Source organism: Pseudoalteromonas sp. JC28 (assembly GCF_013319255.1).
Lineage (GTDB): Bacteria > Pseudomonadota > Gammaproteobacteria > Enterobacterales > Alteromonadaceae > Pseudoalteromonas.
The window spans coordinates 461,373-519,043 of the sequence record NZ_QOKX01000001.1 but is presented as its reverse complement, the minus strand read 5'-3'; the positions used below and the strand labels follow the sequence as shown (position 1 = coordinate 519,043).

The window sequence follows — 57,671 nt, the reverse complement described above, 5'->3', positions numbered from 1 at the left end:
CTCTTGCCACGCTCTAAAGATAGCGACACTTGCGGTCAATAATGCTGGTTGAGTACGGTGCGTTTGGTTTAATTCTTCTTCAGGACCATTTAGCACAAGTTCGGCTAAATCGTAGCCTAGTGCTTCTGACGCTTCAGCGAACGTCGCTTTAACGATGTCAGAAGATGCTAATAATTCAGATAACATGCCCACGCTTTGTGAGCCCTGCCCTGGGAAAAATAATGCGATTTTTTGTGACATATTGTGCTCTTATTTTCTCTGTTGTCGCCACGTCCTCATGTCACTTAGAAGTGTTAGGGATGCGGACCTGACGGTTGTTTTTCTGTGTCGACCTGAGCAAACACCGTTTGGATCTTTTCAGGGATCTTACGTTGTACTTCTTGCGCAGCTTCTTCAATCGCGGCTAAAAATGCCTTAGTTGTGGCATTTCCGTGACTTTTCACAACAATACCGCGCAATCCTACCAGACTTGCACCGTTATACTGGTCGGGGTTCACCCTTCTATACAATTTTTTTATAACGGGTCGAAGTAAAAAGGCCAACGCTTTATAAAAAAAGTGCTTTTTTAACGCTTTGCTAAACTTATGCATGATGAGTTTGGCAATCCCTTCACAGGTTTTCAAGGCAACGTTGCCGACAAATCCCTCACACACAATAACATCGGCTTTGCCAGAGAACATATCGCTCCCCTCACAATAGCCTTGATAATTAATAACAGATGAGGATTTCATTAATTTTGCAGCTTGCTTGATACCATCATGACCTTTGATTTCTTCAGAGCCAATGTTTAGCAAGCACACTTTAGGTGAAGGAATATTTAATGCCTCTCCAGCCACGATTGAGCCCATAATACCAAACTGATAGAGGGTCTCAGGGTCACAATGCACATTCGCACCAAGATCAAGCAGATAAACGGGCTGTTTTTTCTCTGTTGGAACGGCTGAAATTAACGCGGGACGCTTGATGCCAGGCAACATTTTTAGCACATAGTGGGCCATAAAAAAGAGCGCACCTGTATTGCCTGAACTTACACAAGCCTGCGCTTCGCCAGATTTCACCAAATCAAGCGCAATACGCATTGAAGACTGCTTTTTATTTCTAAGTGCAGAGGCAGGTTCACAACCGTTAGTGACAACTTCTTTACAGTGTTTAATTTTGAGTCTTGGATGATCCAGCATATTTGCTTTAGTCAAAGCACTTTCAATAACTTGCTGATTACCACAGAGGATTAGATTTAAATTTGGGTGCTTAAGCACAGCAGCGATGGCTGCGGGGATAGATGAACGGGGGCCGTAATCGCCCCCCATCATATCTAACGCAATGGTTAGATCAGTCAGCATAAAGTAATCTCTTACTTAGAAATTACTTTAACGCCTTTGTAGTAACCGTCAGCAGTCACGTGGTGACGACGATGAGTCTCGCCAGAAACCTGATCTACAGTTAGAGCTGGTCCACTGATCGCATCGTGTGAACGACGCATACCACGACGTGCGCGTGACTTCTTGCTTTTTTGTACCGCCATTAGCCTTCTCCTAAGAATCTTTCTTAAGTTGTTTCAAAATTTCAAATGGATTTGGTTTGCTATCTTCTGCTTCAATTTCACCAAAGCTCTTTGGCTTATCAGAATAAGAGCATAGTGCTTCATCATGCGTCGGGACTATCGGAATCGCGAGTAGCAGTTCATCTTCGACGATTTGTCTTAGATTAACTTCACCCTCTTCATCCAGTTCCAACACATCATAACGCTCGGGAAGATCATCCGACTCTGCACCTAATCCGACTGGCGAATACGCAAAGTCTTGTTCCAAATCCAACCCTAATTCATCATTACAACGCTGACATACAACAGTTAGATGGGCTCGGACTTTGCCTTGCACAACAACCAAACCTTGTTCGTCGATGTTGAAATGAATGTCTACCGCTATTTCACTATTTTGATCACGCACAACTTGCTGCAATCGAGAAAGTTCTTCAAGCATTACAACACCGTCATAAGATGCTCGACGTTGCGCTGCTCTGCATGGATCAATAGTGATGGGAATTTTCACCTTTTGCATAGGGGCTGCATCATATAGATAGTTACTGTGTTAGTCAAAGTAAAAATACACTTTCCCTTTGTTTTTCGCGTTATTGCGCATTATCCTGTTGGCAATGTTGTCACAAAGATAAAAATCTCATGAAAACGCCCCTTATTCTAGCCTCAAGTTCGCCATTTAGGCAGTCAATTTTGAAAAAATTAATGCTTCCTTTTGCATCTTTTTCACCGGATGTAGATGAGCAAACACTCGAAGGTGAATCAGCGCAGCAACTTGTTGCACGGTTGAGCGAATCAAAAGCCAAAGCAGCAATAGCAAAATATCAACAAGGTGTGGTAATTGGTTCAGACCAAGTCGCGCTGTTCAACGGTGAGATCCTAGGAAAGCCGCATAATAAAGAGAACGCGATTAAGCAACTAAGCCTATTTAGTAATAATCGCGTGACTTTTTTGACTGGTTTAACCGTTTTCGACATTGAAAGCGGCAAAACGGTCACTGAAGTAGTACCGTTCTACGTTTACTTTCGCCAACTTACCCAAGTACAGATCAGTAACTATTGTGATGCGGAAACACCTTACAACTGTGCTGGAAGCTTTAAAAGCGAAGGATTAGGGATCTGTCTGTTTGATAAACTTGAAGGAGAAGACCCCAATACCCTGATTGGCCTTCCCCTTATTCAACTCACTAAAACACTGCTCACATTTGGTATTGATGTGCTCGCTGAGCAATCAGGCCAACAATAGGTTAGACAAGTCATGATAGTTATCGCAAATATGGGCAGCCGATGTTTGCGATAACAGCTCTCTTGTTGCAACACCCATAGTGACGCCGATCGCGTCAATGCCTGCATTCTTCGCTAAATTCATATCAATTATCGTATCGCCTATCATGACAGCCTCTGTAGCTTCCACATTTAGTTCAGCCAAAATCTGAAGCAACATATCGGGATGCGGTTTAGACTCCGCCTCACATGCTGTCCGTGTCGTAACGAAAACATCACTCAACCCGCTTTCTGTCATCAGACGGTCAAGCCCGACTCGGCTTTTTCCTGTTGCAACCGCAACTTTGACTCCATTGCCATGTAATTGCTTTAAAAGTGTTTCAGCGCCTTCAAATAGAGGCGCTGGAGTTTTATCTTGATGTTTATAGATATACTTATAAGCCGCTATTAAAGACGCTAATTTGTCTTCATGATTTGGAAAAAGTGTCAGTATCGCTTTATCGAGAGACAGGCCGATAATACTTTTCGCCGCTTCGTTACTGACGGGTGCAATTCCACAAGATTCAGCAGCTTGATGAATGGTATTTATGATTTTTGGCACAGAGTCCATGACGGTGCCATCCCAGTCGAAAATTACACACTTATAACGCATGTTACTTCCTTAATTTAACTAAGCATGCTTCCAAAGCCCCATCCAATGGCGCCTCTACATGGTGTGTCGTTTCTGTTTTTGGGTGCATAAATCTGAGTTCTTTGGCATGCAAAAACAGCCTATTTAATCCCACTTCACGCATTTTGGCATCAAACACCTGATCGCCATACTTATCATCACACGCAATTGGATGTCCTTTGCATTGAGTATGCACTCGGATCTGGTGCGTTCTGCCTGTTACTGGTGACGCTTGCACTAAAGTTGCGGACTCAAAACGCTCGACGACTCTAAAACGAGTATGAGAAGGCTTGCCTTGCTCATGATCCACTCGCACCACTCGCTCACCTGACTTTAAGGTATTTTTACGTAGCGGTTCGGTGACATTTTTATGTTTGGCATCCCATTGCCCTGAAACCAGCGCAAGGTAATTCTTCTCCATGGTCTTTTCTCTTAACTGTTCATGAAGTCCTTTAAGCACAGCGCGGCGCTTTGAAATCAACAAACAACCCGATGTGTCGCGGTCCAAACGGTGCACCAACTCCAAACTTTGCTCTTGTGGGCGTAATGCTCTTAATGCTTCAATTAAGCCATAGCTTAAGCCGCTGCCACCATGTACCGCCATACCGGCTGGTTTATTTATAACTATCAGATACTTATCTTCATAAAGAATGGCATCTTCTAAGTTTGCGACTTTATCTAGATTTTTAGGCACAAACTCTGTTTTCTCCGCAACACGCACAGGTGGAATACGGATTTCATCATTGATTTGTAGTTTATATACAGGCTTCACCCGCTTTTTGTTTACGCGCACTTCCCCTTTACGAAGAATTTTATATACGGCGCTTTTTGGCACCCCTTTCAAATGCGTAACTAAAAAGTTATCGATCCTTTGACCTTCTTGGTCTTCCGTCACGGTAACGAAGCTAACTTGTAATGCGGGTTTCTCTGACATTGCCTAATCACTGATTTGAGTAATAATTTAGTTGCTATCTCGACATTATTAGTGGGATAATCAGGCCGCAAATTTTTGCGAGGTGCTTTTTATCGCAAAAACAATATCGTGATGCACATCTTGGATGGCAGATCATACAGATTAGAGCTAATATTTCCAAAGCTTTTATCATGCATCTAAGATAAACACGTGCGAACAGTCAGTGCGAAGCGCGTAATATTTCGTTTAATGACTGGACACGATGAACAAACCAAAAAGCAAGAAATTAAAATTTGTCTGATACGTTTACCACAGTTGCAGTAATACCCGTGCATAGCAGGCCGCAACTCGTGAATAATCACAAAGCAATCAAGTCAAAAGATGGTGATAGCCAAGCTTGGCAAACCAAGCTCAACTTGCCCCGTGCATGACTACTTTGTGAAACGAATAAACGTGCAAAGAGCGAACGATGGATCAGTGATTTTACCCTGATTTAAAGCGGAAACTGTGAATATGTTCCCTTTCCCCCAGTCGTGAGACTGCATCATTTAATAGGAACATCCAAGGCGTAGCACGCTGTCGCTGGCAAGACGTATCAGGCGCTGTAAATAATTAAGTAGAGAATTACAATATGAAACGTATGCTGATCAATGCAACGCAGCAAGAAGAAATGCGCGTGGCACTGGTTGACGGCCAGCGTCTATACGATCTAGATATAGAAAGCCCTGGTCACGAACAGAAAAAAGCCAATATCTATAAGGGTAAAATTACCCGTATCGAACCATCCCTAGAAGCCGCATTTGTTGATTATGGCGCTGAGCGTCACGGATTCCTTCCTTTAAAAGAAATCGCTAAAACGTATTTCCCAGATGGCTACACATTCAATGGTCGTCCTAACATCAAAGACGTGATCAAAGAAGGTCAAGAAGTCATCGTTCAGGTTGATAAAGAAGAACGTGGTCAAAAAGGTGCGGCACTTACAACGTTTATCAGCGTCGCTGGTAGCTACTTGGTATTAATGCCAAATAACCCAAGAGCTGGCGGTATTTCACGTCGTATCGAAGGTGATGAGCGTATTGAGCTTAAAGAAGCATTGAGTCGCTTAAACGTACCTAAAGGTATGGGTCTTATCGTACGCACCGCGGGCGTAGGTAAATCTTTCGAAGAACTAGAGTACGACCTTAAGGCGCTACTTGTTCATTGGGACGCAATCCAAAACGCAGCAAATAGCGGTAAAGCACCTTTCTTAATTCACCAAGAAAGTAACGTGATCTTCCGTGCTATTCGCGATTATTTACGTCGTGATATCGGTGAGATCCTAATTGATAAACCGCGTGTTTTTGAAGAAGCGAAAGCGCATATCGAGCGTTTCCGTCCAGATTTCATCAATCGTGTTAAGCTTTATCAAAACGATGTGCCGTTATTCACGCATTATCAAATTGAGAGTCAGATTGAGTCAGCTTTCCAGCGTGAAGTGCGTTTGCCTTCAGGTGGTTCTATCGTTATTGATCCAACAGAAGCACTCACTTCTATCGATATCAACTCGTCAAAAGCGACGAAAGGTGGCGATATCGAAGAGACTGCGCTGAATACTAACCTAGAAGCGGCTGACGAGATTGCACGCCAGTTACGTTTACGTGACTTAGGTGGATTAATCGTTATCGACTTTATCGATATGACTCCGCCTCGCCATCAACGTGAAGTAGAAAACCGCTTGAAAGAAGCCGTTCGTACTGACCGTGCTCGCGTGCAAATCGGTAAGATTTCTCGTTTCGGCTTATTAGAAATGTCGCGTCAACGTTTGCGTCCGTCTTTAGGTGAAGCGAGCCAACATACGTGTCCTCGCTGTGACGGCCAAGGCACCATTCGCTCAAACGAATCCATTGCTTTGTCTATCTTGCGTCTAATCGAAGAAGAAGCGATCAAAGATAATACCGCTCAGGTCAACGCCCAAGTGCCTGTCGCTGTTGGTGCTTATCTATTAAATGAAAAGCGTCGTTCTGTGCAACGCATCGAAAAGCGCCACGAGTGCCACGTTGTTATCATCCCTAATCAACACCTAGAAACACCTCACTATGAAGTGGTTAGGTTGCGTAAAGATGAAACAACAGAAGCTGCAAGCTATGAGCAGATCACCGCGCCAGAGCCTGAAGTCGTTGAAATTGCTCGAGCTCAAGCAATTGTGAAAGAGGAGCCTGTGTTAAAAGGTGTCGTTATGCCTGATGCACCGGCGCCTGCGCCAGCCCCTACTCCAGCTCAAACAGCAAAACCACAAACGCGTAAGCCACAAGCACAACCTGCTCAAAACGGCACCAGCCTGTTTGCAAAGATTGGTCAATGGTTCAAGAGCCTATTTGCTAGTGACAGCGATAACCAAGAAGAAAACAAGCCTTCTGAAGAAAAATCATCACGCGATAACAACCGTGATAATCGCCGTCGCAATAATAACAATCGTCGTCGTAACAATAACCGCCGTCGTAACGATCAACAAAAAGAAACAACGGTTGAATCGAAAGACGAAAACAACAGTAACGAGCAACGTGGTGATAACCGCAAACGCCGTCGTCCAAATAACAGAAAGCGCCAAGATCAGGACAAAGCAAACCGTCCAGCTAAGGAGCCTGTAAACGATAACGTTGAAACGGTTGAGGCTAAAGACGCGCCAGTTAAAGAAGCGACAGTAAAACCACGCAGACAAAGACGTAATCTTCGCAAGAAGGTACGTGTGGAAGAAACCAATGCGCAGGATACTAACACGTCAGAGCAAGTTAGCACTGAAGAAGTGAAAGTAGAAGCAAAGCCGCTTGAACAACCAGCGAAAACGGCAGCTGAGTCTAAAGCTGAACAAAAGCCAAGGCAAAGAAAAGCGAAACCCGTCGCTGACAAATCAGAACAAGAGTCTGCAACTAACGAACATGTAGCAGCACCTTCTGAACAAGCTGACGTACACGCTCAAGCAAAGCAGCAAGAAACTGCTAACACTGAGCGCCACGAACAAAACGATGTTACCGAGGTGGTATCTACCGAACTTTCAGAATCGCAAAATGATGACGAAAATAAAGAAGGCCGCACTCGCTCTAGACGTTCTCCGCGTCATCTGAGAGCGGCAGGTCAACGTCGCCGTCGTCAGGATACGCCTGAAAAAGGTCAAGCTGCTGCATTTGTGCCCGTTGCAGATCAAGCAGCTGCAGAATACGAAGCAGAGCTAAAAGCAAAATCTTCTTCTGACATTGACGTTCAAGAAGGTGTACAGCAAGAAGCAAATACAGTTGAGACTCAATTGTCACCTGAAGCGGTAACTGAAGATAATGCGCAAGCGGCAGAAGTGACAGTTTCTGAGACGCACACTGATGCAGAGCAAGATGTCGAAGCTAAGCCAGCAGAAGCACAGATTGACGAAAATGCAGCGCAAGAAGTGGAGTCTGCAAACGAAGTTGAGGCAACCACTGCTGAAGCACCAATGCAACAAGCTGCACAGCCCGAAACGTCTGCAAGCGCTGACGAAGTAGTCGCAGAAGAGCTAGAAGCTATGCCGCCAGAAGAAGTCAAAGTGGTTAAAGCTGAGCCAATCGCTGACACAGTAGAGACTGAACAAGTTGAAACGGCGAAGGCTGAAGATGAAACTGAATCCGCAGTTGTAGAAGAAACTCAGGCTTCTGACACTGAGGCAACACCAGAAGTTCAGGAGCCAGCAGTCGAGACACAGGCAACAGAAGCGGTTGTGGAAACAACAGCAGCTGAAGCAGTTACTGAATCTTCAACTGAAGAGACACCAGCCGCTAACGCTATTGAAGCACCTACTCAACAGGTAGTAAACGGCAATTCAGTACAAAGCCGTGTACGCTTCAACCAAACGGCTGCCGCGCCAATGACAAAAGCACAAAGCGTGATTGAGGATGTCGTGGTAGAAACACCGTCTGCAATGCCACATGAACTACGTCAGGCTGTCGCGAATAGTGGCTTGGGTGTTGGCTCTAAGTCACCAACAGGCAGAGCAAGCGCCGACATGGCCTCTCCTGCTCAGGTTGACTAAGCAGTAATTGAAAAGCCAGTCTTTTTAGACTGGCTTTTTTGTGTCCGAATTTTACTGAGTAGACAAATGGTAATACCAGTCCTTCGTAGCACTCCGTGTTATTTATCAGTAGAATGCCGTCAATTCTTTGATCGTTAAAGTCAAAAGTATGATCACACTTAAGAGATTTAAAAACGCCTCTTTAAAAGGTGACCTATTCGGTGGTGTAACCACTGCAATTATTTCTTTACCACTCGCACTCGCTTTTGGTGTTGCCTCTGGTGCTGGCGCAGAAGCTGGGATGTGGGGCGCAATTTTGGTTGGCTTATTTGCCGCGCTGTTCGGTGGTTCAACCTCCCTCATTTCTGAACCAACCGGCCCGATGACTGTTATCATGACAGCAGTACTCACCGCCATGATGAGCAAGTACCCCGAAAATGGTCTTGCGATGGGCTTTACTGTTGTCATGATGGCAGGTGCTTTTCAGGTTTTACTCGGTACGCTCAAGTTAGGTAAATACGTTACCTTGATGCCTTACAGCGTCATCTCCGGATTTATGTCTGGTATTGGTGTTATCCTCATTATTTTGCAGCTTGCTCCTTTACTTGGACACCAAGCGCCTGCAGGTGGTGTTGTTGGCACTTTGTCTAACTTGCCCAGCCTGCTGATGGACTTACACTTTTCTGAGTTGTTCCTCGGGGTGATCACACTTGCAATCTTATTCAAAATGCCAAGTAAGTGGCGCCAGTACGTCCCCGCTCAACTGGTCGCACTCGTCGCCGTTACACTGCTTTCAATTATTATTTTTGATACCGATAGTATTCGCCGCATCGGAGAAATTCCAAGTGGCCTGCCAAGTATTGTGTTGCCAGTATTATCACCAGAGCTATTCGTTGAAATGCTTATCGACGCATTGGTACTGGGCACTTTGGGCTGTATAGATACGTTGCTAACAGCAGTAATAGCCGACAGTTTAACGCGAACCGAACATGATTCTGATAAGGAGCTCAGAGGCCAAGGTATTGCCAATATGATAGCTGGCCTTTTTGGTGCATTGCCAGGTGCTGGCGCAACGATGGGAACTGTGGTCAATATTCAAGTGGGCGCTCGCTCGCCAATCGCTGGCATATTCAGGGCACTAATTTTGATGGCCGTAGTCTTTATCGCGGGCAGCCTGACCGAGCCAATCCCAATGGCGGTGCTTGCTGGTATTGCAGTGTATGTTGGTTTTAATATTCTGGATTGGAGTTTTATCCAACGTGCTCATAAGCTTAGTGTCAGTCAAATGGCGATTATGTATGGCGTAATGCTACTTACCGTTTTTGTTGACCTGATTGTTGCCGTGGGCCTTGGCGTATTTATCTCTAATGTGATGATCATAGAGAGATTAAGCCGAGTGCAAGCTAATCACGTTAAAGCAATTAGCGACAGTGATAGCGATGAAGATGTGCCACTGACGAAAAAAGAAAGCGAACTGTTAGATAAAGCCAACGGTAAACTATTATTCTTTTATCTTTCTGGGCCAATGATTTTTAGCGTCTCAAAAGCAATCGCAAGACAACACCGCAAGATTAGTGAATACAAAGCCATGGTTCTAGATTTAAGCGACGTAGCTATGATTGATGTCACCGTGGGCTTAGCCATTGAAAATGCGATTACAGATGCGCTTGATGCTGACTGTAGCGTGTTTATCTATTCACCGAATTTGGAGACCACCGATAAACTCAAGCGCTTAAACATTCATGACCGCCTAGGCGACCGTGCATTTTGTGATAGTCGCGAGATAGCGCTCAGTCAAGCCATTGATACTATGGCTAAAACTTATTAAAGTGCGCACTTAAGTGATCCAGTAACAATCGTAAACTGGTCGCGACAAATTGTCTGGGTGGATACAGCGCCCAGACCCCCTCTTCCTCAGGTCTAAAGTTGGTTAGTACCTCTGTTAACTCTCCACTCTCTAGCGCTTCTTGCACGTAATAATGCGGTAACTGTACCAAACCTAAGCCCTGCTTTGCTGCTTCCAAGAGCCCCCAACCACTATTGCAACGAAGTGGCCCCGCCACTTTAATTTGCCGCGCTTTACCGTGCTCAACAAAACGCCATTCGCTACTATTGCCAATTAAACACTTATGATTGCTAAGCTCAGCGAGCGTATGCGGTTGACCAAATTGATTTAAATAGATATTTGCACCACACACCATGGTTTTTCGTGTGGTTAGCCGTTTGGCGCGCAGTGATGAATCTTGTAACTTACCGAGTCGAATTGCCAAGTCAAAGCCTTTATCGAGTAAGTCGACTTGGTTGTTCGTCAAATGCATTTCTACCTCAACTTTGGGATACAAACGCATAAAGTCAACCACGGCAGGCATGACATAAGATTCGCCGTACATTACCGGTGCGGTAAGCTTAAGTTTGCCTGTAGGCTGTCTATCACGTTGACGGATTGCAGCAGTGGCGTCATCTAATCCATGCTGCAAATGCTTTGCATGAGATAAGAATACTTCACCTTCTTGAGTCAGTGCTAATTTTCGGGTAGTGCGCGTCAAAAGTTGTATGTTGAGGCGCTCCTCTAACATTTTCACTCGGCGACTAATTTGCGCAACCGAAGTATTTAACTGAGTTGCAGCCCCACTAAATGAGCCATTACTCGCGACCGCTACAAACTCATCAATGCCAATCCATCTATCCATTATTACATATACGTAAAAGTCTTTATGATTTTTATAGATTATCAAAAATCATAATGTAGTTATACTGCTATCAACTTTTAAGAAAGGAACAAACCATGTCTGAATTTATTAAATCTAAAGCAGCAATCGCTTGGGGCCCAGGTCAACCGCTTAGTATTGAAGAAGTTGATGTTATGCCACCGAAAAAAGGCGAAGTCTTAGTTAAAATCACCGCAACAGGCGTATGTCATACCGATGCTTTCACTTTGTCTGGCGACGATCCTGAAGGCGTATTCCCAGCAATCTTAGGTCATGAAGGTGCAGGTATTGTTGAAGCGATTGGTGAAGGCGTTACTAGCGTTGCCGTTGGCGACCATGTGATCCCATTGTACACACCGGAATGTGGCGAATGTAAGTTCTGTAAGTCTGGTAAAACGAACCTTTGTCAGCAGATCCGTGAAACCCAAGGTAAAGGCTTGATGCCTGATGGCACAACCCGCTTTTATAAAGACGGCCAACCAATTTATCACTACATGGGCACGTCAACGTTCTCTGAGTACACTGTGCTGCCAGAAATCTCTTTGGCTAAAGTAAACAAAGCAGCGCCTCTTGAGGAGATCTGTTTGCTTGGCTGTGGTGTCACCACAGGAATGGGCGCAGTAATGAATACCGCTAAAGTGCAAAAAGGCGATACCGTCGCCATTTTCGGCCTAGGTGGTATCGGCTTGTCCGCTATCATTGGCGCGGCAATGGCTGGCGCGAGTCGGATCATCGGTATCGACATCAATGAAGATAAGTTTGAGCTGGCGACAAAGCTTGGGGCAACCGATCTTATCAACCCGAAAAACTTCGACAAACCTATCCAAGAAGTGATCGTTGAAATGACCGATGGCGGTGTGGATTTCTCGTTCGAATGTATCGGTAACGTAGATGTTATGAGAAGTGCCCTTGAGTGCTGTCACAAAGGTTGGGGTGAGTCTGTCATCATCGGTGTTGCAGGCGCTGGACAAGAGATTTCAACACGCCCATTCCAATTGGTTACCGGTCGCGTATGGCGCGGCAGTGCTTTTGGTGGCGTAAAAGGTCGCTCAGAGCTTCCTGAGATTGTTGAACGCTATATGGCTGGTGAATTCAAACTCAATGACTTTATCACTCATACCATGAAGCTCGAAGATATTAATGAAGCCTTTGATTTAATGCATGAAGGCAAGAGTATCCGCTCAGTGATCCATTACTAGTACCCGCTCAAGGACGCACAGGTTGCGTCCTATTTCGCTTAATTAAGGAGCACTTGATGGAACTGATTTCCAGCAACAAAGTATCCGGCGGTTGGCATAAGCGCTACACACATACCAGCCAGTCGACACAGTGTGAAATGACCTTCGCCATTTTTTTACCTGAAATTGTCAACGAGGGACAACAAGCCCCGGTTTTATATTGGCTCTCAGGGTTAACCTGCAGCGATGAAAACTTCATGCAAAAAGCAGGCGCGTTTAAAAAAGCCAACGAGCTTGGTATCGCTATTGTCGCGCCAGATACAAGCCCGCGTGGAGAAGGCGTTGCAGATGATGAAAATGGCGCTTATGACTTTGGTCTAGGTGCGGGGTTTTACGTCAATGCGACACAGGCACCGTATAGTCAACATTATCAAATGTATGACTACGTGACCGAAGAGCTGCCCCAGTTAATCGAAGCGCACTTCCCGGTTAGCCCGCAAAAAGCCATTAGTGGTCATTCCATGGGTGGTCATGGTGCATTAATTATTGGGCTTAGAAACCCTGATGCCTATACGAGTATCTCAGCATTTAGCCCAATCGTGAACCCAAGTAACTGCCCCTGGGGTCAAAAAGCGCTAACAGGATATTTAGGGGACGACAAACAGCGCTGGCTACAATATGACGCGACCGAATTATTGTCGCACTATGTTAGTCCAACGAAACGTCCGATACTCATTGAGCAAGGTTCAAGTGACCAGTTTTTAGACGAGCAGTTAAAGCCTTGGTTATTCGAACAAGCTGCAGAAAAAGCAGGCTACCCTATCACGCTAAACATGCATGAAGGTTACGATCATAGCTATTTCTTTATCTCGAGCTTTATTGAAAATCATCTTGAGTTTCATGCTAACTATATGAGATGAGCCTGACTGCCGCTTGCGCTTTGAGCACTAAGCTAAAAATAAAAAAGGCGTACTCCCTGTACGCCTTGCTTGCTTAACATTAGGGCCTGTTTATCTTTCAAGTTTGTTTTTGCAGCAGTTTGATTGGTATTTATACAAGGCAGAGCCTGCGTAGCATAGTTGTTCTATGTGAGTCAGGCGATAACACAGTAGAAATGCCAATCAAGCGCTGCCCTTTGGGTTCACCTGAGTGCGCTTTGTTCATTGTTGCTCAACTTTTGCCTAGATTACTAGGTGGCAAGTCGAGCGTCGCGACCAAAACACACTCAGGAGAACAAAAATCAAACAGCAAAGGTCAACAGGCCCTATTCTTTGTATCAAATCATCAGATTAAATCGCCGTATGGATTCGTTGGACAAAGCTGTATACTTTGCTCGAACCCAGGAATGGCTAACTCTTGCTGACTTAAATTCAATTCAGACTCATCAATCATGCCATTGCCAAAACGGTAAATGAGTTCGTACTGACCATAATCGGCCGCTTGCTGATATGCAATTTGCCTTTGTGTTGTAATGGCAAGTTGTTGCTCATAATTTGCAAACTCAGCTTGGCTATAGCGCTTGCTTAGTAGCTGCTTCGTGAGCTTTGGAGAAAGTACAGTTGCCGTTGCATTGTTGCCGCCAAAGCCCTTGGAGTTTATAAAGGCGATATCCATTGGCTCGCACTCATAGTGCTCGGTACGAATATCTAAATGCTCGGCGTGAACATCTTCTGCTACTGCATTGATTGTGGTGATCCCGGGCATAATATTGTATTCGAACACCCCAAGTGCCATCGCAAGCTGGTCGCCAGACGCCGGCGCGATGGTATGACCAACATAGGCTTTTGGCGCCGCCACTTTCCAACCATTAATCGCAAAGGTTTCTGCGATTTTGTGGTAGATAAGCGACTCAGTGACCCGGTTTTGTGGTGTGCTTGAGCCATGTGCCAAAATAAAGCTGCGTTTTATTAAAGCCTCTGTGCCTGCGATTTGCTGAGCCAGCGCGACCGATTTTGCCATGGTAATATAGTTACCAGGTCCAGGTGCCGTAATCGACTTTTTCACGCCGTCTGCATTGACATATACGTCAGCAACCGAGCCCATGATCTGCGCGCCTAGTTCAATTGCTAAGGCGTCATCCATCAAAATCGCCACTTGTGCCCCTTCACCAATTGTAAAGCCACAGTTTTCACCAAAAGGACGACTTGTTTTGCGATAATCTACATGCTCAGTACCTTCAAGTTTACGCAAACCTTCTTCATTTGCGAGTGCGCCCATATTACCGAAGCCTTCGATGATCTCTGGTGTAATGGCACACTCAACACTGGCTACAATCGCCACTCGAGTACGGCCAGCCTGAATATCATTCACTGCAGCGCGGAGGTTATATAGAAACGTCGCACAGGCACCTGATGTCGTAAATGTTGTGCCAACGCTACCAGTAACATAAGCATTGATAAAGTCAGTGGACATGGTGTTGAGTCCTAGCGCTAACTGCTTAGTGCTTACTCGGTCGCCACGCAAACGACTACGTACTAATCCACCTAAGCCCTCATCATTCATTTGCCCTGCCACAGAGGCGGAGTAAGTGCCGATTTGGTCCGGTCGCACGCTGTTCATTACCTTGTCCCACTCAAGACCCGTTGAGCGGATAGCGTCGGTTGCAGCAAAAATCGTCGCCTGAAGACCGCGTGGTTGGTAACGGCTGTTATACATGAGTGACGGCTCAAAGCCTGTTGGTAATTGACCTGCGGCTTTAATTGGATTGTCTCTATAGCTATCGTGCTTAACTTCAATCTGGTCCGCAATGGTTACTTCAACCGTTTTTGGATCGAGCTCAATCACTTGCCAAGCTGCAGGAACAGGCTCTGGTAAGTCACGTTTACGACAACTGAATACTATCTTGCTATCATCATTTGCTTTCATTGTGAGCTTTTGCTGCCAAGGGGTCGCATCTACATCAAAATGGTTTTTTTCGATTTTACGGATCAACGTTCCCGCTAAGATCTGCTCACCAAAACGCGACTCAATCTCCATCTCTTGAACGACTTGGTCGTTTTGGTCAATCAGCTGGCCATCTTCATAACGCACTAAGTTCATTAAACTCGCAAGGCCCAAATAGGTCTCTTGTCGGTCTTTAGCATTTAGCTTATCAAGTACAATACGTTTGTAGCCTTGATGGAAAGAGGTGCGCCCCGCGGCGTTAATTCCCCCCATTCCTATAATAATTGGCAATGCTGTCATGTCGTTCCTACTTCTGAACTAAGATAATGACTTGATTTTAATTGCATTCGAATTTAAGTTTTTACAAAATACGCCACATATAAATCATTTTTCGCCAAAATTAAGAGGTCGGAGCAGATGAAATCCTACACTAAGGTCGCCATTGTGCTTTACAAGCATATGCTCGTTACCAGTGTCACCTTACCGCTGGAAATGCTCAAAGCCGGACAAGCCTTTGCTAAAGTACATCTAAAAGAGGCTTATGTTCCTTTAGAAGTTCTCCTTTGCAGCAGCCAAGGCGAGGCGGTCAACGCCGATAATTACCTGACACTTGAGGCACAAAGTGACTTTAGCTCATTGCCTTTATATGACTACATTATTGTGCCAAGTATATGGCGAAATCCAAGACCTATTGTAAGACAAAACCAAGCGCTGAGTGAGTCACTTGCGGATGCATGGGGAGCAGGAAGCACACTGATAGGTGTTGGTACAGGTGTTTGCTTTTTAGCAAGTTCAGGCCTGCTTGACGGGCATTCAGCAACGACCCACTGGCATTTTGCCAAACAATTTTCTCAGCTATACCCCAATGTTGAATTAAAACCGGATTACTTTATCACTCAATCAGAGCGGATCTACACTGTAGCCAGCTTAAATGCGCTGGCTGATGTTATTGTACATATTATTGAACTACTGTACGGGATAGATGCCGCACACCATGTGCAGCAAAACTTTTCTCATGAAATTCGTAAACCATACGAAGAACAGCGCTATTTAGAAGGGGCTGTGGACCGTCATGCTGACGAGCAAATTGCCGCAATTCTATTTTGGCTGAAAAATAACGCCGCATCGGAAATCTCTTTACCCGCTGTCGCGGCGCAATTTGATTTGAGTTATCGCACCTTTAACCGCCGCTTTAAACAAGCAACAGGACAAACCGCCGTTGCCTACTTGCAACAGGTGCGTATAGAAATGTGTAAAGAGCTACTCGCGAGCAGTAACCTCTCCATTCAAGATATTGCCCTTGCTTCTGGATTTAATTCACAAGGGCAATTAAGTAGAGTATTTAGGCAATTAATGGGAAAGTCACCAAGCACATACCGGGCAATAGTAAGAAAGAAATTGTTCTCGTAGCAACTCGTAGCAAAACGAGAGTAAACTACTCTACAGTATTTGCATCACGGTTAACGTTTGCTGTTGGCCGTTGAAGAAAAACGAAATATCTTCGTCTACCGTTAACCCCTTTAGTCGCTTGCCAAGAGGCGCATCAAACGTTAACACCAACACTGGTGTTTCTTTATATTGGATTTTTAGCCCGCCTTCGCAAGGCGCAAAATAGAACCAATGACAGTTGCCCTGCTCGTCTTCAATTTCAACTAGTGCGTTATGTGCAATTGTATTGCTTACAGCTAGAGCCAACTGATTCAATATTGTTTGTTTTGCCAAATGCATGGCATCAACGCGCTCACTTTGTCCTTCTGCCAAATACCCATATTCGATACTCAACGAGTCATATTGTGTTTCAGCAGCACTTTGTTCATGGGTAGCATCAGCACGTGCACTGTTTGCCGCTTCAGTGGCTTCAATCAGCTTTTGTTCAAGTGCAAACTTGAGATATTCGATAAAAACAGATTTATTCATTGGTAGTTTACAGCTATTGGATGACTGGTAGTAACAGACTGGCCGTTAACGGTTAGCGCCAAACGTAAAATCCAACGCATAGATTTATCCGTGCAAACACCGACCATGGTTTTTGCTATCAGTGTGTTTTTGTCAAAGAACACGGGAATTCTCCCCATGTTCATATTTTCTCCCTCAAGCCATGCCGAAACGACCTCTACTTTAGTCGCACTTTTTAGCCCAATGGTAAATTCTGTTTCCGGTTGAACCTGCTCTGAGCCCAGATAAATCTGCACTTGTGGAGTCAAATCACAGGGCGTTGAAAAATTACAGACATTTCTTGTTACTGAACTTTCACTTTTTTCTGAACTTTCATGTATAATAATAGTCGGGTCTGAACAGGCCACGAGGAAAACACCTAGCAACCCGATTGTTAATTGCTTTGCAATCATGAGGGATTTACCGTCACTTCTGAATCCTGCGCAGTGTACGCAAGTTTCAGGGCAAATGCTAGGTTGCTTAAGAAGCGAACAAAAAGCGCCTGAAAACTTGATTGATGTCATAATTTTAGGCGTTTTAGGTATCTTTTCATAAGCAAAAAAATTATCATTTCCTCGCAAAAATAAAGGTTTCTCGGGCTGGTTAGGTTTTCACTCATCTATTGAGTTAAAACATGACGGGCTTGAAGAAATATAACTAGGGCCTGTAATTCAGGTAATTCATTTCTAATCGCAATAAATTGCAGCGGAATCCAGAAAATGAGCCAAACAGTAGCATCACAAACTGAGTACAATTATAAAGTTGTACGCCAATTCGCTATCATGACAGTGATTTGGGGCATTGTTGGCATGGGTGTAGGTGTATTTATCGCAGCGCAACTTGCGTGGCCTGCGTTAAACTTCGACATTCCATGGTTAACTTACTCTAGACTTCGTCCGTTACACACGAACGCAGTAATCTTTGCATTTGGTACAAGTGCACTATTTGCAACCTCTTACTATGTTGTTCAGCGCACGTGTCAAACGCGCCTGTTCTCTGACAAACTTGCCGCATTTACCTTCTGGGGTTGGCAAGCCATTATCGTATCTGCGGCTATCACGCTTCCTCTGGGCATTACTTCTTCAAAAGAATACGCTGAACTAGAGTGGCCGATTGATATCGCAATCGCGGTAGTATGGGTTACTTATGCTGTAGTATTCTTTGGTACTCTTATCAAGCGTAAAGTGTCACACATCTATGTAGCAAACTGGTTCTACGCTGGTTTCATTATCACTGTTGCAGTGCTTCACATTGTAAACAGTATGGCTATCCCTGTATCACTTACTAAATCTTATTCAATCTACGCAGGTGCAGTAGATGCGATGGTTCAGTGGTGGTATGGTCACAACGCAGTAGGCTTCCTACTTACCGCTGGTTTCTTAGGTATGATGTACTACTTCGTACCAAAACAAGCAGGTCGTCCAGTGTACTCTTACCGTCTATCGGTTGTTCACTTCTGGGCTCTTGTTTCTCTATATATTTGGGCAGGTCCTCACCACCTTCACTACACCGCACTACCTGACTGGACACAGTCTCTAGGTATGGTGATGTCAGTTATCCTATTCGTTCCTTCTTGGGGCGGTATGATCAACGGTATCATGACGCTGTCTGGCGCTTGGCACAAACTACGTACTGACCCAGTACTGCGTTTCTTAGTTGTGTCTCTATCGTTTTACGGTATGTCTACGTTCGAAGGCCCAATGATGGCTATTAAGTCTGTAAATGCGCTTTCACATTACACAGACTGGACAGTAGGTCACGTACACTCTGGTGCACTAGGTTGGGTTGCGATGATTTCTATCGGTGCAATTTACCACCTAATCCCTGCCCTATTTGGTCACGGTAACATGTACAGCATCAAGCTAGTTAACACGCATTTCTGGCTACACACTGTTGGTGTTGTGCTTTATATCGTTGCAATGTGGATCTCTGGTGTTATGCAAGGCCTAATGTGGCGCGCAGTAAATGCTGACGGTACATTAATGTACAGCTTTGTTCAGTCACTAGAAGCTTCTAAGCCTTTCTATATCATGCGATTCCTAGGCGGTGTATTCATCGTAGTTGGTATGCTGGTAATGGCTTACAACGTATTCCGTACGGTTACTGCAAAAAGTGGTCAACTTGCCACTGATGCAAACCCGCAAGTGGCTTAAGGGGTATTGAGTATGAGCAACAATAACTCAACAAACAAACACGAAATCGTTGAAAAGAACGTTGGCCTGATGGCTATCCTAACGGTATTCGCGATTAGCTTCGGTGCACTAGTTGAAATTACTCCACTAATGTTCCAAAAAGATACCACTCAGCCAGTAGAAGGCTTACGCCCGCTTACCGCGCTTGAAATGGAAGGTCGTGACATCTTCGTACGTGAAGGTTGTTACAACTGTCACTCACAGATGGTTCGTCCATTCCGTGATGAAGTTGAGCGCTACGGTCACTACTCTGTAGCCGGTGAGTCAGTATGGGATCACCCATTCCAGTGGGGCTCTAAACGTACAGGTCCAGATTTGGCACGTGTTGGTCAGCGTTATTCTGACGACTGGCACTATGCGCACTTAATGGATCCTCGCTCGGTGGTACCTGAGTCAAACATGCCAGGCTACCCTTGGCTTGATAGCACTAAAGTAGATACCACTTATACTCTGAAAAAATTACAAGTGTTCCGTGATGCATTTGGTATTGATAAGTCGTCAGACCGCTACAATGGCAAAGGCTACGGTGATGATGCTGAACTACAAGCGCAAGTGGATGAAATCCACGCGATGAACGGTGGTGAAGGTGCGACAGAAATGCAAGCACTTATCGCTTACTTACAACAACTTGGCACACATTTGAAGTAATTGTTATGGATTACGGCACATACAGAGGCATTTTGACTCTGGTAATTTTGGTACTGTTTATAGTGATTGTTGTGTGGGCATATAGCAAGCGCTCTAAGCGCCGTTTCGACGACGCTGCTAATGCCATTTTTGAAGATGAGAAAAAACATAACAACACTATCTCTAACGAGGAAAAGGAGTCTGAAAAATGACTAGCTTTTGGAGTATTTGGGTTATTGTACTAACCCTAGCGTGTCTAGCTCTGATTTTCGGCCTGCTAATTTGGAACCTGAAAAACTACACAGGTGTCAAAGAAGGCGAAAGCTGTGGTCACGAGTTCGACGGAATTGAGGAATTAAATAATCCACTACCAAAGTGGTGGACTTACATGTTCTTCGCGACTTTTGTTTGGTCAGTATATTATCTTGCTGCTTACCCAGGTCTTGGTAACTTTAAAGGTTTCTTAAACTGGACGAGCTCTAACCAAGGTATTACTACCTTGGCAGAGTCTAAGAAAGCAGTCGCTGAAGCACATGAAAATGGCCAGTGGGTACAACTTGATAAAGAAGTTGAAGCAGCACAAGACCGTTTTGGCCCTATCTTCCAAGAATTTGCAAAGCAAGACGTACTTGCGCTTGCAAAGAATGAAGAAGCACTTGAAATCGGTCAACGTTTATTCTCGCAAAACTGTGCTCAGTGTCATGGCTCTGATGCTCGTGGTGGCGCAGGCTTCCCTAACCTAACTGATAAAGACTGGTTATATGGTGGCACGCCTGACAAGATCAAAGAAACACTGCTTAACGGTCGTGTTGCAGCGATGCCAGCTTGGCAAGATGCTCTTGGTGATCAAGGCGTAAAAGAAATGACTGCTTATGTACTAAGCCTTTCTGGACGTACTGTTAACCAAAAAGATGCTGAAGCAGGTAAAGCTAAGTTTGCAATGTGTGCAGCTTGTCATGGTATGGATGGTAAAGGTTCTGTTGCACATAACCTGCCGTTCGGTGCACCAAACTTAACCGATAATATCTGGCTATACGGTGGTTCTCAACGCGCAGTTGAAGACACACTTCGCCACGGTCGTGCGGGTGTTATGCCAGCATGGAAAGATATCTTAGGTGAAGATAAAGTACACCTTCTAACAGCGTATGTTTATAGCTTGTCACAAGACCAATAAGCTTAGCTTTTAGAACATTATTTGAGATCAAAAAAGCCTCCATTTGGAGGCTTTTTTTTAGGTATTTACCGCAACTTACGATAGAATACGAGCAAGTTTTATAGCCATGTGAGCAACTATGAACCCTACCCCTTGGTATAAGAATTTTTGGCCTTGGTTTTTAATTTTTTTCCCACTCGTTACTGTCGTTGCCTGTGTTTTTCTCATCACGTTTGCAGTCGGTAATGGTCCTGATATGGTCGTTGATGACTACTACAAAAAAGGTAAAGCAATCAATCTAGAGCTGAGTAAGTTTGATAAAGCAAAAGCGCTCTATTTACATGGTGACCTGCAAGTAGCAGAGCAAAAAGTCACCTTTAAATTTACCAAGGGCGACGCTTCTAAAGTTCATGCATTAAAGCTTTCGTTTTACCACCGCACTATTGAGAAATACGATTTTGCAGTCACGCTGACTAAAAACGCCAGCGGCGAGTTTACTGGCTTATTTGATGAACCACATAGCGGTGTATTCACGGTATTTATAGAGCCTATGGACAACAGTTGGAAAATGAAAGAAAAAATCCAACTGCCACATGATGGTATTATCGCGGTCACTCCACAGTATAAGTAAGCTGCCATGGCAAATTCGTGTTTTCATTGTTTGGAGCCTATTCCTAAAGGGTTTGTAGGCTCGGTTACCTTTGAGGGTAGCGCACAACCGGTTTGCTGTATTGGCTGCCAGGCCGTTGCCGAAACCATTATTTCTCAAGGTATGAGTGACTACTATACTTACCGCACAGAAAGTGCAGGTAAAGTTGAAGAGCTTGTACCTGAACAACTCAAAATGCTACTCAGCTATGATAACGACGAGATCCAAGAGGACTTCGTCGAAATTAGCGGAGAACATAAAGAGGTACTGCTCAGTGTTGAAGGAATAAGCTGCGCCGCTTGTGCTTGGCTTATCGAAAAGCAACTGCTGGCGCTCGGTGGTATCGTTCGTGTTGATGTTAACACCTCCACTCACCGCGCCATGATTGTATGGCAAGATAAACACGTTAAGCTTAGCGATATCATTAAATCTTTGATGGAAATCGGCTATAAGGCCTACCCATTTCAAGCCGATGAAGAAGCTGCACAGAAACAAGCCGTAGCGAAAGCATACATCCGTCGTTTAGGCGTTGCTGGCCTCATGACTATGCAAGTGATGATGTTTGCATTTGCCATGTACTTTGGCATGTTTTCAGGCATGGAAGAGAACTTTGAACAGTACTTTCGTTGGATAAGTCTCGTGCTTGCCTCTCCTGTTATTCTGTATTCAGCGATGCCATTTTTAACGAATGCGGTTAAAGGGCTGAAAGCTAAACAACTGAATATGGATCTCCCTGTTTCACTTGCTATATTCGGAGCTTACGGCGCCAGTACTTACGCGACTTTTATGGAAGTCGGCGAAGTCTATTTTGAATCCATCTGTATGTTTACCTTCTTGCTGTTGTTAGGTAAATACCTTGAGTTCAGGGCCAGATTAAAAGCCAGTGAGTTTACTGCAAACCTGCAAAAGCTGCTGCCATTGACCGCCAGAAAGGTTGATGAGAATAACAATGAGCAACATATTGCCGCCAAAAAGCTAAAACTGAACGATCTGATATTAGTTAAGGCTGGAGAAACTATCCCTGCGGATGGCTTAGTGATCAAAGGCCATACCACAGTTGATGAGTCGATGATGACAGGCGAACATTTGCCAGTTAAGAAATATCAAGGCCATCAAGTGTATGCTGGAACCGTGAATCACGACGGTATAATTACGTTAGAGATCAATAAAATTGGGCAAAATACCTTGCTCAACCAAATTATTCGACTGCAACATAACGCACTTACCAAACGCCCTAAGTTGGTGGAAATCACCGATAAAGTCGCGCAGTGGTTTGTTGCCTGTCTATTAGTTTTTGCCTCAATTACCGCCATCGGCTGGTATCCCATTTCACCAGATAAGGCTTTTTGGATCACGATTTCGGTGCTAGTAGCAACCTGTCCTTGTGCATTGAGCCTAGCTATACCCACCGCGCTGACTTGCGCCGTGGCGTCACTTACAAAGAAAGGGATCTTGATTAAAGAGGCCCATGTATTAGAAACGGCAACCAAATTAACGCGTGTTGCCTTTGACAAAACAGGCACACTGACCGAAGGCCGTTTCTCAATCAAACATATCGAATTGCTACAAACTGACTATAACGAGCAACAAGTCTTGGATTTTGCAGCAGCGTTAGAGCGGTTTTCTGAACACCCTATCGCTCGCGCATTTGCACATATCACCCCAACCGAAAACCTAGTCCAAGATGTTGAAGTTGTGGCTGGTTCAGGTATCCGTGGTCACTGGCAAGGAATCACTATTGCCCTTGGGAAAAGCCATTGGTTTGATAACCACGCGTCATTTGCTCAAGCAACCTTGTTCATTGATAACAACGCAGTCGCTGACTTTTACTTCAATGACAAAGTAAAAAGCAATGCAGAAACAGTTGTTGAACAGTTACAACAAGCGGGCCTTACATGCCATATGCTAACTGGGGATAGCTCCAATGCAGGTAAAGAGTTATCGCAGCAGTTAGCATTAGATAGCTACCAAAGCGCTTGCACACCAGAGATTAAGCAACAAGCCGTTGAGGCTTGGTCCAAACAAGGCGAGATTGTCGCTATGGTAGGTGATGGCATCAACGATAGCCCAGTATTCAATAGCGCTCACTTGTCAGTTGCGATGGATACCGGCGCTGATATCTCAAAAAATACCGCTGATGTGGTGTTGTTAAATAGCGATTTGAATGCCATTCTAGCCCTTCAGCAAGTAGCGAAACAAACGCGCAGAATAGTAAAGCAAAACTTAACCATATCACTTTTGTATAACGGCTCCATTTTGCCACTCGCTGCACTTGGCCTTATTCCACCTTGGATAGCAGTTATTGGCATGTCAGCCAGCTCGATCATCGTGATCGGTAATTCATTAAGGTTATTAAAGCTATGAGTATCATCTACGTATTAATACCTATCGCCATTTTATTCGTCATTATTGCTATTGGTATTTTCTTTTGGGCAGTAAAAAGCGAACAATTTTCAGATTTGAATAAACAGGGCCACAGCATCTTATTCGATGATGATAAAGCGCAAACGGGTGATAAGTCCGTAAAACCATCAAATGACAAAAGTAATAACGACAACTAGCATGAATGAGATAAGCTTGCTGAGTGCATTTGTGATGGGGCTTGCGGGAAGTGGCCACTGCTTGGTGATGTGTGGCGGTATTGCCAGCTCGCTACAACTGGCGAGCAAGCAACTTTCTGCGGTGGTTGTTACCCTGTTGTATAATATCGGACGTATCTCCAGCTATGCGCTTGCTGGCAGCCTTGTTGCCCTACTCGGGGCAAGTCTCGCCAAGCAAAACACATCTCTCGCCATTATATTACAATTGATGAGTGGTATTTTTATGGTGCTTGTCGCTATCTACGTAATGCGCTTAGCCAGTACCTTAAAATGGCTAGAGTCGTTTGCTAAAAGCTTAATTTGGCAACATATTGTTAAGCTCAATCGCTACTTAGTCCCGGTCAACACAAAAACCAAAGCATTTTGCTACGGCGCCTTATGGGGCTGGCTACCCTGTGGCCTAGTTTATTCGGCTTTAACATGGACATTACAAGCGAGATCAGCAACTGAAGGCGCACTCATTATGCTCGCCTTTGGTGTCGGCACAATGCCTGCAATGATTGTAATAGGACAATCGGCTCAGCTGCTACAAAAGTTTATAAATCATTTAGTTACACGTATTATTATGGGTAATTTATTGATTTGGTATGGTGTTTATTTAATTATTATTGCAACTGATAAGTTAGTACATTAACCTATCCTTATCTAAGCAAACTCATCATTTAAGATTATTGGTTAGCGCTTTGAGATTAGGAGCTCCAATTGATAACCAAATTTTCTTTTGCGTGTCATATGAGTTTGTGGCGATCTGTAGTACCAAAGCCGTTATGCTTTGTACTAGGTTGCCTTCACGTGCGTCATAGACTTATGGAAATTTTATGGACTTAAGTAATCAAAACCGCTCAAAGAGCCAATGCACAATCAGCTGCAATAATTGCAGTATCAGTCAACTTTGTCTCCCATTTTCGCTCAATGGCAGTGAAATGGACAAGCTAGATGAGATCATTGAACGTAAAAAGCCGCTTCATAAAGGAGATTTTCTTTTCGAGTCAGGTGCGCCATTAAATGCTATCTTTGCCGTTCGTTCCGGCTCATTTAAAAGCTACACACTGTCTGAACAAGGTGATGAGCAGATCACAGGATTTCACCTTGCGGGCGATCTTGTGGGTTTTGATGCCATTAATAAAATGCAGCACCAAAGCTTCGCACAAGCTTTAGAAACCTCTATGGTATGCGAAATCCCTTTTGACACCCTTGATGAGTTAGCTGGTAAGCTGCCAAAACTGCGCCAACAGATCATGCGATTAATGAGCAGTGAAATCAATTACGACCAAGAAATGTTGTTATTACTGAATAAAAAGACTGCTGAAGAACGCTTAGCAACTTTTATCTATAACCTTTCAAATCGCTTTGGCGAGCGTGGTTTTTCTCGTAAAGAATTCCGCTTTACGATGACGCGCGGTGAAATTGGTAACTACTTGGGTCTTACTGTAGAAACCATTAGTCGTTTACTCAGCCGCTTCCAAAAAGCTGGAACAATAAAGGTCGAAGGCAAGTTCATCACCATTATTGATGCTGCAGCCCTAGCTGAAACAGCCGCGATTGCATCTTGATTTAGAACAAACTATTTATCGTTAAGACTTTATCCTTAGATAGGATCGGTTACACTCAATAAGGTCAGAGGTGAAAAGCTTCTGACCTTATTTGTATACCGTTTTAAGGAGATAGTCGTGGATAAAATCAAAAGTATACTCACCGTAATTGATCCAACTAAAGAGCGCCAAAATAGCTTAGAACGCTCTATCAATCTTGCCAAACGTACCGGTGCAGCCATCACTGCATTTATGTCTATTTATGACTTCTCCTATGAAATGACCACGATGTTGTCTAAAGACGAGCGTGAAGCAATGCGTGAAGCGGTGATCAAAGACAGAGAAGCATGGCTTGCCGATATGGTTAAGGACTTTTCTGATGTGAGTATCCAAACTAAAGTGTTGTGGCACAATCGCCCCTACGAAGCGATCATCAAAACCGTGCTTGCGCATGATTATGATTTGGTCATTAAATCTACGCATCAACACGACACCCTGAAATCAGTGATCTTCACCCCAACCGATTGGCATTTAATTCGCAAATGCCCTGCACCTCTATTACTGGTTAAAGATCACGCTTGGCCAGATCAAGGCAACATTATTGCAGCGGTAAACTCTGTCAGCGATAACGAGCAACATCAAGAACTCAATAAACGTATCATTACGGATGCTCAGTTTTTATGTGAATTAGCCAATGCCAAATTGAGCCTGGTAAACACCTATCCAGCAACGCCTGTTAATATTGCCATTGAAATTCCCGAGTTTAACCCATCGCAATACAATGAAGCCGTAAAAAAACACCATGAAGACGAAACATTTGCACTCGCAGAAACTTATTCAATAGATAAAAGCGATTGCATCATCAAAGAAGGGCTACCAGAGGACGTTATTCCCTACGTTGCTAAAGAAAAAGACGCTGAGTTAGTGGTCATTGGCACTGTCGGTCGCACTGGACTGAGTGCAGCGCTGGTTGGCAATACTGCTGAACATGTGATTGATAGCTTAGATTGTGATGTCTTAGCACTAAAGCCTGATGGCTATAAATCCCCATTAGAAGACTAATGCGTAGACTCGGGATAACAGCTGCTAGAAAAAGAGGTGATCCCAAGTTTAGATTGGAATGTGCGGCAAATACACAGCCACACATTCCGTTTACTTGAGCTGTGCAAGCCAAAAAGTAAAATAGTTAAGAAGTATAAGACTATTTAGGCTAGTCTGGGTAAATCACTATTGAGAATTAAATATTGGTTACATCAATGAACAATGATTCATCAATGTTTGTCGAGGAAACCACCGCTTCGTTAAAATCATAAGCTTCTCGCTCACCGTCTCTATCTAGAGGCAAACTTTCGAAATCAAAGAGTTCAGTGTCAGCCAGTTGGCTTGGACTAACATTCTGAATTGATTTGAAAATATTCTCTACTCGACCAGGCGTCTTCTTGTCCCACTCAACCAACATAGATTTAATATTTTGACGTTGCAGGTTTTCTTGCGAACCACATAGGTTGCACGGAATAATAGGAAAATCCTTGTGTTCAGCGTATTGAATAAGATCTTTTTCACGTGCATAAGTGAGTGGGCGGATCACCACATTACGACCATCATCAGAACGTAGTTTGGGTGGCATCGCTTTCATTCTCGCGCCGTAGAACATGTTTAAAAACAGCGTTTCAACAATATCATCTAAGTGATGACCCAGTGCGATTTTTGTCGCGCCAATCTTTTCAGCAAATGAATACAAAGTACCACGGCGCAAGCGTGAACAAAGGCCACAAGTCGTTTTGCCCTCTGGTACTTTTTCTTTTACGACTGAGTAGGTATCTTTATCAATGATATAATAAGGAATGTCTAACGTTTCGAAGTACTCAGGCAAAATATGCTCTGGGAACCCAGGCTGCTTTTGATCCAGATTGACCGCGACCACATCAAAGTGAATTGGTGCCGCTTTTTTTAGGCTAAGTAAAATATCCAGCATGGCGAATGAATCCTTACCACCGCTGATACAAGCCATCACCACATCGCCTTCTTCGATCATATTGTAATCTTTGATGGCGTTGCCGACATTACGGCGCAGACGCTTTTGCAGCTTATTAAACTCTAAAACTTCTTTGCGATTATCTTGCTCTGTCATGGTGTTAGGTGCCGTATTCATACTTACTCAACTGCGTACTGTGCGCGTTATCGCGCTAGTACATTACTACATCAATTATGGGGCGCCGATTATACGTGAAATTAAGATGAGGTAAAATACAAAAATGGCGCCGCTTTGGGCGCCATAGTTGGGAACAAATAAATTAAAGGCCGAACACTACCTTTTCACTTTTTAGCATACGACTGCTTAGGTAGGTGAAAATAGCAAACAACCCCAGTGTGACCGCGCTCGACAATAATAGTTGTGGTACCGGTATCGCGTTGCCTTTAATGATTTCAATCATTGCATTTTGCTGCGCTGCGATCGGCATCCACTGCATAATGTCAGTGGCAATATCATAGGTCGTTGCCATACTCATCATTACCGGAATGAACAGCGCCATCGCCACATAAGATTGCGCTTCTTTAAATGATTTAGCTAAGAAAGAGATAAATATCAATAAACTGGCAGACATTAAGGCAATAGGCAGGCCAATTATAATTGCTGAAATAATAAATTTAGGACCAATGACCACTGTAAAGCCCATCATTTCCCATGGCACCATATTATAAGCAAACTTAGATACTATGGTGGTTAACACTAAAGCAATGATAGAAAAACCTGCGATTGCCCCCACTTTAGCTAACACAATATGCATGGTGCTGATCGGATGGCTAAGTAATAGCTGTAATGAGTTACGTTCACGCTCCCCTGCACTACTGTCAATCGCCATACCCATCGCCGCATAAAATAGCGAAATAATAATAGATAATGTTGCAATACCTAATACGAAGCCTCCTTTAGAGGTCGGTGTCGCTTGGTCATGAGTTTGGACATCAATCGCACGTGCAATAGTCGGATCGATACCACGCGCGACTAATCGCAATGAAGCAACTTCGCTGTTGTATAACATGAGGTTACGCTCTAGTCGGTTAATTGATGAACGTAACTTTTGCTCCGATTTATCAGCAATGATAAATACCGTCGCACTCTTACCTTGCATCATATTTTCTTGGTAATCTTCGCTGATCTCCAAGGTAATAGCTTTAACTTCTTCGCCTTCACCATGTTCAATTTCTTTACTCGCTAAAAATTGCACTAAGTTTGGCGCATTTTCTGCGTTATTAATGGTGATTTTGAGTGCTTCAGGCGAAGCCATTTGCTTAAACATGACGGTAAACAATACACACATTAGAATAGGTGCACCGATACAATAGTAAAGGCCAGCCATCACTGAACGTTTGTCGCGGCTTGCGTCTAACACTTCTTTTTTAAATAAAACTGAGATTAATTTCATCATGCTGCAATTCCTTCATCTGTACCTATCAGGGTAATGAAAGCTTCCTCAAGCGACGCTTTACCTGTTTGTTCACATAGGGCCTCTGGAGAACCTTCCGCGACCACTTTGCCTTTCGCCATGACCACCACATGATCACAAAGTGCTGCAACTTCTTGCATCACGTGGCTAGAAAATAAGACACAGTGACCTTGCGCCTTAAGCATCATCAACAAATCCCGTAACACTCTGGTACTCATTACATCTAAACCACGTGTTGGCTCATCAAGTACAATATTCGTTGGTTTATGCACGATTGCCTGTGCCAACGCCGTTTTCATTCTTTGGCCTTGTGAAAAGCCTTTACAGCGTCTATCCGCGATATCCAACATTTGTAGCTTTTCTAATACTTCTTGCGTCGCTGTAGCGGCCGATTTTGCGTCCATGCCACTTAGTTCAGCGTAAAATTGGGTATATTCACGCGGCGTCATGCGCTCGTAGAGCCCACATGGGTCTGGGAACAATCCTAATTGTTGTTTTGCCCTGGTTGGCTCTTTGGCAACATCAATACTATCGATAGACGCCATACCTTGATCAGCTTGAAGCAGGCCAAATACGGTCCGTAAGCAAGTCGTTTTACCAGCTCCGTTGGGTCCCAATAGTCCCGTAATTTGACCATCACGAGCGGTAAATGACAGCCCGTCTAGCGCGTTCACTTCACCAATCTTTTTATGTAAGTTATCTACTTGGATCATGAGTTACTCCTTATCAGCTGTTGCAGGGCCATTGATGTTCATAAAGAATTGTTTGCGTGTGTCTTCTTCAAGACAACTGGTATCAAAGTCTCCCACTGTCTTTTCATCGTAAAACTTAGCAATAAGCTTATTAGCACAGCTTTGCCCTGCGACAATATGCGTTGCCGTTGGTGCAACTAAGTGTGTGGCATTGCTTAGTTTTTCCATCGCAACTTCGGCCCACTGAGCAGGCGTTGCTGGGTCTAATCCGCCAGAAAGTAGTAAGGTTGGAATATCGGACGCAACGGGTTCATAGTAACTACTCGACACCGGACTCACATTCCAAATTGGGCACGTCGCATCCAATCCTGTAATCATCATCTTACCCATATAGTTTTCACTATATTTCGCTTTGTCCGCAGCCGTTAATCGTGGCCAATCTTCCCCACATACAATTGCCTGATGCATCCCCATGGCCAATCCAAGGCCGTCTTCACTTGGTGCCATCATGCCAACTAGAGGAGCAAGGTTGCCTTTAGTCGCTTCACTAATCGCAAGCGGCACCAATGCTCGAGAGGTATGAGAGTAAAGCGCCATCCTAATCGCGCTAAATAGCTTCATTTTGGTCATCGTCATTGCGAGCGGTTTACTGGTTCTGGGGTGAAGCACAGAAACCTCTATCGGCGTTTGCCCAACTTGCTCCAGCAAGCTTTGCCATTGCTGCTTTAGATTAGGATAATTATTTGCACACTTTTTATCGGCTTCACATTGTGCAAATAGGGCGTTCAATGACTCTTCTATCGCACCACCAATCGCCATTAAACTTTGGTTATTGGGTGCAAGACCATCTAACACGGCCGATGCAACACTATCAGGGAACTGTCTCATATACTCAAGTGCGATGCGTGTTCCATATGAGCCACCGTATAAGTGTAACTTGCTATAACCGAGTGCGGTTCTTACCGCGTCAAAATCTTTTGCTGCCGCAACAGTTGTGTAATCGGAAAGATCTGTGTCTAGTTTTTCTTTGCACTTTAGGGCGTCTTCTTTGTAAAAATCGAGACCCAGCAAAGTATCATTTAGCGCAAATTGTTGTTCAAGGTTATCCATATCACATTGCAATAGATTGGATTTTCCAGTTCCCCGTTGATCAACAAGTATAATGTCTCTATTTTCTCTCGCGTATTTAAGAATTCTTTCAAAGTTTGCTGCGATTTCGGTGGCTGATTGTCCAGGTCCCCCTGCAAACGCAATAATTGCTTCTTGTGGGTAAAGTTGTTTTATTGCAGGAATAACCATAAAGTGAATATCAATTTTTTGTTCTGTTTTGGTTTCACTTAATGGTTGTGAGATTTTTCCGCATTGTGCTCTATCATCGAGTCCCTTTGCATAGCAAGCGGATAATTCTGCTGTTGATGCTGCTGCTTGTAATGGCAGCACAGCTCCTAAAACGAGAGGAAGCAGCGCTAGCTTTACTAAGCTTTTCTTAAACTTAAATGGCTTTTTCATAGTTATTTCCTTGTTGACTCACGGTCAGTATGCTAACTTTAAGTGAGTGTATCAGTGTATTATTGTATTAATACAGTAGAATTAGAGTAATGCTAGATCTTATTCATGTCAACCCCAACAGCGCAGAGCCGATTTATAAGCAGCTATTTGATCAGGTAGTGCGTTTAATTGTGTCAGGTAAAGCACAAGCCGGAGAAGAGCTACCTTCTGTAAGAAAGCTAGCTGAACATTTCTCGGTAAATCCGATGACTGTCTCTCGAGCAATCGGGCAACTTGTCGATCAAGGTTGGCTTGAACGAAGACGCGGTCAGCCGACACGAGTAGCACAACAGCCAACCACACAACAGACCGATAGTCTGCTCAACAAAAACCTAGATATTTTAATTAATGATGCGAAACAACTTGGGATCACCAAGGTTGAGTTGATATCATTGATAGATAAAAACTGGGGACAAGAATAATGACAAGCCCACTACTACAATTCACCAAAATCCATAAACAATTTTCCGACAAGTCTGTTCTTGAAAACATAAACCTTACTATTGAACCTGGTATGGTTATGGGTCTACTGGGACGAAACGGTGCAGGTAAAACTACGCTACTGCGAATTGCACTTGGACTAATCGAACAAAATAGTGGTGAAGTTAGCTGCCTCAACAGCAGCAATCTAGAGCTGAGTCCTACATGCAAGAGCCAAATTGGCTATGTGCCACAGCAACCCTGTGGTTATCAAGGTTTTAAAGTCAAAGACGCCCTCGCACTGCACCGCAGCTTTTATCAAAATTGGGATAACACGCTAGAACAAGAGTGGCTTTCTCGCTTCGAGTTAGATGAAAACAAGCTAGTAAGTAACCTTTCAGTTGGTCAGCAACAAAGCTTAGCGCTGATAATGGCGATGTCGTATCGACCTAAGTTACTGATCCTTGACGAGCCTGTTTCAAATCTCGACCCCATCGCACGCCGAGAATTTATGTCGGACTTATTTGAGCTAGCGCTTGAGTCCGGCTCTGGTGTACTTTTCTCCTCGCATATTACATCTGACGTTGAGCGCGTCGCGAGTCATATTGCTATAATTAAAGATGGTAAGGTATTGGTTACTGGCGAACTAGATACACTGAAGGAACAGATTAGACTTGTTCCGCATCACCTTACAAACAACCTTCCATCAGCAGAGCTGCTTCACCAATCTGAACGTTTTAGTATTTACCAAGCTCAAGACGGCTCAAATTGGCCAACGGGCCTACAGCAAAGCCATAGCAACCTTGAACAACTTTTTGTGGAGCTACACACATGAGCACGTTAACTCGGCGCAATTGGTGGACAGGGTTTTCCGGCTTTTGGTTACGAGAGTGTGGCTCTGCAAATTTTTTCATTCCGGGGATCTTAGCTTCTATTGCTACACCATTATTAACCTTAATAGAAGAGCAAAACATACAAACATTTAGCTTGGTCTTTGCTATCAGCGCCTTATGGATGGCTTTTTGCTGGCAGTTAGTGAAATTACAAGCACAGGAAAGCGCATTACTATTCCCTGCAATTAAACGGCACGTATACTTACAAGGACTTGTAATACTAGTCGTTGGCTACATGTTCAATGCACTCGCTCTTTTCAACCGCCCCGCGCCAGAAGTTGCCTATGCCATGTTGTTTGCAACGAGTTTTGGTGGTAGTTTCTTTTTATTATGTATTCGAAATAGCTTTTATTTCAAACATAATAGCTACGTTTTCATGCTCGTACTCATGCTCGCTATGTTTTTTGGCGATACTCCACAAGTTTTAGCACTACTCGCCATTCCCTTCATATTAGTGGCAGTTTATCTGCTGATTACACGAAATAATAACTGTCAATGGCATCATTTGGCATATCAAACCTACATAAATAATGTACAGACTGGCTGGCTCCCGAGTAATACCTTTACCCCTGATTTCCTCACTCAACGGTTTAGGCAATTTTTTATGCCGATGAGCTATTTTTCAGGCAACCTGTTGATACAAACTTGTCAAATATTTTTTCTCTCAGGGCTTTTAGCCATTGTGGCAGTCGGCTTTTTTGGAGTCACAATTCAATTTATCACTGGCTTTACCGATATGCTTGTTTTGATGGTCGCTATTTTTGTCTGTTGGTCCAAACTACAAACAAAAATGACATGGGACCAGCTCTATCTATTACCTGTCTATTCAAGCCTAAAATCAATTAAACAGGCCTATCACGTTGCAGCAGTTAAGCTTGGCTTTTGCTTATCTTTGTTTCAACTTACAGTACTGCTGGTTTGCAGCTTCCTTACCACATTTGAGACTGTGGTTTTCTACCTTATGATATTTATCGGCTCGGTTGCAGGATTTATTCTTTGCGTTGCACTAGGGAGCATCATAACGAGCGCCCTTACGTTGTCACTTTCGTGCATGTTCGTAATCATTTTACATAGTGCGTTTAAATCTTACCTGTTAAATCACGAACACTCAGTTGCCACTCTATATCTGTTATTGGGCTATGTTGTGGTAGCCACTTCATTGCTCCTTTACAGTAATAGAAAGTTTGACTAAGACGTGCTCGGATCCAAGATGTTGCTCATATAGGCGTAGCACGAACCAAAGACTGTGCTAATAAGAATAAAAGAGTGATAGTGAGCATAAGTCGATTATCACTCTTTTTATCCGCTATATTTAATGGGAGTGGGTTCGACTATTAATAAAGTCGGTAACCGAAAACAACACCCCAGAGATCACGAAAGTAATATGTATGCCTACTTTCCAAGCAAGCTGCTCACTGGTTAAGTCTTGAGAATGGATAAAGACTTTGAGTAGTTCTACCGCAGATATTGCTACGATGGCACTGATCAATTTGATTTTAAGGCCCGAGAAGCCAACCTTTCCCATCCAAGTCGGCTTATCTTCTTGGGGCTCAACATTGAGCTTAAAAACGAAATTCTCGTAGCCACTAAAAATAATAATGATCAACAACCCGGCCAGTAAAGCCGTATCAACCAATGTTAAGATACCAATGAGTAACTCTTGGTTTGTCGCCGTAAGCGCACTGATGGTCATCACATAAAGCTGTTTAAAGAACTTAAGTAACAACAACACAATCGCGAGTAGTAGGCCAACAAAGAAAGGCGCTAACAGCCATCTTCCTTTAAATAAGGTTCTTTCTAAGAGATATTCATAACGATTAAATTGCTCATTCGCAGACTTAGTTTCTTGCTCCATGTTTTTGATTTTCACCATGTTTAGTTAGTTTTACTTAACCTTTAAATGTAGCATCAACGCTTGTATTTCTCACCATTTATTAATGTAAATTTGAATCAATTTTCTGCTCTTAAGGAGAAAATTAATTCGTTTTCCTTATTTTAAATTTTGCTTTAAAACATGCTTGTTCTTTCAACTAACAGGTAACACGAATGAAAACCTTAGTTTCATCATTAATCATCGCTCTATCTCTTTTTGCTTGTGTACAAGTGCAAGCGGATGAAGAGCTACCAGTCGCGCCTGCAGATTTGGTTCAAGAGTTAACTCAAATGTGCCTTGATTGGGCAAAAGATGATGATGTACAAGCATCTGAGATGAAAAAATATGTTTTGAATTGCGTTAACGACGAGCTAGAGGCAACTGGCTATCAAAAAGTCAAAGACGTAAACATTAAATAACACCATTTGTTTTAAGTAAATGAGTTATTTCACCCTTCAAATTGCTTGGAGAATTAGTGTAATTGGTATAATACCAGTTCGCTTAATTAAGTGATGGCATTCATGATGAAAAGGCCGCTCAATACGTTGAACGGCCTTTTGTTTTTAATAACATTTTGGACAAAATATCCATAGCATCCGAAGACGCTTATCGATGTTTGGCTAGCTGTTAAGCTTTCTTTTTCTTGGTAGTTTTCTCTTCTTCTACCCATTTACCATTACTATACGTCGCTTTCCAACCCGTCGCTTTACCATCCACTTCTGTCATCACATATTGTGTCTTGGTTTTTCTAGAGTAACGAACAATCGCAGGATTACCATCCGAGTCTTGCTCAGGCGCATCAGCCAGATAATAGAATTTAGGTGAAATTCTATCTCTAAAGCGTTTTAGCTCAGATACCTTAGGAGCACGTGTTTCACGTGACTTCGGGAATGTGTGCGCCGCTAAGAAAATACCTGAAGCGCCATCTCGAAGCACAAAATGCGCGTCCGATTTTTCGCATTCTAGTTCCGGTAGCGGAACTGGATCTTCTTTCGGTGGCGCAGCTTCACCGTTTTTCAATAGTTTACGTGTATTTTTACAATCTTCATTCGTACAACCAAAATACTTACCAAAACGGCCGGATTTAAGCTGCATATCCGAGCCACACTTGTCACACTCAATCAGTGGTCCATCGTAGCCCTTGATCTTAAATGCACCTGTCTCAATGACATAGCCCTTACATGCAGGATTATTACCGCATACATGGAGTTTTTTCGTTTCATCAATAAGATATGAATCCATTGCTGTTTCGCAAATTGGGCAACGTTTCATATGACGAAGTGATTCAGCTTCCGCCTCTTCATCCGCATCCGCGGCAACTGCTTCATCACCTGACACGAGATTAATTGTCGTAGTACAGCGCTCTTTTGGCGGTAAGTTATAGCCTGTACAGCCAAGGAATACCCCAGTAGAAGCAGTACGAATACCCATCTTACGTGAACATGTAGGACAATCTATGTCTGTTTCGACCATCACATTTTGTCGCATGCCGCCTTCACTTTCATCACCAGCTGCAATTTCTAGCTGGTTAGAAAAGTCGGCGTAAAACTTATCAAGTACCTGCGTCCATAAGCGTTCACCTTCTGCGATATCATCAAGGCGACCTTCCATTTTGGCGGTAAAGTCAAAGTCCATTAAATCGTTAAAATTCTCAACGAGTCTGTCAGTAACGATCTCGCCCATTTTTTCAGCGTAAAAACGGCGGTTTTCAACTCGGACATAACCACGGTCCTGAATCGTCGAAATGATAGCAGCATAGGTAGATGGACGACCAATACCACGCTTTTCTAATTCCTTAACTAAGCTTGCTTCGCTGAAACGTGCTGGTGGTTTAGTAAAGTGCTGTTTAGGATCAATCGCAATAAGATCAAGCTTATCGCCAACTGAAACACTTGGAAGCGCCTGCTCTTCTTCATTCTTCTTACGGACTGCCGGTTGTACACGTGTCCAACCATCAAAACGTAGCACACGCCCTTTCGCTTTTAATGTGTAATCTTCCGCGGCGACGGTCAGCGTCGTTAGGTCGTACTCTGCTGGCATCATTTGACACGCCACAAACTGACGCCAAATAAGCTCATAGAGCTTCTTAGCATCTGCCTCTACGCCGTCTAAATGACCGGATAAGATTGTCACATCAGAAGGACGAATTGCCTCGTGCGCTTCTTGTGCGTTGCCTTTTGCGGAATAACGCAGCGGTGCTTCTGGTAAATACTTACTACCAAATTCACTATCGATATAGCCACGACACATTTCTAACGCGTCATTTGATAAATTCGTCGAGTCTGTACGCATATAGGTGATGTAACCCGCCTCGTATAGACGCTGCGCTAACATCATGGTTTTCTTTACGCCATAGCCTAAACGAGTACTTGCCGCTTGCTGCATTGTCGAGGTAATAAATGGTGCACTTGGCTTACTCTTACTTGGCTTTTCTTCAACCTTGACTACTTCGTAAGCACTGTTTTCAAGCACTTGTACGGCTGTATCAGCTTGCGCTTTATTTACTGGCTTAAATGCTTCGCCTTTAAACTTAGTAACCGCTAGGCGAATATCATCTTTTGTTGCTTTAACATCAGCGTGAATATCCCAAAACTCTTCTGGAATAAACGCTTTAATCTCACGCTCTCGTTCAACAAGTAATCTCACAGCAACAGATTGTACACGACCTGCCGATAACCCTCTTGCTACTTTTTGCCAAAGCAGCGGGGACACCATAAAGCCAACAACACGGTCAAGGAATCGTCTTGCCTGCTGCGCATATACCATGTCGGTGTTAAGGTCGCCAGGTGCCTCAAACGCTTGAGTTATCGCGTTTTTGGTGATCTCGTTAAAGACCACACGCTTATACTTGCTCTCATCGCCACCGATAATCTGCTCAAGGTGCCAAGCAATGGCCTCCCCTTCTCTATCCAAATCGGTTGCGAGATAGATATGGTCAGCATCTTCAGCAAGCTTTTGTAGTTCTTGAACTACTTTTTCTTTACCCGGCAAAATTTCGTAATGCGGTTCCCAACCCTTCTCAGGATCAATCCCCATCCTCGCAACTAAATTTGCATAATCTTTTTGCTTTTTATATTGCGCTTTTTCTTCAGGTGACATTTTACGTACTTCAGCTGGCGACTTAGTTGCCAAGCCTTTCGTTTTACCTGCCCCTGAGGTAGGAAGATCTCGAACATGACCTACACTGGATTTAACAATGTAATCCTTGCCGAGGTATTTATTGATTGTTTTTGCCTTCGCGGGAGACTCTACAATTACTAGCGATTTGCCCATAGCTGCCTATTTTTGACCGATTCTGTCTGATGTTTTGCCCTTACTTGGGCGTTAAATTACTTATAGGTATATCTACAAACACCTATTGTTACAAGCTAAAAATACTAACTTTTCCCTGATCACCGAATTATTATCCAATTTATGTACAATATTCAGCCAATTTAGGGACGCATTCATATATATAAGGTTAAGGCACGGGAATATAAAGGAATAGAAACAAAAATGCCAACCCGAAAGTTGGCATTTATCATTTTATCCAGCGTCAATGACGGTTAATGGTACACTTTGAACCAAACCATCATCGTCATCACCTAATCCTTTAAAAGTAAACTTAATCGTCAACTCACCCAAAGTTTTATTATTAGGCTCGGTTTCACGAGTCAGAAATGCAGAATAGACCAATGGTTTATCGGTTCCTGTATTTCCTAATACTTCGGTTTGAGTTCCAGATGCAAGTTCACCATTGGTGGTTGCTATTTCTACTTCTGTTTTCGCAGGTAAGGGATTACCGTTAATATCCGTGACGAAGATAGAAACTCTAACGTTACTTATTTGATCGTCAATTGTATCGTCATCTATCTCAGGAGCAGATAAATTGATTGTTTGAACATCACAATATTGAGCGTCATCGGATTCTTCAAGGTCTAAGATAACTACAGTATTTCCATTGTCAACGCGAGTAACGTCTTGGCATTGATCAAGTTGATTTGCTGCCAGTCCCATACTTTGTGCATCCGATTTTCTAACTGCGAATCGTACATAAGCAGTGTCGTCAGACATAATTAGTTCAAAATTTCTAAAGACGTTAACCAACTCACGGTTACACTGATTTTGCGCTAAAGCAGCCTCAGAGCAAAGTAAGCCGTTATATTTACCATCTCCTGGAACACCATCACCATTAGCGTCATAATCAAAGATGCCATTGTTATTTGCGTCTATCCACCAATCATCATGGCCACCATTTTTCGTATTCACCGGTGTGCAAGGACCGGTAGTTGGTGACGCGTCACAATCTTCTTTGTCAAACCGTCCGTTTTCATTGGTATCCAAAATAGCTTCTGTGAGATCAAACTCCTGGCGATATTCACCAACATCAAACAAACCATTTCTACGCTGAACACCATCACTGGACTCTTCGTCTCTATAGCTTTCTTGACCTTTAACAAATGCAAGTACGCCTACCCTGCCACCCATTACGACTCGCTCATCAGCATAGGGATCAGTTCCTGTGCTAGGCGCATTTTTTTGACGCTTTAATCCATTGATACAAGGTGCTGGTCTATTAAAATAAGGATCACAATTCCAGTTTTCAGGAATGTTCGCAACCGTACCTTTTTTTCTTGGCGCAATATCATTGATCCTATTGCCCCATTTAGGGTCAGAAAATGGACGCTCACCTTGGCTACGCCACACCACCGAACAGGTTGCCTTATTTGTTCTGCAATCATAGGTATCAGGTGATTCTAAACTACCGATAGCTCCAGCTTCTGCGATGACGGTTGCCGCTACACCATCGGCATTGAAGTGATTGAATTGATCACCAAAGAACAACGTGATATTTGTTGTGACTCCGCTGTAACTGTATGAATTTGAATTAAATATATCTGGAGCCGCGTCAAAGGTATCTTGATCAGTAACGCCAGAACTCAAAATAAGCTGTGATGAGACGCTAAAAATTTGCTCACTTAATGGGATTGTGTGCATAACTCCCGTAGGACAGCGAGCGTCGTCGTTTGATGCATCTGCATCATTACATGCTTTGGCGATATCCGTCCAACAAGTAATCGCATCACCCTCAGGTAAATTCACGTAAGATTCTTCTGGGATATAACATGCACTAACAACAAGCGGGCCAGGTACAATGCCAGACTTAACCGTTGTTCTTACAATACCATTTGCATTGGTGTTTCCCGTAATTTGCGTAATTGAGGCAAGGCCTTGCTCATCAGACAATCTAAAGTCGACTCGTGCTCGTGGAATTGCAAGGTTGTCTTCATCTACCAGTTTAAAGCTCACAACAGATTGGGTTGGTAAACCGCCTTCGCCAGGGGGTAAAGCAATAAACTGATTAAACCCATCTTCCTCAGGTAAAAATTGTACCGCTTGTGCAAGTGCACTATCCACTTCAATAATCGTTTCTTGATTTATTGGAGAGCTGCCGTTTTGGATAGTAACAGAAATCCTATCTTCACCTTGACAACCTTTAGCACGGTATGTCGAGCGGGCAATACCATTGGAGGTATTTACCGTTTCATCTAATTCCGCCAACGCGGGAGTTGCCGAGGCACATGCCGAGCTAAATGCAACAGCAACTGCACTGTTGATTAATACCCCATTCTGATCTCTTAGTGTCACGGTGATAACCGTACTGCCACCAGCTGAAAGTTTTTGCTGTACACCACTGCTATCAACTAAACCATTATCAACCGTGACATTTAGCTGAGCAACACCAACACTAAAGTTGATTGACTTAGTTACATCCACATAATTAGGCGAATTTACTGTGACAGTACCTGCACCACCTTGGTTTCCAGGTTTAAGATTCAAAATTGCGATACCAAAAGTATCCGTCAATGCTGTGTCTGGAGAGATTGTCCCTAGCGTTGTTTCTGCACCAATAAGCACATTTGCAATGCCATCACCAGTCTGGCTGGATGTCATTTTAATGAAGATCTCAGCTGTCTCGTTTGACGACACTCGATTAACACGACTACATCCAGCAGCTATAGGATCTATCATAGCCTGATCGCGGTTATCATCCCAGCCCGCTGGGCACTTACTTAACAACATAACCTCAAGTTTCGCTGACGCGGTTACATTACCGTCATCACCACCACCTTGAGAGGTAAAATCAAACGTTTGTGAGACTGTATTGCTGCCATTTGTATAAGTAGCGGTAAGACGACCCGCACCAACAACGTTGGTCGCTTGTAACGTAATTGTTGCTTCACCCGCGTCATTAGTTAAAACTGAACCAGAACTCGGCTCCATGGTTGCAAAATCATCGCTTTCAAAAACCACTCGACTGTTTGCTAACGCACTACCATTTTTCGTCAACGTAGCGGTTACTTTCAAAGGAGTATCGGATGACACGCTATTAGCGCCACCTTCTCCAGCGAGCGTAATCGCATAGGTACCATCGCTACCATCACCATTATCTGTATCTTTTTGAATACTGCCGCCGCCACCGCACGCGGTCAGTAAGAATGCTAGCATCAGTATGCTAAAATAGCGCATCAAGGGCATTCACCTATCTCCCTAGCTAAGTTAATTTTATTATTGTTCAATAGTAACCCAATTTTATCGATAAAATCACAATTTTTTATTAGATTAGGTAGATTTTCTGTCGTGAAATGCTGTTCATCTGCGCCAAGCCTGTTAAGCTTTAGCAGTTTTAAGATACATAGTGTTAGGGCAATGTCAGAAAATAAAAAAATGGGCCTAACGGCGCGCATTATGATAGGCATGGTGTTGGGGGTTGTACTAGGCCTCACCCTTCAAGCCATCCTAGGTAAGAATAAAGAAATACTTATTCCTTTAGGTCTCTTTGACCTCCCCATTAAGGGTTTCTTCGTTGACGGTTTATTCCACATCGGTGGGCAGATCTTCATTGCAAGCTTAAAAATGCTTGTTGTTCCTTTAGTGTTTATTTCCCTTGTATGTGGCACATGTAGCCTTAGTGACCCAAAAAAATTGGGCCGCTTGGGTGGTAAGTCCATTGGTTTGTATCTCATTACAACAGCAATCGCAATCACGGTAGCGATTACGCTCGCACTACTTATTGCACCGGGTGGTGGCGTTGAAATTCCAAACAGCGCGTCATTTGACGCAAAGCAAGCGCCGACACTTGTGCAAGTCATAATCAACATGTTCCCGACCAATCCAATTGACGCGATGGCCAACGGTAACATGCTTCAAATCATCGTCTTTGCGCTACTATTTGGCATCGCTATGGCGCTCAGCGGCGATGCTGGTGCTCGCCTAGCAACTGTATTTGAAGACCTAAATACAGTGGTGCTTAAGCTAGTCACTTTATTGATGAATGTCGCTCCATATGGCGTATTTTGTTTAATGGCTAAGTTGTTTACAACGATCGACATGGGGTTAATCGCCGAGCTCGGCAAATACTTTATGGTAGTGTTGGCAGCTCTGCTAATTCATGCATTCATTAACTATTCAATTTTATTCAAGCTGTTAACAGGCTTGAGCCCTATTATCTTCCTGAAGAAGATGAAAGACGCATGCATGTTTGCCTTTAGTACGTCAAGCTCAAGTGCAACTATGCCCGTAACACTGGAGACCGCGACTAAGAAACTAGGTGCGCATAACTCAGTTGCCTCTTTTACGATCCCTCTGGGTGCAACCATTAATATGGATGGCACGGCTATCATGCAAGGTGTTGCAACGGTCTTCATCGCTCAGGTATTTGGCGTAGACCTCACCATCAATGACTATCTCATGGTTATCTTGACTGCGACTCTTGCCTCAGTTGGTACGGCAGGCGTGCCTGGTGTTGGCTTGATCATGCTTGCAATGGTGCTTAACCAAGTTGGATTGCCTGTTGAAGGTATCGCGCTTATCATTGGTGTAGACAGACTATTAGATATGACAAGAACAGCAGTTAACGTAACAGGTGACTGTATGGTAACTTGTGCTGTGGCCAAATCTGAAAACGAATTTGATATCGATGTTTTCAACGACCCTGATGCAGCAAAAGAACTAGAAGAAACCACTTCTAAAGCAAAAGCGTAAATATCAATAACGCAGCTAACTATAAATAGCTGCGTTATTCTCCTCAACTAGTCAACTCAATACTCCTCTCTGCGATATATCAGCTATCCATACCCTTTTCTTCATTGTCACTTTTCCTAGGTACAGAATAAGATTAAGCAGAAGGTTCTCCATGCCTATGCATGTGAGTGCTTTAGTTATAGCAGGATTTGGACGTGAAGTTATCGGTAATCCTCTCTCATCTCAAAGATAGAACACTTATCTAGACATTTGCTCAGGCTAAGTCCTGTGCAACAAATACACTGTTGTGGATAATACCAATTAGTCTTAATACTTGCTCAATTTGAAGGAGCAAATCTGACGCTAACGGCGTTAAAAATTTCTCATTTAGAACAACTAAATAGCAAAATTTTCGCCTTGCCTACACGGATGTAGGTACCTTGGCGATAGCAGGACGCGGTAGCGGGGTTATTGACAAAATTTCCTCACCTCAAAATAGACCACTTAATTAAGCGAATTGGTATAAGAAAAAACCGCGCTATAAAGCGCGGCTGTCATCTTAATAAACGTTAACGTATTAGAATTGGTATGCAAACTTCACATATGCTTGACGACCAAGGATACTGTGCGTTTTATTGTCAATCCCCATTGACTCTGAAGGCGCTAGAGGCGCTTCTTCATTGAACAAGTTAGATGCACCTAGTGTTACTGTCAGCTTTTCTACGCCAATATAACTGACACTTGTATCTACAGTAGTCCATGAATCAATCTCATATTTATTGCCATCACTGTCAGCAAGATCTTTATAAGAATCAACATAGTTTACGCTGATATTTGCAAGCCAATCGTTTTTAGCCCAGTCCATACCCGCTGTCCAGCGGAACTGCGGATGCTGATACTCTCCATTGAGATCTTCAGCAACATTGAATGTGTTACCTTGTTCATCACTTTCAAACGACTGTTCTTCAAAGTTAAGCGCGTAAGTTAAGTTGTAATTGAACTTAAACTCACCCATTTCACGAGTAGTTAATGCATAGGCTAAGTTAACATCGAAACCGTCTGTTTCACGACCACCAATGTTAACAAAGGTGTCGTTAATGGTGAGAATACGACCAAGTGTGCTACCTTGATTAGGCGCACGAACTACCAGATTAGGATCGGTACCACAACAATCAACTAGCTTCTGTGCTCCAATTTTCTTGATGAGATCTTCCTGATCATAATTCCAGTAATCTACACCGATACTAAAGTCATCAGTTGCTTGCCACACTACACCTAAATTGTAGTTTTCTGACTCTTCTGGTTGTAGGTTTTTGTTACCGGACACAATCGCAGTGTATTCATACGGGCTACAATCATCATCAGCACCTGTTTGGCGACAACGTTCACGGTCTATCACGCTTGGTGATTCGTCTGTTCTACCAAGATGTAGCTGAACAAGAGAAGGCGCTCTGAATGCTGTCCCCCAAGAACCACGAACCACTAAACTATCAAGCGGTGACCAACGGAATGCTACTTTTGGATCTGTTGTAGTTCCAAAGTCGCTATAGTCTTCATAACGCAAAGCTAATTGTAGCTCTAGTGTATCTAGCACTGGTACGCTAAATTCTGCGAATATCGCAGTATTATCGCGATCTCCGTTAGCTTGCGTTGCTTCTGTACCAAAGATTTCGCCTCTGATGTATTGACTATCCGGGTTATCTTCAATTTTCTCGTAGCGATGTTCAAAACCAAACGCTGCGGCAACGTAGCCGGCTTCCAATTCAAATAATTCGCCCGAGATAGTACCATCTAGTGACTGCATGGTTGATGCACCATAACGCGTAGTGGTAGTTTCAAAAAACGCCAAACCGGCTTCTGTATTAGTGCTTGGTTCAAATGGGTTCCATAAACCTTCATCAATCGCTTGCTGCGCTCTTAGCTTGTTAGGGAAACCATCAAAGCCTTTTTCAACTGCACTTGAACGAATAGCAGAGTACGCAACTTCCCAAGACCACGCGTTCCACTCACCACGTGCTCCAAGGACAGCACGATAGTATTCTGAATCGACATCTTTTTTACGGTTGCCGATATCAACCGTTCGACGACGCATTGAAATATCTACACCATGTAAGAAGTGGTCTGGATCGTTAAATAATGGGTGGTTTGGGTTATCACCATCCATAAATAGTTCTGTAAAGCTCGGGCTACCTGCACCTTGAATGAAGGTTGAAGAGTGCTGCGCCGAGATTTCGGCAAAACCTTCAATACCATCGATGATTTCTTGTACGCCATTGTAGTTAAAGCTAATACGTTCCGTCGACGGAATAGCAGTCATGTACGGTGCATAATCGTAGCGACAGATATCACCAATATCTAAAGCAGGGTCGCATTTGTCATTCCCCCATACGTCCGTAAAGATAGTCTGCCTTACCTGAGTGCCATCATCTTCAACACGAACGACTGGTAATCCTGCCCACTGTTCGTCTGTTAGCATGCTTCTCATCACCTCAACGCTGCCGGGAATACCTGCAGAGCTTAATGAGTTGTTACCACCGCGAAAACGTTGATCAGCAGAAGCTGTGTAGTCACGATCGGCATAAGTTAGGTGACCGCGTTTGAAATAATCGAGTGAGAAATTATGATGGCCATTTTGCGTTGACGATCCCCAAAGAAGAGTAAAGTTCTGTTCTTCAGCCCCACCATCGGCGGTGTTGGATAATTTACCAGCGACCTCGAAACCGTCTATATCGTCACGTAAAATAATATTAATAACCCCTGCGACCGCATCAGAACCATAAGTTGCAGAAGCACCGTCTTTTAAAATATCAATACGTTTAACTGATGAAACAGGAATGGTATTTAAGTCCACAAATGATGTTTCTATATCTTTTGCAAACGGGCTCACGGCAACACGACGACCATTAATAAGAACAAGCGTAGATGATGCTCCTAATCCCCTTAATGCAACACTTGAACCGCCATTTGCGGTGTCATCGCTGGAGTTACCTTGTGTACTAAAAGTACCAGTACCCGACACAGGCAGCTTTTGTAACGCCCCAATAAGGTCGGTAGATCCCGTTGAAGCTAGGTCAGCAGCTGACAAGCTTTGAATTGGTGACGGACCTTCTAAGTCTGTTCTTTTAATGTGAGAGCCTGTCACTTCAATACGTTCAACTTGCGTCGTCTCTTCCGCCTTAACTTGTTGATTCATGCCGATTAATACGGCAATTGAGAGCGCACTGAGTGGTAATTTATAGGTCATCCTGTTTCCCCTTAAGTTAATAATTACACTGTAGTTTTTTTAATAATCCAGCCATTATTAGCATACCAAAGCAACTTTAACAATGCATTTATTTAACATTAAGTTTCCATTTTGGGGGTCTAATAGCAGAAATTCGCGACGAAAGAATATCGTTATTTATCAGTATGAATTATTGTTTAAATTGGGATTAGAGGGAGGAGAAGCGTTTTACAAACAGCTTCAAAAAGTTGATAAGACGCCTAAAATCTTTACTGAATAAGAGCGGTTTCTTAGCCTAAAGTTTAAAGACGTCAATGATCATGTTGTAACTACTTAACTATAATGCCAACCAAGGTTGCACTGACTTCACATTTGCAGAGTCGGCAAAGTGAGTATTGTCGTTTGACCACGCCTTCGGGACACTGATTCGACAGACTTGCGACTCACACTTCACTGTAGCATCTGTGACGTTTTGACTTCTGCCAAAGGTCACGATGACTCCCTGTTGCTCAGGCAGCAAAAATGACAACAAGTTTTTAATAAAGAAACCTGATAGATCAGCCAGCAACTCTTCAAACTCCTGTTGCATTTTATAAAGGTCAGACTTGCTTAGAGATCTCGTATTAAATAACTCGGCCTCAATCTGCATTTTTAGCTGGCAGTCCGAGCTTTCGCCCTTCGTTTCAATTACCACTTTAGCTTTGTCTTTGTCCAATTCTTTGTCAAATGGTAGCAATAATTGCGCTTCATCGGTGTACGACAATGGAAAGCTCGCTTCCTCGGTCACAATATTACCCGCCGTGATTTTACACGCCTGCATGCTAAGTGTATCGACAAGGTAAAATCCCACACGTGCAAACTCAAACTCGCCTTTATTTACCACTTTCAGTCTGTCGTAAAAGCTGTCGTATGCAAAGGTGACCGTTTTAGCGGACGCTATCGCACTCCAAAGTGTCATTATCAGGACAAGTACAATCTTATTCTTCATCAAAATACGCTCGGTTATGCCTTATCATATCGTTAAGTTCATTTACGTAGTCTTCACCACGCTCTGAATAACTCAAAAGGCCACTTGTTAATACTGTAGCGTCAATCGGTGCTTTTTGAGCTCGCAGCTCTGCTCGTACCGCGCGCAAGTCTTTGTATGCATCATTAGTATTGATATTCCTAAAGTACGATTTGACCGCGCCTCTTACCGACTGAAAGGCCCTAACTTCGTGATCGGCCGCATCTTCTCGCCGTTTCGGCACCATACCGCAGCCTTTGGTGTAACACCATTGACCAAAAAAGTTTAACCCAATTCGCGCAAATCGTGACGTACCCCAAGCAGATTCATTAGCGGCCTGCATCAACGCCAGCTCTTTAGGAATAATATCCACGCGGCGTAATGCACGTTTAAGCGAAGATTCATTGATGGCTTCACCTTTTAAATCATACTTTGTGAAAATCAATGCAACCTTTTCTATTTGTTTGCGTGTCAGGGTTTCATCAAATTGCAGCATCATTAGGGCGATTTCAAGTGTTGCCCGCTGCTCTAAGATCTGTTTATTTTCGGCTTCTACGTGCGGTTTAATAAAGTCGAAAAATGCCGTTTTCTTCTCCTTGATATCACGAATGGCTGCAAAATTAGGTAGTTTTACGCTATGGAGTGGCTTTTCGGGCACCTTAGGTACAACCTCTGCACCCGTACCCTCTTGATCTAAAGTAGAATCTTGAGAACTTTCATCTTGGATAAAAGGATAAATTAACGCCCAAATGGTCACTAGGGCAACAATGAGTTTAATCAGTTTAGCTTGCATACTTCTCCTCGCAGTGGCGTTGTTCTGGAAACGGAGTCTCTTTCCCTAAGTCTCTAAGAACTTTTCTCAAGCCCGCTCAATAACAGTTTTATTCTGTTACTATAGTTTGATAGAGCGTTGATAAATTGCGCCAAAATAACAGTATTCAAAAATAGCGGCTGATAATATCAAAAGCCGCAATTAAACGCGAATTTTCGTTCAGTTATCGTACATAGTTTAGACGAATTTAAGGTATAAAGAAAAAGGAACAGAAGTATGACGTCTAACGCTTGGCAGCAGCGTCTGCTATCGCAGCAAAAAAACCGCCCTAACGACAATCGCTCAGCATGGCAAATAGATCGTTCTAGGATCATACATGCCGCGGCTTTTAGGCGCTTGCAAGCCAAAACCCAAATTATGGCAATCGGCGTCAACGACTTTTATCGGACTCGCCTAACACACTCTTTGGAAGTATCGCAAATAGGCAGCGGTCTACTACGCCATTTAAGAAAACAACACCCTGAATTTGAACACTTTCCTTCGACAAGTCTTATTGAAACTTTGTGCCTAGCGCATGATATCGGTCACCCGCCTTTTGGCCATGGCGGAGAAATCGCGCTTAATTACCTTATGCGTGATCACGGAGGGTTTGAAGGAAACGCCCAAACCTTGCGCATTGTCACCAAATTGGAACCGTACACTAAAGGTTATGGCATGAATTTAACACGCCGTACCTTACTAGGTTTTATTAAATATCCTGCATTAATCGACACACTTTGGTATCACCAACCAACGCAAACACAAAGTCGAAAATACATATTGTCCAGTGATTGGCTGCCTGCAAAAGGCATTTATCAATGCGACCAATCGGTATTTGATTGGATCCTCTCGCCATTTTCTCAAAACGACCAAATAAAGCTGCAAGAAACCGAGGTAAAAGACACCTTCCGTCGCAAGACAAAGTTTAAATCGTTAGATTGCGCCATTATGGAATATGCCGATGATATCGCCTATGCAGTTCATGATTTAGAAGATGCGATAGCTACCGAGACCCTTAACGAGGCAGCATGGCATGATTTTGCTCTGCCTGAATTGCAAAAGTTAGACTCACCTTGGTTAAAGCAAAACTTACCGCGCGTAAGCGAGAGTTTATTTTCAGAAGATGAATCTAATCGAAAAGATACCATAGGTGAACTCGTCAACCTGTTTATTGTGCATTGTAAACTCAGCGTTCAAGACTCAGATTTTGACTCCGCCCTACTTCATTTTACCGTTGAGATGGCACCCGAATTTCAGGAAATCCTGCAAGTATTAAAAGTGTTCGTATATCAAAGATTAATTCGTGAACCTAAAATGCAGCAAATTGAGTTTAGTGGTCAAAACCTGCTTATTGATTTATTTGAAGTTTTTGCCAGTGACCCGATGCGATTGTTGCCGTATACAACCCAAACATTGTACCAGCAAGCAACCGATGAAACGCAGCAAATGCGCGTGTTAGCGGACTATCTTGGTGGCATGTCTGATGAGTATGCACGAAAAACGCATCGACGCTTATTTACCGGGGAACTGTAAACTCTGCTCGAAGAGGTAAAAATTAATCATGAAAAATTCGCATACATTGGCGATTAACTCATTCTTTAATTTTTCTTAAGCCTTTCTTAAGTATTGGCATATATGTTTTCAACGTAGCTTGATATTTTTCAGTTGGAGCATATATGCCAGCCAAAACCGTTGCGGTATTCGTGTTAGTCACTTCAATCACTCCTGCGTTTGCTGGTGACCCATTTAGCATCGACTCCCTTTGCAATAATAACGCTGAACATAGTAACAAAATGGCGCGACAGACGGATAAAGCAAGTCAAGAGAAAAACATCAAGATTGAGTCTATCGAAATAAACTCAAACCCTATTTTTAATCCGGACGACCCAGAAACGACCTCTTTCCATGACTTCGTAAACTGGCTGCATATAGAAACCCGAGATGCGACTATCGCTTCTCAACTCCCTTTTCAGGCTGGTGACCTAGTCAGCGAGGCCGATATTTTAGAGGCTGAGCGGATCTTGCGTGCTAAAAAATACATCAGAGAGGCGAAAATTAACTATGCCAAACCATGCAGCAGTGCCGAGCCACAGAAAATATCAGTGCAAACGTGGGACACCTGGAGTTTGCTGCCCAGTGTAAACTTTGGCCGAAGTAGTGGAAACAATAAGTTAAGTTTGGGGTTTAAAGAGGAAAACTTGTTAGGGTATGGCGTTAGGGCATCCGTAAAATACAAATCTGACCATGAACGTTCCGGTTACCATACCGTGTTGCAAATGCCTGCGCCATGGCAACCACATGCCATGATAACGGTGCAAGCAGATGATTATGATGACGGTCAAATATTTATGACTGACATTTATCAACCTTTCTATCAGCGCTCCAGCTCTTTGTTATATAGAGCTTATATTAATGCACAAGACCAAACGACTTCTATCTATCATAACGGTCAAACAGAAAGTCAGTTTCGATATAATGGTACATCTGCGCAGTTTGCTTATGGCCGTTTAGGGCAGCAAACCAACACCACCACACTTAGGTGGATAGCTGGTGTCGATTACCAAGATGTCAGCTATGACGAGCCAAACTTAGCCATAAGGGATAACCTTTATGACTTCAAATTGTTAGCGCCTTGGATAAGTCTTCAATATATCGAAGATAATTATATCGTGCTGCAGGACGTAGACTTAATCAATCACAGTGAAGATTTCAACCTCGGATGGTCACTTGCGGCCAAAACAGGTATTGATACCGAAGCGGATGGAGTTGGCTCAATTTGGGAGTTTTCAGCCAATAAAGCATGGCTATTTAATGATGATGTCTTATACCGATTTAAAGCATCAACCAATGCCCAAATCGGCACGCAGCAAGGTGATAGAGTATGGTCTACTCTCGCTGCAAAGGTAAATTATCGCTGGAGCGATAGTTTTGCTTTTTATGCTGATGCCATTGCTGCGTGGCAAAACAAGGAATTTGCCGAGCGTCCTCTTGCACTCGGTGGAGAAGAAGGGATCCGTGGCTTCCCACAAAGCTATCAACAAGGTACGCAAACGGTCAAATCTTCATTCGAGCTCCGTATGTACCCTAACATTAATATTTATCAGCTTGTTGATTTAGGATTCGTTGGCTTTGTTGATCTGGGAAAAGCATCCGGGAATATACAACATCCTAATATAAGCAATAAAATGCTAGGTAGTGTAGGGCTCGGAGTTCGTTTATATTCCGCCCGTTCAAGTAATGAAAACGTAGTGCATATAGACTTTACTAAACCATTAAGTAACTACCCTGAAGTTGACAGCTGGGAACTTGGTTTATCAGTGGAAACTCGCTTTTAAATAGCGCTTCAAAGGGTAAATGTAAAGGTGATGGTGCTCGCTTCCAACGCAACAGTGAGTTCCGCGTCAATGGCTTCAGCAAAGGCCCTAGCAATAGGCAAGCCCAAGCCAAAGCAATCATTCGCGCTTCTCGATTGGTCGCTTTGCCATAGTGGTTCAAATAATTGTGCTAAATTCACGTTTTCGAGCTCGCCGGAAACCTGATTGCTCACTCGAACATTTATCCCATTTGTCGCCCCCTTTTCAACAACGATAAGTGCTTCAGAACCCAGTACTCGGTGGCGCTTGGCATTTTTCAGTAAGTTACCAATGATGCTCTCGACTGCCATTAAGTTGGTCTGAATTGGACATTCGGAGCAAGTTGTCTGAATCTCAACATTATCAAATGCTATCTCACCAATCGAACGGTTGATGACTTGCAATACATCAACAACATCGTCTTTAGGTAGCTTTATCTGCTCGTATTTATGTAACAACATGACGTTGGTGACGATGTTTTTCATCCGCTGACTTATTCTTAATACTTCTGGCACAAAGTCATCCGCCAGTTCATTGTCTTCCGGGAAGCGTGAAATAACTTCCGCCAAATTAATAAGCTCCGTAATGGGCGTTTTTAATTCATGCGAAATATCTGAGGTTAGGCGCTTTTCTCGCAAGTACAATTGTCTGTTTTCAACAATAAAACGGTTTAGGCTTTGCTCAACGGGTAATAGCTCAGAGACAGGCTTTTCTAATATTATGGTGTCTGAATCTTTAGAGAAATTTAGTTTGGCTATCTGAGCGTTCATGCTATTCAACGGCGCGAGACCAACATCGACCGTTTTGCGCACAAAGACACGAATAAACACCACAACACATACAATAGTCACGATAAAAACGATATCAATGAGCCAAAGAATAAAGTCCAATCCCTCCGACGAGGCCGCATAGGCAATAACAAGTTCGTCGTCAAAAGATTTTTTTTCCCCTTTTAGGGTATGGATCTGCGGAATAAAACGGGTATATATGATCCGTCCCGCACGACCATCTGGCAGGGTTTCATTTACCACTTTGCTCTCGCCAAGTGATAACGACAAATAAGGTAACTCGTGTTGCGAAAAAAGATCTAAGCTGTCAGAGCGTGCAAAAACTCGGTCGTTCAACCAGATTTGATAATATTCGGGCTCGATATTGCCAGTAAATTCAGGTAAAAACTCACCGGAAAAGTGCAGTTCAAGATGATCTTCATCTTCAGAGACTAACGTCATCAGCATGCCAACTTTTGTATGCATCGCTTTGTCGAATTGTGAGTCAATCCAAGAGTCCACAGCCAAATCTGTAGCGAGTAAAATGGCGACTACAACACCTGTGATGGTAATTGATAATGTGCTAACTAAGTTCCCTCGGATCGACTTCATGGTAGTTGCTCAACATAATATCCAAACCCGCGTTTAGTTTTAACTGGCAAGCATTGACCCAGCGCTTTGACCTTTTTACGTAGCGAAGAAAGGTGAGCTTCGATGGCATTTTTCGACACGCTATCGAAATTGCCGGTAATATAAGTGCTTAATTTTTCTGGTGTAATAATCTTATTTTGATTAGTAAACAAACATTCCAAAATTTTATACTCATTGGGTGTTAAGTCTATTTGCTGCCCTGCAATTAACGCCGACTTTAGCTGCAAGTCAATGGTCAAAAAGCCATGCACGATTTCATCACCATCTTGTTTAAATGCCCCTCTTCTCATTAGCGTTAATAGCCGTGCATGCAGCTCATCAAACGAAAAGGGCTTGGCGAGATAGTCGTCTGCACCACTTAATAAACCCAGCACTCGGTCTTCAGGTTGTGACTTTGCTGACAACACCAACACTCGAGTGTCATTCTTCTGCTGTCTTAGCGCTTTAAGCACACTTATGCCATCCAAACTGGGCAACATAATATCTAAAATAATTACATCATAGTGATCCATCAGCGCCATACTCAAACCGCTAGAACCATCCGCCGAATCATCTACCGTAAAACCCAGTTTAGAGAGCCCTAAGGTTAAGCTGCGACGCAAGGACTCAGAATCTTCAATCAGTAACACATTCATAAATAAACCTTTGGCTAGTGCTTAATATCACATAGCTTAGTTGCTCAAACTTAAGATTCGCTAAAGAGAACTTCAACTTTCATCAATTCCGAAGGATTTCCTAAGCTTTTCTTAAGTTTCGTCGGATAGTCTTGTGATAAATGCAACTATTCTTAACATTCTATGAACAAAGTACACTTTTCAACTCCTTATGCACAACCTTTCATGGTGTTTTTCCTTTCCTTGTTGATGATTTTGACGCTTAGCCGTTTAGGGCTATCGACTTGGATGTTAGAGAGAACGGCAGGCTCTGATCCTTTAACCTTTGTGATATCAGGCCTACGAGTTGATTTGAGTACTATCGCATATCTCGCGATACCACTCTTATTGTTAATGGTCACGCACTATTTTATGCCCAAGCCACTGAAGCCTTTACTTACTGCGCTAGTAACGGGGTATATTGCGTTGGGTATTGTATTTGTCCTACTACTCGAAGCTGCAACTCCTGCATTTATTTTGCAATACGACATCAGACCAAACCGTTTATTTATTGAATATCTGATTTACCCCAAAGAAGTCATTTCAATGTTGTTGAGTGGTCACTTGGGCACAGTGATATTGACCCTACTTTTATGTACTTTGGCTTTAATAACCACCTTGAGATATTTTCCTCGCATTAGCAACGATGCGCCATCAAAGCGGAATATGGCTATCTCTACTTTTTGTAGTCTTATCTGTTTAGCGCTATTAGCAAGAGGCACTCTGGGTCATAGACCACTTAACCCTGCTACCGTCTATTTCTCACAAGATGCATTGGTTAATTCGCTGACCATCAACTCAGCTTATAGTGTTGCGTTCGCAGCAAAAAATATGGGCAGCGAAAGAAGTGCCAGTGCGCTTTATGGTTCGCTATCCAAAGAAAAGGTTTTTGATACAGTAAGAAAAGCAAGTTACAAACAAGGTTTTATCTCAAATACACTTCCTACCCTAGCCACTAATCCGGCATATCATCAGGGCAAAAAGAAAAACTTAGTGATTATCTTAGAGGAAAGCTTAGGCGCACGTTTTGTAAGCTCGCTAGGGGGAGCAAACCTAACCCCAGAGTTAGATAAACTGTATCAAGAAGGCTGGGGGCTGGAGAACCTCTACGCAACGGGCACCCGTTCGGTTCGCGGAATTGAAGCCGTGATCACCGGCTTTATACCCTCACCATCACGCTCCGTCGTTAAGCTTTCAAAGTCTCAGCAACAGTTTTGTACGTTGGCGGATATTTTAGCCAAAGAAAACTATACCACACAGTTTATTTACGGTGGCGAAAGCCACTTCGATAACATGAAAAGCTTCTTCTTAGGAAATGGCTTTCAACGTATCGTTGACTTTGATGATATTGAAAACCCAGAATTTGTTGCGTCTTGGGGCGCCAGCGACGAAGATCTGTTTAATCAAGCGGATAAAGAACTAACTCAGCTGAGTGAAGAAGAAAAGCCATTTTTTAGTTTGATCTTTACATCTAGCAATCACGACCCGTTTGAAATTCCTGACGGAAAAGTAATGTTACCAACAAATCATAAAAGTGATAAACCTGCGCGAGATCTCGCTATCAAGTACGCCGACTATGCACTCGGAAAGTTTATTGATAAGGCCAAGCAAAGTCGTTATTGGCAAGATACTATCTTTTTAGTCGTTGCAGATCATGATGTCAGGGTGTATGGATCCGAGCCCGTCCCTATTAAGTCTTTTCATATTCCAGCCGTTATTTTGAATTCAGACTTTAATCAGAAACAAGATAAAAGATTGGTCAGTCAAATTGATTTACCTGTCACTTTGCTTTCTTTAATAGGGGTTGAACGCCCAACGCCTATGCTTGGTTTTGACTTAACCAAACAATATCCAGTGCAAAGAGCGATGATGCAATATTACGATAATTTTGCCTACATTGAAGATGACAAAGCCGCCATTTTGATGCCAGGCAACAAAGTGAGTTATTGGCAATATGACACGGCGACTAAGATGCAAAAACCATTGCTGAATACAGTGCACACCATTGATTTTAAAGAAAAAGCACTATCTCATGTATTATTTAGTAATTTGGCCTATCAGGAGCAAATTTATCGATTAAAAGAGTAAAGCATAAGGTTCTCTTAAGTATTTCTATAGAAAATAAAGATAACTTAGTTTTTATTTTCTCGTCAGGAGTTGGATATGTTTAAATTTTTAAAACATATCTCCCCATCAGGCTATACCAGCCTGATGGTTCTCGCCACACTTTATTGTACCATTGCTTTTAATAGCCTATTTATTATCAAAGTCTTTAATGTTTCTACAATACAGGAGTGGTCCGATTGGCTATTTTTAGCGTCTGTCCCTATTCTTTTGTTTTTCCTGACACTGTTACTATTTAGTTGGTTTTCTTTAATCACCTTTGTACGGCCTTTTTTATTTATCACCATTGTGCTATCCAGTGTGTTGCTATACGCATCAATAAACTACGGCGTCATATTTGATAAAAGCATGATGCAAAACGTTATTGAAACAGACACGGGGGAAGCATTTTCATATTTAAATATAAACCTAGTTATTTTCGTACTAACCCTGGGTTTAACCCCTGCTTATTTAATGACAAAAAACAAAATAAAACAGCCACTAAAGCAAAGGCTAAAATCCTTTATACTCATTAATTTTGTTTCAATTACCTTCATCTCTTTGATAGCCTTTAGCTTTTATCAAAACTATGCCTCCGTTGGTAGAAACAATAAAGAAGTCGCAAGCTATATCACGCCATTTTCATTTTATATTGCAGGATATAAATACCTGAGAGATAACTATTTTTATCCTCCATTACCATTTCGATTACTAGATAAAACACCTGCTTTAGCTTCCAAGTCAGGTGCTAATATTACCGTTGTCGTTGTTGGTGAAACTGCACGTGCAAGCAACTTTTCACATGGAGGCTATAAAATAGATACTAACGAATACACTAAACAGGACGGCATCAAATATTTCAGTAACATATCATCTTGTGGCACAGCGACAGCAATTTCAGTACCCTGTATGTTTTCACGGCTAGATAGAGCACATTACAATAGCCGTCTTGCTCAGAGCCAAGATAACGTGCTTGATGTGATCCACAGGGCTGGCGCCGAAGTGTTTTGGATAGACAATAATAGTAGTTGTAAAGGTGTATGTAATCGGGTTGAGAATTATCGGATTGATACTAACAAGGATAACCCGCTGTGCGACGGTAAGTATTGCTTTGATGAGGTACTAATCCCATCACTTATGACTACCATAAACAACGCGCAAACAAGCAATATTGTTGTTGTCTTACATATGATTGGCTCGCATGGCCCAACTTATTACCGCCGCTACCCTAAAACGCAGCAAAAATTCCTCCCAGATTGCCAGCGTAGCGATATCCAAAATTGTACGCCTCAAGAATTAGTGAACACCTATGACAATACCATCGCTTACACAGATTTAGTGTTGCACAAAATCATTACACAACTGTCTTCGTTAGACGCAGAAACAGTCAACATGCTCTATGTTTCCGATCATGGCGAATCACTTGGTGAAACCGGATTATATTTACATGGCTTTCCATATCGTCTAGCACCTAAAGAGCAAACCCAGATCCCGATGATTTATTGGAGTAATCGCCTAACAAATAAAAGCTACAGTGGTTGCATTGACGCTGTAAAACAGCAACCCCTTTCTCATGACAATATCTACGATACGTTAATTGGCTTAACCCAAGTTAATTCGAAAACCTATCAGTCCAAAAATGACATATTCGCAACCTGTCGAACTCAATTACTCGCAACTAATGGAGAAACTAATGCATTTTGATAACACCAATAAGCCAACTGGAGCAAAACGACTATTGCTGGCGCTTGGACACTCATTTAGAGCGTTTAATTGGCTCACAAAAAATGAATCCGCCTTTCGGCAAGAGCTTATTCTACTGCTGGTTACTATCATTTTGCTGTTTACACTTGAACTTTCACTCTATGAGCGCGTTATGTTGTTTTGTGCAACGCTGTTTGTGATGTTTGCTGAGATAGTGAATACCGCTATTGAAGCAACAATTGATAGAGTCGGTTTAGAAATCCATCCACTGTCGGGGCTTGCCAAGGACTTGGGCTCTGCAGGCGTATTGATCGCACTTATCGTTTTTATCTGCATCTGGGGCAGCTGTTTATATCAAAACCTCTACTAGCAATTAATGGCCAATGATGCTTATGTTTGGATGAGAGAAGCCAAACATAAGCTTTAGCGCTAAGCCATTACTTCCTTTTACGCTTGGTTCTTGTTCCTAGAATACGCTTTTTGTCTCTTTGCTTCTTAGATTTACCAGAATTACGGCGAGTGTCTTTAGGCTCTTTGGTTAAATCAGGTTCATAGCCTGGCAGCCATTGCGGCGCAAATCGCTCATCTAAGAAAATTTCTATTTCTTCTAGTAGCCACTGTTCATCAATACTCACAAGCGAAATGGCTTGGCCGTTTTGTCCAGCACGACCACTACGGCCGATACGGTGCACATAGTCTTCAGCAACATAGG

Annotated in this window: 49 protein-coding genes (2 of these 49 cut by a window edge); 26 read left to right on the top strand and 23 right to left on the bottom strand. The window is 43.1% G+C overall.

Features of this window, described 5'->3' with window-relative positions; all coding sequences use genetic code 11:
• The 4 genes in view from fabD to yceD are tightly spaced (at most 53 nt apart) and all read right to left on the bottom strand, a layout consistent with a single transcriptional unit that may run on beyond the window.
• Positions 1-240 carry the beginning of an ACP S-malonyltransferase gene (fabD, locus tag DS891_RS02255; protein WP_010604999.1) on the bottom strand. It extends 687 nt beyond the left edge of the window, so 240 of the gene's 927 nt are visible here — the first part of the coding sequence; the start codon lies at positions 238-240; its stop codon lies beyond the left edge, outside the window.
• A gap of 53 nt (positions 241-293) precedes the next feature.
• Positions 294-1,340 (bottom strand): phosphate acyltransferase PlsX, encoded by a 1,047-nt coding sequence (gene plsX, locus DS891_RS02250; RefSeq protein ID WP_010605000.1) that lies wholly within the window; start codon positions 1,338-1,340, stop codon positions 294-296.
• A gap of 11 nt (positions 1,341-1,351) precedes the next feature.
• A complete protein-coding gene (rpmF, locus tag DS891_RS02245) occupies positions 1,352-1,522 on the bottom strand; it encodes a 50S ribosomal protein L32 (RefSeq protein ID WP_010374010.1) in 171 nt (56 codons plus the stop codon).
• 10 nt (positions 1,523-1,532) lie between these two features.
• Complete coding sequence (gene yceD, locus DS891_RS02240) at positions 1,533-2,057, bottom strand: 23S rRNA accumulation protein YceD (RefSeq protein WP_010374009.1); 525 nt, start codon at positions 2,055-2,057, stop codon at positions 1,533-1,535.
• A gap of 119 nt (positions 2,058-2,176) precedes the next feature.
• Between yceD and DS891_RS02235 the strand changes: the two genes are divergently transcribed.
• On the top strand, positions 2,177-2,779 hold the full coding sequence (locus DS891_RS02235) for a nucleoside triphosphate pyrophosphatase (protein WP_174168733.1): 603 nt from the start codon (positions 2,177-2,179) through the stop codon (positions 2,777-2,779).
• Here DS891_RS02235 and DS891_RS02230 read toward each other — a convergent pair.
• Together DS891_RS02230 and rluC are read right to left on the bottom strand one after the other, a co-directional pair.
• Complete coding sequence (locus tag DS891_RS02230; protein WP_174168732.1) at positions 2,765-3,409, bottom strand: HAD family hydrolase; 645 nt, start codon at positions 3,407-3,409, stop codon at positions 2,765-2,767. The genes DS891_RS02235 and DS891_RS02230 overlap by 15 nt on opposite strands.
• A 1-nt stretch (position 3,410) precedes the next feature.
• Positions 3,411-4,361: a 23S rRNA pseudouridine(955/2504/2580) synthase RluC gene (rluC, locus tag DS891_RS02225; protein WP_010374006.1), complete on the bottom strand. Its 951-nt coding sequence runs from the start codon at positions 4,359-4,361 to the stop codon at positions 3,411-3,413.
• A 610-nt stretch (positions 4,362-4,971) separates the two neighbouring features.
• Between rluC and rne the strand changes: the two genes are divergently transcribed.
• The gene (gene rne / locus DS891_RS02220) at positions 4,972-8,373 is read left to right on the top strand and encodes a ribonuclease E (protein ID WP_174168731.1); all 3,402 of its coding nucleotides are present in this window, start codon (positions 4,972-4,974) and stop codon (positions 8,371-8,373) included.
• A gap of 148 nt (positions 8,374-8,521) precedes the next feature.
• Positions 8,522-10,180 carry a SulP family inorganic anion transporter gene (locus DS891_RS02215; protein ID WP_010605005.1) on the top strand — a complete coding sequence of 553 codons (1,659 nt, stop codon included), beginning with the start codon at positions 8,522-8,524 and terminating at the stop codon, positions 10,178-10,180.
• Here DS891_RS02215 and DS891_RS02210 read toward each other — a convergent pair.
• Positions 10,167-11,042 carry a LysR substrate-binding domain-containing protein gene (locus tag DS891_RS02210; RefSeq protein WP_010374004.1) on the bottom strand — a complete coding sequence of 292 codons (876 nt, stop codon included), beginning with the start codon at positions 11,040-11,042 and terminating at the stop codon, positions 10,167-10,169. The genes DS891_RS02215 and DS891_RS02210 overlap by 14 nt on opposite strands.
• A gap of 95 nt (positions 11,043-11,137) precedes the next feature.
• Between DS891_RS02210 and DS891_RS02205 the strand changes: the two genes are divergently transcribed.
• Together DS891_RS02205 and fghA are read left to right on the top strand one after the other, a co-directional pair.
• Positions 11,138-12,259, top strand: a complete 1,122-nt coding sequence (locus DS891_RS02205; RefSeq protein ID WP_069022378.1) for an S-(hydroxymethyl)glutathione dehydrogenase/class III alcohol dehydrogenase — start codon at positions 11,138-11,140, stop codon at positions 12,257-12,259.
• Between the two features lie 56 nt (positions 12,260-12,315).
• The gene (gene fghA / locus DS891_RS02200; protein WP_174168730.1) at positions 12,316-13,158 is read left to right on the top strand and encodes an S-formylglutathione hydrolase; all 843 of its coding nucleotides are present in this window, start codon (positions 12,316-12,318) and stop codon (positions 13,156-13,158) included.
• 364 nt (positions 13,159-13,522) lie between these two features.
• On the opposite strand, the gene DS891_RS02195 is transcribed toward fghA, so the two are convergent.
• Positions 13,523-15,421, bottom strand: coding sequence for a beta-ketoacyl synthase (locus DS891_RS02195; protein ID WP_174168729.1), 1,899 nt, complete (start codon positions 15,419-15,421; stop codon positions 13,523-13,525).
• 117 nt (positions 15,422-15,538) lie between these two features.
• Here DS891_RS02195 and DS891_RS02190 point away from each other — a divergent pair, with 117 nt between their 5' ends.
• A complete protein-coding gene (locus tag DS891_RS02190) occupies positions 15,539-16,531 on the top strand; it encodes a GlxA family transcriptional regulator (RefSeq protein WP_010605009.1) in 993 nt (330 codons plus the stop codon).
• Positions 16,532-16,561: 30 nt separating this feature from the next.
• Here DS891_RS02190 and DS891_RS02185 read toward each other — a convergent pair whose 3' ends face one another.
• Complete coding sequence (locus DS891_RS02185) at positions 16,562-17,038, bottom strand: hypothetical protein (protein WP_010605010.1); 477 nt, start codon at positions 17,036-17,038, stop codon at positions 16,562-16,564.
• Entirely contained in the window at positions 17,035-17,469 is a 435-nt protein-coding gene (locus DS891_RS02180; protein WP_010605011.1) for a hypothetical protein, read from the bottom strand. The genes DS891_RS02185 and DS891_RS02180 overlap by 4 nt, the downstream gene beginning before the upstream one ends.
• A gap of 306 nt (positions 17,470-17,775) precedes the next feature.
• Between DS891_RS02180 and ccoN the strand changes: the two genes are divergently transcribed.
• The 10 genes from ccoN to uspE all read left to right on the top strand — a co-directional run bounded on the left by ccoN (position 17,776) and on the right by uspE (position 26,871).
• Positions 17,776-19,209, top strand: a complete 1,434-nt coding sequence (gene ccoN / locus DS891_RS02175) for a cytochrome-c oxidase, cbb3-type subunit I (protein ID WP_010373997.1) — start codon at positions 17,776-17,778, stop codon at positions 19,207-19,209.
• A 12-nt stretch (positions 19,210-19,221) separates the two neighbouring features.
• Positions 19,222-19,896, top strand: coding sequence for a cytochrome-c oxidase, cbb3-type subunit II (gene ccoO / locus DS891_RS02170; protein WP_010373994.1), 675 nt, complete (start codon positions 19,222-19,224; stop codon positions 19,894-19,896).
• A gap of 5 nt (positions 19,897-19,901) precedes the next feature.
• On the top strand, positions 19,902-20,087 hold the full coding sequence (locus tag DS891_RS02165) for a cbb3-type cytochrome c oxidase subunit 3 (RefSeq protein WP_010373992.1): 186 nt from the start codon (positions 19,902-19,904) through the stop codon (positions 20,085-20,087).
• Positions 20,084-21,049 (top strand): cytochrome-c oxidase, cbb3-type subunit III, encoded by a 966-nt coding sequence (gene ccoP / locus DS891_RS02160; protein WP_102056969.1) that lies wholly within the window; start codon positions 20,084-20,086, stop codon positions 21,047-21,049. The genes DS891_RS02165 and ccoP overlap by 4 nt, the downstream gene beginning before the upstream one ends.
• A gap of 118 nt (positions 21,050-21,167) precedes the next feature.
• Positions 21,168-21,659: a FixH family protein gene (locus DS891_RS02155; protein ID WP_010605013.1), complete on the top strand. Its 492-nt coding sequence runs from the start codon at positions 21,168-21,170 to the stop codon at positions 21,657-21,659.
• Positions 21,660-21,665: 6 nt separating this feature from the next.
• A complete protein-coding gene (locus tag DS891_RS02150) occupies positions 21,666-24,041 on the top strand; it encodes a heavy metal translocating P-type ATPase (RefSeq protein WP_174168728.1) in 2,376 nt (791 codons plus the stop codon).
• Positions 24,038-24,238, top strand: a complete 201-nt coding sequence (gene ccoS, locus DS891_RS02145) for a cbb3-type cytochrome oxidase assembly protein CcoS (RefSeq protein WP_102056971.1) — start codon at positions 24,038-24,040, stop codon at positions 24,236-24,238. The genes DS891_RS02150 and ccoS overlap by 4 nt, the downstream gene beginning before the upstream one ends.
• 1 nt (position 24,239) lies before the next feature.
• Positions 24,240-24,911: a sulfite exporter TauE/SafE family protein gene (locus DS891_RS02140; RefSeq protein WP_174168727.1), complete on the top strand. Its 672-nt coding sequence runs from the start codon at positions 24,240-24,242 to the stop codon at positions 24,909-24,911.
• 184 nt (positions 24,912-25,095) lie between these two features.
• Positions 25,096-25,830, top strand: a complete 735-nt coding sequence (locus DS891_RS02135; RefSeq protein ID WP_010373979.1) for an FNR family transcription factor — start codon at positions 25,096-25,098, stop codon at positions 25,828-25,830.
• Positions 25,831-25,947: 117 nt separating this feature from the next.
• Positions 25,948-26,871, top strand: coding sequence for a universal stress protein UspE (uspE, locus tag DS891_RS02130; protein WP_010605017.1), 924 nt, complete (start codon positions 25,948-25,950; stop codon positions 26,869-26,871).
• A 175-nt stretch (positions 26,872-27,046) separates the two neighbouring features.
• Here the strand turns inward: uspE and ttcA are convergent, their stop codons facing one another.
• From ttcA to DS891_RS02110, 4 genes are all read right to left on the bottom strand, one after another.
• Positions 27,047-27,940 (bottom strand): tRNA 2-thiocytidine(32) synthetase TtcA, encoded by an 894-nt coding sequence (ttcA, locus tag DS891_RS02125; protein WP_010373971.1) that lies wholly within the window; start codon positions 27,938-27,940, stop codon positions 27,047-27,049.
• Positions 27,941-28,103: 163 nt separating this feature from the next.
• A complete protein-coding gene (locus DS891_RS02120) occupies positions 28,104-29,240 on the bottom strand; it encodes an ABC transporter permease (protein WP_010605018.1) in 1,137 nt (378 codons plus the stop codon).
• On the bottom strand, positions 29,237-29,971 hold the full coding sequence (locus DS891_RS02115; RefSeq protein ID WP_095729531.1) for an ATP-binding cassette domain-containing protein: 735 nt from the start codon (positions 29,969-29,971) through the stop codon (positions 29,237-29,239). Before DS891_RS02115 ends, DS891_RS02120 begins: the two co-directional genes overlap by 4 nt.
• A 3-nt stretch (positions 29,972-29,974) precedes the next feature.
• Positions 29,975-31,459 (bottom strand): alpha/beta fold hydrolase, encoded by a 1,485-nt coding sequence (locus DS891_RS02110; protein ID WP_174168726.1) that lies wholly within the window; start codon positions 31,457-31,459, stop codon positions 29,975-29,977.
• Between the two features lie 89 nt (positions 31,460-31,548).
• On the opposite strand from DS891_RS02110, the gene DS891_RS02105 reads away from it, so the two are divergent.
• The 3 genes from DS891_RS02105 to DS891_RS02095 are packed head-to-tail and all read left to right on the top strand — an operon-like array spanning position 31,549 to position 34,003.
• Entirely contained in the window at positions 31,549-31,920 is a 372-nt protein-coding gene (locus tag DS891_RS02105; RefSeq protein ID WP_010605021.1) for a GntR family transcriptional regulator, read from the top strand.
• Entirely contained in the window at positions 31,920-32,753 is an 834-nt protein-coding gene (locus DS891_RS02100) for an ABC transporter ATP-binding protein (RefSeq protein WP_010605022.1), read from the top strand. The genes DS891_RS02105 and DS891_RS02100 overlap by 1 nt, the downstream gene beginning before the upstream one ends.
• Positions 32,750-34,003 carry a hypothetical protein gene (locus DS891_RS02095; RefSeq protein WP_174168725.1) on the top strand — a complete coding sequence of 418 codons (1,254 nt, stop codon included), beginning with the start codon at positions 32,750-32,752 and terminating at the stop codon, positions 34,001-34,003. The genes DS891_RS02100 and DS891_RS02095 overlap by 4 nt, the downstream gene beginning before the upstream one ends.
• Positions 34,004-34,123: 120 nt before the next feature.
• Here DS891_RS02095 and DS891_RS02090 read toward each other — a convergent pair whose 3' ends face one another.
• Positions 34,124-34,684 carry a TIGR00645 family protein gene (locus DS891_RS02090; protein ID WP_174168724.1) on the bottom strand — a complete coding sequence of 187 codons (561 nt, stop codon included), beginning with the start codon at positions 34,682-34,684 and terminating at the stop codon, positions 34,124-34,126.
• Between the two features lie 173 nt (positions 34,685-34,857).
• Between DS891_RS02090 and DS891_RS02085 the strand changes: the two genes are divergently transcribed.
• Entirely contained in the window at positions 34,858-35,103 is a 246-nt protein-coding gene (locus DS891_RS02085) for a hypothetical protein (RefSeq protein WP_010605025.1), read from the top strand.
• A gap of 208 nt (positions 35,104-35,311) precedes the next feature.
• On the opposite strand, the gene topA is transcribed toward DS891_RS02085, so the two are convergent.
• Both topA and DS891_RS02075 read right to left on the bottom strand, forming a co-directional pair.
• Positions 35,312-37,957, bottom strand: coding sequence for a type I DNA topoisomerase (topA, locus tag DS891_RS02080; RefSeq protein ID WP_010373951.1), 2,646 nt, complete (start codon positions 37,955-37,957; stop codon positions 35,312-35,314).
• Between the two features lie 252 nt (positions 37,958-38,209).
• A complete protein-coding gene (locus tag DS891_RS02075; protein WP_174168723.1) occupies positions 38,210-41,203 on the bottom strand; it encodes a hypothetical protein in 2,994 nt (997 codons plus the stop codon).
• A 171-nt stretch (positions 41,204-41,374) separates the two neighbouring features.
• Between DS891_RS02075 and DS891_RS02070 the strand changes: the two genes are divergently transcribed.
• On the top strand, positions 41,375-42,709 hold the full coding sequence (locus DS891_RS02070) for a dicarboxylate/amino acid:cation symporter (protein WP_174168722.1): 1,335 nt from the start codon (positions 41,375-41,377) through the stop codon (positions 42,707-42,709).
• 556 nt (positions 42,710-43,265) lie between these two features.
• Here DS891_RS02070 and DS891_RS02065 read toward each other — a convergent pair.
• From DS891_RS02065 to DS891_RS02055, 3 genes are all read right to left on the bottom strand, one after another.
• Complete coding sequence (locus DS891_RS02065; protein ID WP_174168721.1) at positions 43,266-45,932, bottom strand: TonB-dependent siderophore receptor; 2,667 nt, start codon at positions 45,930-45,932, stop codon at positions 43,266-43,268.
• Positions 45,933-46,248: 316 nt separating this feature from the next.
• Positions 46,249-46,899, bottom strand: coding sequence for a DUF2987 domain-containing protein (locus tag DS891_RS02060; protein WP_010605029.1), 651 nt, complete (start codon positions 46,897-46,899; stop codon positions 46,249-46,251).
• Positions 46,889-47,710 carry a glucosaminidase domain-containing protein gene (locus tag DS891_RS02055; RefSeq protein WP_174168720.1) on the bottom strand — a complete coding sequence of 274 codons (822 nt, stop codon included), beginning with the start codon at positions 47,708-47,710 and terminating at the stop codon, positions 46,889-46,891. Before DS891_RS02055 ends, DS891_RS02060 begins: the two co-directional genes overlap by 11 nt.
• A 255-nt stretch (positions 47,711-47,965) precedes the next feature.
• Between DS891_RS02055 and DS891_RS02050 the strand changes: the two genes are divergently transcribed.
• Together DS891_RS02050 and DS891_RS02045 are read left to right on the top strand one after the other, a co-directional pair.
• Complete coding sequence (locus tag DS891_RS02050; protein ID WP_174168719.1) at positions 47,966-49,261, top strand: anti-phage deoxyguanosine triphosphatase; 1,296 nt, start codon at positions 47,966-47,968, stop codon at positions 49,259-49,261.
• 143 nt (positions 49,262-49,404) lie between these two features.
• Positions 49,405-51,063 carry a hypothetical protein gene (locus DS891_RS02045; protein WP_174168718.1) on the top strand — a complete coding sequence of 553 codons (1,659 nt, stop codon included), beginning with the start codon at positions 49,405-49,407 and terminating at the stop codon, positions 51,061-51,063.
• An 8-nt stretch (positions 51,064-51,071) separates the two neighbouring features.
• Here the strand turns inward: DS891_RS02045 and DS891_RS02040 are convergent, their stop codons facing one another.
• Together DS891_RS02040 and DS891_RS02035 are read right to left on the bottom strand one after the other, a co-directional pair.
• Positions 51,072-52,460 carry a HAMP domain-containing sensor histidine kinase gene (locus DS891_RS02040; protein ID WP_010605033.1) on the bottom strand — a complete coding sequence of 463 codons (1,389 nt, stop codon included), beginning with the start codon at positions 52,458-52,460 and terminating at the stop codon, positions 51,072-51,074.
• The gene (locus tag DS891_RS02035; protein WP_174168717.1) at positions 52,457-53,134 is read right to left on the bottom strand and encodes a response regulator transcription factor; all 678 of its coding nucleotides are present in this window, start codon (positions 53,132-53,134) and stop codon (positions 52,457-52,459) included. Before DS891_RS02035 ends, DS891_RS02040 begins: the two co-directional genes overlap by 4 nt.
• A 162-nt stretch (positions 53,135-53,296) precedes the next feature.
• Between DS891_RS02035 and DS891_RS02030 the strand changes: the two genes are divergently transcribed.
• The 3 genes from DS891_RS02030 to DS891_RS02020 all read left to right on the top strand — a co-directional run bounded on the left by DS891_RS02030 (position 53,297) and on the right by DS891_RS02020 (position 57,329).
• The gene (locus DS891_RS02030) at positions 53,297-55,240 is read left to right on the top strand and encodes an LTA synthase family protein (RefSeq protein WP_254605648.1); all 1,944 of its coding nucleotides are present in this window, start codon (positions 53,297-53,299) and stop codon (positions 55,238-55,240) included.
• A gap of 75 nt (positions 55,241-55,315) precedes the next feature.
• Positions 55,316-56,959 (top strand): phosphoethanolamine transferase, encoded by a 1,644-nt coding sequence (locus DS891_RS02025; RefSeq protein WP_174168716.1) that lies wholly within the window; start codon positions 55,316-55,318, stop codon positions 56,957-56,959.
• Positions 56,949-57,329: a diacylglycerol kinase gene (locus tag DS891_RS02020; protein WP_010605037.1), complete on the top strand. Its 381-nt coding sequence runs from the start codon at positions 56,949-56,951 to the stop codon at positions 57,327-57,329. The genes DS891_RS02025 and DS891_RS02020 overlap by 11 nt, the downstream gene beginning before the upstream one ends.
• Positions 57,330-57,396: 67 nt before the next feature.
• On the opposite strand, the gene DS891_RS02015 is transcribed toward DS891_RS02020, so the two are convergent.
• Positions 57,397-57,671 carry the end of a DEAD/DEAH box helicase gene (locus DS891_RS02015; RefSeq protein ID WP_174168715.1) on the bottom strand. Its footprint extends 961 nt past the window's final position, so only the last 275 of its 1,236 coding nucleotides appear in the window; the start codon falls outside the window, past its right edge — the gene reads right to left on this strand; the stop codon is at positions 57,397-57,399.

Excerpts from the sequence above, each read along its gene's own strand:
- plsX (WP_010605000.1), bottom strand. The coding sequence starts at position 1,340 with ATGCTGACTGATCTAACCATTGCGTTAGATATGATGGGGGGCGATTAC.
- rpmF (WP_010374010.1), bottom strand. The coding sequence starts at position 1,522 with ATGGCGGTACAAAAAAGCAAGAAGTCACGCGCACGTCGTGGTATGCGT.
- yceD (WP_010374009.1), bottom strand. The coding sequence starts at position 2,057 with ATGCAAAAGGTGAAAATTCCCATCACTATTGATCCATGCAGAGCAGCG.
- DS891_RS02235 (WP_174168733.1), top strand. The coding sequence starts at position 2,177 with ATGAAAACGCCCCTTATTCTAGCCTCAAGTTCGCCATTTAGGCAGTCA.
- DS891_RS02230 (WP_174168732.1), bottom strand. The coding sequence starts at position 3,409 with ATGCGTTATAAGTGTGTAATTTTCGACTGGGATGGCACCGTCATGGAC.
- rluC (WP_010374006.1), bottom strand. The coding sequence starts at position 4,361 with ATGTCAGAGAAACCCGCATTACAAGTTAGCTTCGTTACCGTGACGGAA.
- rne (WP_174168731.1), top strand. The coding sequence starts at position 4,972 with ATGAAACGTATGCTGATCAATGCAACGCAGCAAGAAGAAATGCGCGTG.
- DS891_RS02215 (WP_010605005.1), top strand. The coding sequence starts at position 8,522 with ATGATCACACTTAAGAGATTTAAAAACGCCTCTTTAAAAGGTGACCTA.
- DS891_RS02210 (WP_010374004.1), bottom strand. The coding sequence starts at position 11,042 with ATGGATAGATGGATTGGCATTGATGAGTTTGTAGCGGTCGCGAGTAAT.
- DS891_RS02205 (WP_069022378.1), top strand. The coding sequence starts at position 11,138 with ATGTCTGAATTTATTAAATCTAAAGCAGCAATCGCTTGGGGCCCAGGT.
- fghA (WP_174168730.1), top strand. The coding sequence starts at position 12,316 with ATGGAACTGATTTCCAGCAACAAAGTATCCGGCGGTTGGCATAAGCGC.
- DS891_RS02195 (WP_174168729.1), bottom strand. The coding sequence starts at position 15,421 with ATGACAGCATTGCCAATTATTATAGGAATGGGGGGAATTAACGCCGCG.
- DS891_RS02190 (WP_010605009.1), top strand. The coding sequence starts at position 15,539 with ATGAAATCCTACACTAAGGTCGCCATTGTGCTTTACAAGCATATGCTC.
- DS891_RS02185 (WP_010605010.1), bottom strand. The coding sequence starts at position 17,038 with ATGAATAAATCTGTTTTTATCGAATATCTCAAGTTTGCACTTGAACAA.
- DS891_RS02180 (WP_010605011.1), bottom strand. The coding sequence starts at position 17,469 with ATGATTGCAAAGCAATTAACAATCGGGTTGCTAGGTGTTTTCCTCGTG.
- ccoN (WP_010373997.1), top strand. The coding sequence starts at position 17,776 with ATGAGCCAAACAGTAGCATCACAAACTGAGTACAATTATAAAGTTGTA.
- ccoO (WP_010373994.1), top strand. The coding sequence starts at position 19,222 with ATGAGCAACAATAACTCAACAAACAAACACGAAATCGTTGAAAAGAAC.
- DS891_RS02165 (WP_010373992.1), top strand. The coding sequence starts at position 19,902 with ATGGATTACGGCACATACAGAGGCATTTTGACTCTGGTAATTTTGGTA.
- ccoP (WP_102056969.1), top strand. The coding sequence starts at position 20,084 with ATGACTAGCTTTTGGAGTATTTGGGTTATTGTACTAACCCTAGCGTGT.
- DS891_RS02155 (WP_010605013.1), top strand. The coding sequence starts at position 21,168 with ATGAACCCTACCCCTTGGTATAAGAATTTTTGGCCTTGGTTTTTAATT.
- DS891_RS02150 (WP_174168728.1), top strand. The coding sequence starts at position 21,666 with ATGGCAAATTCGTGTTTTCATTGTTTGGAGCCTATTCCTAAAGGGTTT.
- ccoS (WP_102056971.1), top strand. The coding sequence starts at position 24,038 with ATGAGTATCATCTACGTATTAATACCTATCGCCATTTTATTCGTCATT.
- DS891_RS02140 (WP_174168727.1), top strand. The coding sequence starts at position 24,240 with ATGAATGAGATAAGCTTGCTGAGTGCATTTGTGATGGGGCTTGCGGGA.
- DS891_RS02135 (WP_010373979.1), top strand. The coding sequence starts at position 25,096 with ATGGACTTAAGTAATCAAAACCGCTCAAAGAGCCAATGCACAATCAGC.
- ttcA (WP_010373971.1), bottom strand. The coding sequence starts at position 27,940 with ATGACAGAGCAAGATAATCGCAAAGAAGTTTTAGAGTTTAATAAGCTG.
- DS891_RS02120 (WP_010605018.1), bottom strand. The coding sequence starts at position 29,240 with ATGATGAAATTAATCTCAGTTTTATTTAAAAAAGAAGTGTTAGACGCA.
- DS891_RS02115 (WP_095729531.1), bottom strand. The coding sequence starts at position 29,971 with ATGATCCAAGTAGATAACTTACATAAAAAGATTGGTGAAGTGAACGCG.
- DS891_RS02110 (WP_174168726.1), bottom strand. The coding sequence starts at position 31,459 with ATGAAAAAGCCATTTAAGTTTAAGAAAAGCTTAGTAAAGCTAGCGCTG.
- DS891_RS02105 (WP_010605021.1), top strand. The coding sequence starts at position 31,549 with ATGCTAGATCTTATTCATGTCAACCCCAACAGCGCAGAGCCGATTTAT.
- DS891_RS02100 (WP_010605022.1), top strand. The coding sequence starts at position 31,920 with ATGACAAGCCCACTACTACAATTCACCAAAATCCATAAACAATTTTCC.
- DS891_RS02095 (WP_174168725.1), top strand. The coding sequence starts at position 32,750 with ATGAGCACGTTAACTCGGCGCAATTGGTGGACAGGGTTTTCCGGCTTT.
- DS891_RS02090 (WP_174168724.1), bottom strand. The coding sequence starts at position 34,684 with ATGGTGAAAATCAAAAACATGGAGCAAGAAACTAAGTCTGCGAATGAG.
- DS891_RS02085 (WP_010605025.1), top strand. The coding sequence starts at position 34,858 with ATGAAAACCTTAGTTTCATCATTAATCATCGCTCTATCTCTTTTTGCT.
- topA (WP_010373951.1), bottom strand. The coding sequence starts at position 37,957 with ATGGGCAAATCGCTAGTAATTGTAGAGTCTCCCGCGAAGGCAAAAACA.
- DS891_RS02075 (WP_174168723.1), bottom strand. The coding sequence starts at position 41,203 with ATGCCCTTGATGCGCTATTTTAGCATACTGATGCTAGCATTCTTACTG.
- DS891_RS02070 (WP_174168722.1), top strand. The coding sequence starts at position 41,375 with ATGTCAGAAAATAAAAAAATGGGCCTAACGGCGCGCATTATGATAGGC.
- DS891_RS02065 (WP_174168721.1), bottom strand. The coding sequence starts at position 45,932 with ATGACCTATAAATTACCACTCAGTGCGCTCTCAATTGCCGTATTAATC.
- DS891_RS02060 (WP_010605029.1), bottom strand. The coding sequence starts at position 46,899 with ATGAAGAATAAGATTGTACTTGTCCTGATAATGACACTTTGGAGTGCG.
- DS891_RS02055 (WP_174168720.1), bottom strand. The coding sequence starts at position 47,710 with ATGCAAGCTAAACTGATTAAACTCATTGTTGCCCTAGTGACCATTTGG.
- DS891_RS02050 (WP_174168719.1), top strand. The coding sequence starts at position 47,966 with ATGACGTCTAACGCTTGGCAGCAGCGTCTGCTATCGCAGCAAAAAAAC.
- DS891_RS02045 (WP_174168718.1), top strand. The coding sequence starts at position 49,405 with ATGCCAGCCAAAACCGTTGCGGTATTCGTGTTAGTCACTTCAATCACT.
- DS891_RS02040 (WP_010605033.1), bottom strand. The coding sequence starts at position 52,460 with ATGAAGTCGATCCGAGGGAACTTAGTTAGCACATTATCAATTACCATC.
- DS891_RS02035 (WP_174168717.1), bottom strand. The coding sequence starts at position 53,134 with ATGAATGTGTTACTGATTGAAGATTCTGAGTCCTTGCGTCGCAGCTTA.
- DS891_RS02030 (WP_254605648.1), top strand. The coding sequence starts at position 53,297 with ATGAACAAAGTACACTTTTCAACTCCTTATGCACAACCTTTCATGGTG.
- DS891_RS02025 (WP_174168716.1), top strand. The coding sequence starts at position 55,316 with ATGTTTAAATTTTTAAAACATATCTCCCCATCAGGCTATACCAGCCTG.
- DS891_RS02020 (WP_010605037.1), top strand. The coding sequence starts at position 56,949 with ATGCATTTTGATAACACCAATAAGCCAACTGGAGCAAAACGACTATTG.